Here is a 55,434-nt window from a genome sequence, read left to right on the forward strand (position 1 = left end):
CGTTCGACTTGCATGTGTTAAGCACGCCGCCAGCGTTCGTCCTGAGCCAGGATCAAACTCTCCGTAAAAAAATTACGACCCCCAACCCCGAAGAGAAGGGGAGTCAAGTTTGACCTCTAGCAAATAAGACATCTCTCCGACCCGAAAGCCGGAAGCTGACATCAATTTCCAAAGGAATCCCAACCCGATCCGAAGATCAAGGCCGGGGTATAAAATTGGCATTGAACATAGTGCACGCTGTTGAGTTCTCAAGAATCGGACACATCCCGCCTCCACACCAGAACGGTGCTTCACAACGAAAGTGATCGAAGTTTGCTGTACGAGGGCGTGAGCCACTCGATTTGTCTTGCTTGCCGAGACCGGTTAGGCTTGTCAGAACCGAAGTCCCGATCGCCTCCGTGGCAACTTGACTAACTTAGCACATCCGCAGGCCGTGTCAAGTCCGGCTTCTTCGTGGTGTTCGCTGCACGATCGAGGACCGCACCGCTGCACCGGGCTCGGCCGTGAGGCCTTGCAACGAAGCCGGGACCGTGCCCCGTGGAGGCTTTGCATCTTACGCTCGCGATCCCGCAGTCTTCAAGAGACGAATCTCTAACAGGCCTGGGAGTGAGGGGATGGTCCCCGCTTGAGGTGGGCCAGCTGGTCTCGACGCTCTGCGCCTGACTCCCGCTTGCCGCTCCTTTGGGGTGACGAGGAGTTACATTACGTCGGGCCTCGGCCGAGCGGCAAATCGCCTGCGTCCCGGGCGTGTCGCGATTCAGGGGCCGTGCGTCGCTGAGTGTCCGACTCGGTACCCGACACCGGCTACCGGCTACCGGCTACCGGCTACCGGACACCGAGCTGATGAGACCGCCGACGCCGTCATCGCCCGCGTCCGCTCGAGGACAGCGGGCACGCGGTCAGCGGACGAAGGCCCCGGCGAAGCTCTTCTTGCCGCGACGGAGGACGGCGATCCCGTCGATCAACGGGAGCTCGCCGAGCGTGACGGTCTCGGACGGGAGGGCGGTGTTGTTCACCGAGAGCCCGCCCTGGGCGAGAGCCCGCCGCGCCTCCCCCGTGCTGGCGACGAGTCCGGTCTCGACGAACGCCTGCAGCGCCGGCGTCTCCGGGGTCGCCTCCATCGAGGGCACCGCCTCGAGCGCGCCGCGGAGGATGACCGGGTCGATCCCCTCGAGCGAGCCCTTGCCGAAGAGCGCGGCCGAGGCGTCGATCACCGAGCGCGTCGCCTCCGCTCCGTGCACCAGCGACGTGACCTCCCAGGCGAGCGCGCGCTGCGCCTCCCGGCGGAACGGCTCGTCGGCAGCGGCCTTCTCCAGGCGCTCGATCTCCGTGCGCGGCAGGAAGGTGAAGATCCGCAGGCGGTCGGCGACGTCACGGTCGTCCGTGTTGACCCAGAACTGGTAGAACGCGTACGGGCTGGTGAGCTCGGAGTCGAGCCAGACGGCGTTGCCCTCGCTCTTGCCGAACTTGGTGCCGTCGGAGTTCATCACCAGGGGTGTGCCGATCGCGTGGACCGACACGCCCTCCGTGCGGTGGATCAGGTCGGTCCCGCTCGTCAGGTTGCCCCACTGGTCGCTGCCGCCGGTCTGCAGGACGCACCCGTACTGCCGGTAGAGCTCCAGGTAGTCGAGTCCCTGCAGGATCTGGTAGCTGAACTCGGTGTAGCTGATCCCCGCGTCGGAGTTGAGGCGGGCGCTGACCGCGTCCTTCTTGAGCATCGTCCCCACGCGGAAGTGCTTCCCGATCTCCCGCAGGAAGTCGATCGCCGACAGCGGAGCGGTCCAGTCGAGGTTGTTGACCAGGCGCAGCCCGTTGTCGCCGCCCGCGGGAACGAACCGGGACACCTGCGCCTGGAGGCGCTCGACCCACGCCGTCACCGTCTCGCGCGAGTTCAGCGTCCGCTCGGCCGTCGGACGCGGATCCCCGATCAGCCCGGTCGAGCCGCCGACGAGCCCGAGCGGCCGATGCCCAGCCAGCTGGAGCCGGCGCATGACGATCAGCTGCACCAGGTTCCCGAGGTGGAGGCTGGGCGCGGTCGGGTCGAACCCGCAGTAGTAGGTGATCGGCTCCCCCGACAGCAGCTCGCGCAGCGTTCCGGCGTCGGTCGACACGTGCACCGAGCCTCGCCAGACCAGCTCGTCCCACACGGAGTCGAAGGCGGGGTCGAGCTTCGGGCTCGTCGCGGACCCGGGGAGGTGCTGGTCGATCACCCGACCAGGCTACCGTGGCGGGAAGAAGCCGGTCTCCACCAATCAAGCGCACAGGCTTGATCTCGGGCGATCAAGTGCGGATACTTGATCGGGGAGGTCCGATGTTCGTCGTCACCGCGGATCAGCGCGACAGCAGGCACGACCACGACCGCGTGGACCAGGCGATCGCGAGCCTGATCGACGACGGTCGGGCGACGTTCGTCCTGCCCCCGGAGCGGACGGCGGGCGACGAGTTCCAGTGCGTGCTCGACCGGGCCGATGCCGTCGTCACACTCGTACTCGAGCTGCACCGGACCGGCCACTGGAGCATCGGCCTCGGGATCGGACCCGTCGACCGGCCGCTCCCGGCGACCACGAGAGCGGCGACCGGCGAGGCGTACTTCGCGGCGCGCCGGGCGGTCGAGGCGGCGAAGGGCCGGCCTACGCGCTTCTCCCTCGATCCGGACGCACCGGGAACGGCGGCGCCGGCACCGGCGGACGTCCAGGCGCTGATCGATCCGCTCCTCCTGCTGCGCGACGCGCGCTCCGAGGCCGGCTGGCAGATCGTCGACCTGCTCGAGAGCGGCCTCTCCCAGAAGGATGCGGCCGAGCGCCTCGCCGTCAGCCCGCAGGCGGTCAGCCTCCGGGTCCGCGCGGCGAGTGCTCGGGTCGACGCTCCCGCCCGTGACGCGCTCGCGCGCCTGCTGACAGTGGTCGACCGTACGCTCGACCCCACCGACGAGAGGACACCCCGATGACGGCAGCCCCCGGATCCCCCGCCCTGCTCCTCGCCTCCGCGCTGCAGTCCGCCTCGTGGACGGGCGTGGTGCTCGTGCTGCTCGCCGGACTCGCCGGTGCGGTGCTCGCCGTGCGCCTTCGCCGTCCGCAGCTCGCCTGGATCCCCGTCGTGGCGGCGGCCGCCGCCTTCCTGCTCACGGCGGTCGCCGGACCGTCCGCGCCCCCGATCCACTCCGTCCTGGTAGCGGTGCTGGCCTTCGCGCTGGCGATCGCGGGCGGCGGGCCGGTCGTGCTGCTCACCCTCCGGCTCGCGACGGCCGACTCCCGCAGCGGCAGCCACGGCGGCATCATGGTCGCCGGAACCTCCCGCCCCGCCGCCGGGAGCGCGCCCTCGGCGATCGGCCAGCCGATCGAGGTGCTGCGCGGGGGGACGACGATCGGGGTCCTCGAGCGGATCGCGACGGCCGGCGCGCTGATGAGCGGTCTCCCCGAGGGGATCGCGGTCGTGGTGGCGATCAAGGGCGTCGGCCGCTTCAGCGAGCTCGCCTCCCCGGAAGCGCGCGAGCGGTTCATCATCGGCACGCTGGCGAGCCTCGCCTGGGCGGCGGCTCTCGGCGTTCTCGCCCGGCTCTACCTCGCGGGCTGAGCTCCGGGCCGCCGCCGGGGCACTGCTCTCCGGTAGGGCGAGACGGTGGGGTCGGCCTGGATGCTGAAGCGCCACGGGAAGTCGTCCCCGCCGCCCGGGCCCGAGACTCCGGTGCGCGGGCCCGCCACCACGGAGGACGGCCTCTCCCCCGGCAGCAGCTCGAACGCCGCCTCGAGCGGGTCGCCCGACTCGGTGAGACGGACTCCGAGGGCCTTCGCCAGCCGTGCGGGTCCGCGGGCCAGATCCCGGCTGCGAACGGGTCCGCGCCGGATCATCGCGAGATCCTCCCCCGATACGACCTCGCCGGCGCGCAGCAGCACCGCCGACGCCGTACCCGCCGGGGAGCAGACGATGTTCACGCAGGTGTGCATCCCGTAGGTGAAGTACGCGTACACGGACCCGGGCGGACCGAACATGGGAGCCGTCCGGGGTGTCGGTCCGCGGTGCGCATGCGAGCCCGGATCCTCACCGGTTCCGAGGTACGCCTCGACCTCGGTCAGCCGGACGCCGACCACGCCCTCCGGCGTGCGGTGCAGGAGGACGCGGCCGAGCAGCTCCGGTGCCACCTCGAGGGCCGAGCGCGAGAGATCGGGGAGGTCGGCGCTCAGAAGAAGCTCTGGCCCGACACGAGGGTGATCACGATCACCGCGACGATGACGACTGCGGCGACGAGCACCAGAGTCCGCTGCTGCCAGGGGCGCAGCGGCGGACGGCCGTCGTCGCCCGGCGCTCCTCGAAGAGTCACGGGCGTTCCCCTCGGAGGGATCCGCGCACGACCCGGACGCGCTCGGTCAGCCGGGCGAGCTGCTCCGCGACGCGGTCGGGAGCCGTGCCGCCGACACCGTCCCGGCTCGCCACCGATCCCTCGATGCTGAGGACGGACCGCACGTCGGGAGTGAGCAGCGGCGACACCGAGGCGAGCGCGGCGTCGTCGAGATCCTCGAGCCCCCTCCCCTGCGACTCCGCCAGCTTGACCAGCTCACCGGTGATCTCGTGGGCGTCCCGGAAGGGCACGTGCTTCTTCACGAGCCACTCGGCCACGTCGGTCGCGAGGGAGAAGCCCTGGGGCGCGAGCTCCGCCATCCGGTCGGTGTGGAAGGTGAGGGTCGCGATCATGCCGCTGAACGCGGGCAGCAGCACCTCGAGGGTCGTCACCGAGTCGAAGACCGGCTCCTTGTCCTCCTGCAGGTCGCGGTTGTAGGCGAGCGGCAGCGCCTTGAGGGTCGCGAGCAGCCCGGTGAGGTTGCCGATCAAGCGGCCGGACTTCCCCCGGGCGAGCTCGGCGATGTCGGGGTTCTTCTTCTGCGGCATGATCGAGGACCCAGTCGAGTAGCCGTCGTCGAGCGTAACGAAGGCGAACTCCCGCGTGTTCCAGAGGATGACCTCCTCCGCGATGCGCGAGACGTCGATCCCGATCATGGCGGTGACGAAGGCGAACTCGGCGACGAGGTCGCGGCTGGCCGTCCCGTCGATCGAGTTCGGCACGCTCGACGCGAAGCCGAGATCGCGGGCGACCGCCTCGGCGTCGAGGCCGAGGGTCGAGCCGGCGAGGGCGCCCGAGCCGTAGGGCGAGACGTCCGCCCGGACGGCCCAGTCCCGCAGGCGCTCCAGATCGCGCAGCAGCGCCCAGCCGTGGGCGAGCAGATGGTGCGCGAGGAGCACGGGCTGAGCGTGCTGGAGGTGGGTGCGCCCGGGCATGATCGCCGTCGGGTGCGCCGACGCCTGCGCGGCGAGGGCGTCGATGAGCTGCACCACCAGCTCCGAGACGAGCGCCGCGTGGTCGCGGAGGTACATCCGGACGAAGGTGGCGATCTGGTCGTTGCGCGAGCGCCCCGCGCGGAGCTTGCCGCCGAGCTCGGGACCGGCTTCGAGCATCAGGCCGCGCTCGAGGGCGCCGTGCACGTCCTCGTCCGACTCGTCGGCGGCGAAGCTCCCGTCGGCGACGGCAGCCTCGAGCCGGTCGAGCGCCGCGAGCATCGCGGTGAGCTCGGCGTCGTCGAGGTAGCCCGCTCCGGCGAGCGCCCGGGCGTGGGCGCGGGAGCCGGCGAGGTCGTAGGGGGCGAGCTGCCAGTCGAAGTGGGTCGACCTCGAGAGCGCGGCGAGCTCGGGCGAGGGGCCGCCGGCGAAGCGGCCGCCCCAGAGGGCTCCGGCCTCGCCCGCGCGGGCGGAGGGTCGTTCCGTCATGGTTCTCCTCGGGTTCGGCTGTCGAGTCTACTGAGCGGCGTCGGCGGTGCCGGCGCGCTCCAGGAGCCACACGAGCAGGGCCTTCTGCGCGTGCAGGCGGTTCTCCGCCTCGTCCCAGATCACGCTCTGCGGGCCGTCGATCACGTCGGCGGTCACCTCGTAGCCGCGATCCGCCGGCAGGCAGTGCAGGAACAGCGCGTCGGGAGCGGCAGCGGCCATCGTGGCGGCGTCGACCCGGTAGGCGCCGAAGGTCGCGACGCGCGCCGCCTTCTCGTCCTCCTTGCCCATCGACACCCACGTGTCCGTGATCACGATGTCGGAGCCGGCCGCGCCCTCGTCGGGGTCGGTCGTGGTGATCGCCGATCCGCCGGTGGTCGCGGCGATGCGCTGCGCATCGGCCAGGACCGCCGCGTCCGGCGAGTACGACTCCGGAGAGACGATGCGGACGTGCATGCCGGCCGTGGCCCCCGCCAGGAGGTACGAGTGCGCCATGTTGCTCGCTCCGTCGCCGAAGAACGTGAGCGTGAGGCCGGCGAGGTGACCGCGGTGCTCGCGGATGGTCAGCAGGTCGGCGAGGAGCTGGCACGGGTGGAACTCGTCCGAGAGCGCGTTGACGACCGGCACGCGCGTGCTGCGCGCCATCTCCTCCAGGCCCGACTGCGCGTAGGTGCGCCACACGATGGCGGCGACCTGGCGCTCCAGCACCCGCGCCGTGTCGGAGGCGGTCTCCTTGCCGCCGAGCTGGCTGCTCGCGGTCGAGATGATCAGGGGGCTGCCGCCGAGATCGGCGATGCCGACCGCGAAGGAGACACGGGTGCGCGTGGAGGACTTGTCGAAGATCACGGCGACGGTCTGCGGCCCGGCGAGGGGCTTCCGGGAGAAGCGGTCGCGCTTGAGCTCGAGGGCGAGGTCGAGGATCTCGGCCTGCTCGGCGGGAGTGATGTCGTCGTCGCGGAGGAAGTGGCGGGTCACGGTGCTGGTCGCTTTCGGTGGAGGTACGGGGTCAGAGGGTCTGCAGTGCGCGGCCGAAGCGCTCGGCGAAATCGGCGACGTCGGCGGCGGTCACCACGAGCGGAGGCGCGAGCCGGATGCTCGAGTCGTTCGCCGCGTTCACGATCAGGCCGGCGTCGAGGCAGGCGGCGGCGAGCTCGGCGGCGACCGGCCGGGTCAGGGCGATGCCCAGGAGGAGGCCCGCGCCGCGGACCCCTCCGATCAGGGGCGAGTCGAGAGCGGTCAGCGCGTCGACGATCTGCGCCCCGCGCTCCCGCGCGTTGCCGAGAAGGTCGGCGCGCTCGATCTCGGCGAGCACGGCTCCGGCCACGGCGGTCGCGAGCGGATTGCCGCCGAAGGTGCTGCCGTGGTGGCCCTTCTGCAGGAGGTCGGACGCCTCGCCGAAGGTCACCAGCGCTCCGACGGGGAAGCCTCCGCCGAGCCCCTTGGCAAGGGTGACGGCGTCGGGCAGGATCCCCGCCTCCTGGTAGGCGAACCAGCGTCCGGTCCGCCCGACCCCGGTCTGGATCTCGTCGACGATGAGCAGCGCGCCGTGCTCGCGGGTGAGCTCCCGCGCGCGCTCGAGGTAGCCGGCCGGCAGCGGGATGACGCCCGCCTCCCCCTGGATGGGCTCGACGATCAGCGCGGCGACGGACTCGTCGAGAGCCGCCTCGAGGGCCTCGATGCTCGCCTCGAGGTGCTCGACCCCTCCCGGCATCGGCTCGAACGGCGCGCGCATGGCCGCCTTGCCGGTCAGCGCGAGCGCGCCCATCGTCCGCCCGTGGAACGCGTTCTGCAGCGCCAGGACGCGGTGCCGGCCGCCGGCCGCGTTCAGCCGCGCCAGCTTGAAGGCCGCCTCGTTGGCCTCGGTCCCCGAGTTGGCGAAGTAGACGCGGCCCGTCTCCCCGGCCCCGGTGAGGCGGCGCAGGGTCTCGGCGAGCTCGATCTGCGGGGCGGTCGCGAAGTAGTTGGAGACGTGGGCGAGCGCACCGGCCTGGCGCGTCACGGCCTCGACGAACACGGGATGCGCATGGCCCAGCGAGTTGACGGCGATGCCGCCGAGGAAGTCGAGGTACTCCCGCCCGTCGACGTCCCAGACCCGGCAGCCCTCGCCGCGCTCGAGCACGGCGAGCGGCGGCGCGAAGGTCTGCATCATCGCGGCGGAGTAGCGGTCGCGCGCCGAGCCGGTGCGGGACGCGGTCGTGGGGATGGACATGGTGGCCTTTCGATCGGAGCGGTCCGGCCGCGAGGGCCGACGGTGCGCGCGTCCCGGACGGGACGGGCGCTCGGAGCCGGGGCCGCTGAGGATCAGCGGCCCGACATTCGCTCCCGGTCGCGGGGGTCGAGCGAGGCGACGACCTCGGTGCCGATGCCCTCCGAGGTGAACACCTCGAGCAGGATCGAGTGCGGGATGCGGCCGTCGATGATGGCGGCCTTGGGCACTCCCCCGCGCACGGCGTCGAGGCAGGCGGTCATCTTGGGGATCATGCCCGATTCGAGCGAGGGCAGCAGAGCCGCGAGGTCGTCCGAGCGGATGTGCGGGACGAGCGACTCGCGGTCGGGCCAGTCGGAGTAGAGGCCGGCCACGTCGGTGAGGACGACGAGCTTCTCGGCGCCGAGCGCGACGGCCAGCGCGGCGGCGGCGGCGTCGGCGTTGACGTTCAGCGATTGCGTGGGGTCGTCCGAGTCGGGGGCGATCGAGGACACGACCGGGATCCGGCCGGCCTCGAGCTGAGCGAGGACGGCGGCGGGGTCCACGGCGATCACGTCTCCGACGAGTCCGAGGTCGTGCTCCTCGCCGTCGATCACGACACCGCGGCGGCGGCCGACGAAGAGGCCCGCGTCCTCACCGGAGATGCCGGCGGCGAGGGGGCCGTGCTCGTTGATCCGGCGGACGATGTCGCGGCTGATGCTGCCGGTGAGCACCATCCGCACCACCTCCATCGCCTCGGGGCTCGTGACCCGGTAGCCGCCCCGGAACTCGCTCTCGATCCCGAGCCGGTCGAGCATCCGCGAGATCTGGGGCCCGCCGCCGTGGACGACCACGGGGCGGATCCCGGCGTAGCGCAGGTAGACCATGTCCTGGGCGAAGGAGCGCTGCAGCTCCTCCGACACCATCGCGTTGCCGCCGAACTTGATCACCATCGTGCGCCCGTGGAAGCTCTGCAGCCAGGGCAGCGACTCGATGAGCGTCGCGGCCTTCCCGGGCGCGGCGTCGCGCTCGGCGCGGCTCTCGGCCGAGAGAGTGGTGTCGTCGCTCATGGCCGCCTCAGCTCGAGTACGCGGAGTTCTCGTGCACGTAGTCGTGCGTGAGGTCGTTGGTCCAGATCGTGGCCGTCGCGTCGCCGGCGTGCAGGTCGATGTCGACGGCGACCTCCCGAGGGGCGAGGTCGACGAGGTCGCGGCTCTCGTGCGGCTCGCCCGCGAGGCAGACCTGCACCCCGTTCATCGCGACGTCGATGCCGTACGGGTCGAACTGCGCATCGGTCGTGCCCACGGCGGCGAGGACGCGGCCCCAGTTGGGATCCTTGCCGAAGATCGCGGCCTTGAACAGGTTGCTGCGGGAGACGGCGCGGGCGACGACCACGGCCTCGTCCTCGGTCGCGGCGTTCAGCACGCGGATCGCGACGTCGTGGGCGGCGCCCTCCGCGTCGGCCTGCAGCTGCAGGGTGAGGTCGCGGCAGACCGCGGTCAGGGCCGCGGTGAACTCGTCGGCGTCGGCCTCGACGCCGCTGGCGCCGCTCGCGAGCAGTGCGACGGTGTCGTTCGTCGACATGCAGCCGTCCGAGTCGAGGCGGTCGAAGGTGACGCGGGTCGCGGCACGCAGGGCGGTGTCGAGAGCGGCGGACTCGAGGGCCGCGTCGGTCGTGATCACGACCAGCATCGTCGCCAGACCCGGCGCGAGCATCCCGGCGCCCTTGGCCATGCCGCCGATGCTCCAGCCCTGCTCGGAGCGGACCACCGCCTGCTTCGGGACCGTGTCGGTGGTCATGATCGCGCGGGCGGCCGCCTCGCCCGCCTCGGGTCCCCCGGCGAGCTCGGCGGAGGCGCCGGTCACGCCGGTGGTGAGCTTCGCGAGGTCGAGCTGGTCGCCGATCAGCCCGGTGGAGCACACCAGCACGTCGCCGGCGGACACCTCGAGGCTCTCGCCCACGAGCTCCGCGGTGCGGTGGGTGACCTGGAAGCCCTGAGCACCCGTGTAGCAGTTGGCGCCGCCGGAGTTGAGGACGATCGCCGAGACGACGCCGTCGCGCATCACCTGCTCGCTCCAGAGGACGGGGTTCGCCTTGCAGCGGTTGCTCGTGAAGACCGCGGCGGCGCTCTGCAGCGGGCCGAGGTTCTGCACGAGCGCGACGTCGCGCGCTCCGGTCGACTTGAGCCCGGCGACGACTCCGGCCGCCCGGAACCCTGCTGCTGCGGTGACGCTCACGGCGCGACTCCGTTCACGCTCAGGCCGAGGGACTCCGGGAGTCCCAGGGCGATGTTGGTGGACTGGACGGCTGCGCCCGCGGTGCCCTTGACCAGGTTGTCGATGGCCGAGACGACCACGACGCGGCGGGCCCGCTCGTCCACGGCGAGTCCGATCAGAGCGGTGTTCGCCCCCACCACGTCGGCCGTCCGGGGGAAGGAGCCCTCCGGGAGCAGCTGGACGAAGGTCTCGTCGCCGTAGGCGGTCTCCCACGCGGCGCGCACGTCCTGCGCGGAGACGCCGGGAGCGAGGCGCGCGGTCGAGGTCGCCAGGATGCCCCGGGACATCGGCACGAGGACCGGGGTGAACGAGATCGAGACGGGTCCGGCTCCGGCGAGCAGGAGGTTCTGCCGGATCTCGGGATTGTGGCGGTGCGCTCCGCCGAGGCCGTAGGCGTGCGCGGAGCCGAGGAGCTCGCTGGCGAGGAGGTCGGTCCGCAGGCTCTTGCCCGCACCCGAGGGTCCGACGGCGAGGACCGCGACGAGGTCCGACGACTCGATCACTCCGGCGTGCAGGCCGGGGGCCAGGCCGAGCGTGATCGCCGTGACGTTGCAGCCGGGGACGGCGATGCGCCGCACTCCGGCGAGCGCCTCGCGCTGCTTGCGTCCGCCGCCGCCGATCAGCAGCTCCGGGAGCCCGTAGGGCCAGGACCCGGCGAAGTCGCCCCCGTAGAAGTCGGCCCAGTCCTGCGGGTCGGTCAAGCGGTGGTCGGCGCCGCAGTCGACGACGAGGACGTCCTCGGGGAGGGTCGCGGTGATCTCGCCCGACTTCCCGTGCGGGAGGGCGAGGAAGACGACGTCGTGCCCGGCGAGGTTCCCGGTCGTCGTGTCGACGAGGACGAGGTCGCGGAGCGAGCGGAGGTGCGGGTGCACGGCGACGAGGGGCTGACCCGCGTTGGCGTGCGCCGTCACCGTGCGCACCTCGAACTCGGGGTGGTCGGCGAGCAGTCGCAGCAGCTCGCCGCCCGCGTAGCCGCTCGCACCGGCCACCGCCACGGAGAAAGTCATGCCCGAGAGCCTAGCCGGTGCGGGTGCGGGGCCCCGCCCGGCCGAACCGGACGGGACCCCCGGCCTCACTCGCGGAGTCGGGCGCCGAAGCGCTCCGCCGCCACGGCCACGCCGTTCTCTTTCGCGGCCGTCGCCTCGGCCGCGGTGAGCGTGCGGTCCGGCGCGCGGAAGCGCAGCGCGAAGGTCAGCGACTTCGTCCCCTCGGCGAGCCCGGTGCCGCGGTAGTCGTCGACCAGGCGGATCGCCTCGAGCAGCTCGCCCGCCCCCTCGGCGACGGCGGCACGCACGTCAGCCGCCGCGGTGCCGACCGGCACGACGAGCGAGAGGTCCTGGGTCGCGGCGGGCAGCGCGCCCACCGGGCGGGCCACGACGACCCTCCCGGCCCGCGCGAGCAGCGGCTCCAGGTCGAGCTCGACCACGGCGACGCGGCGCGGCAGGTCGAGCTCCTCGGCGAGCGCCGGGAGCAGCTCCCCCGCGTGCCCGATGACCGCGCCGTCGAGAACGACCTCGGCGGTGCGGCCCGGGTGCAGCGCGGCGTGGGCCCCCTGGCGCAGCACCAGCTCGGTGCCGGTCGCCGCGGAGACCTCGCGGACCACGTCGAGGGCGTCGCGCCAGTCGACGTCACGGCCGGCGACACCGGGCTGGCGCACGACGGCGGCACCCGTGAGCAGCGCCGCGAGGTGCCGCGGCTGCGGTGGGATGCCCGCGTTCAGCTCGGCCTCGACCTCCGCGGACGGACGCGCCCCGCCCGCAGGGAGCGCCCCGGAGCCGAACGGGCCGCCGGCGGCCGGGAGGAAGACGGAGCCGAGCTCGTAGACCGCGAGATCCGTCAGGCCGCGCGAGCGGTTGCGGGCCGCGACCTGCACGAGACCCGGCAGCAGCGAGATCCGCAGCTGGCCCGCGGTCGCGTCGAGCGGGTTCGCGAGCGTGATCTGCTCCTGCGGCTCCCCGTCGACCGAGCCGAGCCGGTCGTTGATCGAGCGCGAGAGGAACGGGTACGAGAGCACCTCGGTCAGACCCGCGGCGGCGAGCGCCTGGGCGAGGGTGCGGCGCAGCCTCTGGCCCGGGGTCAGACCGCGGCCGGGAGGCGCGACGGGCAGGATCGCCGGGATGCGGTCGTACCCGGTGATGCGGGCGACCTCCTCCGCGAGCGAGGCGCGGTCGACGAGGTCCGGGCGCCAGCTCGGCGGAGTCACCAGCAGGCCCGCTCCGCCGGCCTCGACGGAAGCGCCGATCTCGACGAGCGCGCCGCGGATCTCCGCCGGGGTGTACTCCACCCCGATGAGGCCTGCGACGTAGCCGTCCGGCAGCTCGACCGGCTCCGCCGTGCGCGGGTCGGCCAGGACCGAGCCGAGCTCGTCCGCCGTGCCGCCGGCGAGCTCCACCAGCAGCTGCACCGCGCGGGCCGCGGCGACCGAGGCCACCTCGGGGTCGACGCCGCGCTCGAAGCGCCGCGACGCCTCGCTCGGCAGCTTGTGCCGGCGAGCCGTCCGGGCGATCGAGACCGGGTCGAAGTTCGCCGCCTCGAGCAGGACGTCGGATGTGGCGTCCGAGATCTCGGTGCGCGCGCCCCCCATCACTCCGGCGAGGCCGATCGCCCCGCCGTCGTCGGCGATGACGAGGTCCTCCGCGTGCAGGCGCCGGGTCTGGCCGTCGAGCGTCTCGAGGGTCTCCCCCGGTGCGGCGCGGCGCACCACGATGCCGCCCTGCAGGGTCGCCAGATCGTAGCCGTGCAGCGGCTGGCCCAGCTCGAACATCACGTAGTTGGTGATGTCCACGACGAGCGAGATCGAGCGGACGCCGGCCAGTCGCAGTCGCGCGAGCATCCACGGCGGCGTCGGTCGTGAGACGTCGACGCCCCGGACGACGCGCGTGACGAACACGGAGGCGCCGACACGGCCGCGGATCGGCGCCTCGTCGGCCACGGACACGGGGAAGACGGGGGCCGTCTCCGTGCGCTCGTGCGGAGGGAGCGCCCGAGCGGGGTCGCGGAAGGCGGCTCCGGTGGCGTGGGCGTACTCGCGGGCGATGCCGCGGATCGAGAAGGCGTAGCCGCGGTCGGGCGTCACGTTGACCTCGACCGCGGCGTCGTCGAGACCGAGGAGCGCGACGGCGTCCGTGCCCGGCTCCGGGTCGAGCCCGAGCGAGGCGAGGCGGAGGATGCCCTCGTGGTCGTCCCCGAGGCCGAGCTCGCGGCTCGAGGCGATCATCCCGTCGGACACGTGCCCGTAGGTCTTCCGCGCGGAGATCGGGAACGGCCCGGGCAGGACCGCACCCGGCAGGGACACGACGACCTTGTCGCCGGCCGCGAAGTTGTGGGCTCCGCAGACGATGCCGCGGACGTCCTCTCCGCCGTCGGCGGCCCGCCCGCCCTCCGGGGCCACGCGGACGTGGCACCAGTTGATGGTCTTGCCGTTCTTCTGCGGCTCCGGAGCGAGGTCGAGCACCTCGCCGACGACGACGGGCCCGGTCACCTCGAACCGGTGGACGTCCTCCTCCTCCAGGCCGACCGACACCAGGGCCGCGTGCACGGACTCCGTCGTGACGTCCTGCTCGAGGTCCACGTACTCCCCCAGCCAGCTCAGCGGGATGCGCATCAGATCACCATCCCGTACTGCTCGCTGAAGCGGACGTCGCCCTCGACCATGTCGCGCATGTCCTTCACGTCGTTGCGGAACATCAGGGTCCGCTCGATCCCCATGCCGAAGGCGAACCCGGAGTACTCCTCCGGGTCGATCCCGGCCGCGCGCAGCACGTTCGGATTGACCATGCCGCAGCCGCCCCACTCGATCCAGCGGGCACCACCGACGAAGGTCGGGTGCCAGACGTCCAGCTCGGCGCTGGGCTCGGTGAAGGGGAAGTAGTTCGGCCTCAGGCGGATGCGCGCGTCGTCGCCGAAGAGGATCCGCGCGACGTGCTCGAGGGTGCCGCGCAGGTGCGCCATGGTCAGGCCGCGGTCGACGGCGAGGCCCTCGAACTGCGTGAACACGGGCGTGTGCGTCGCGTCGAGCTCGTCGGTGCGGTACACCCGGCCCGGAGCGATCACGTACAGCGGCAGCGGGCGCTCGAGCATCGAGCGGATCTGCACCGGCGAGGTGTGCGTTCGCAGCACCAGGTGCGAGTCGACGGGGTCGACGAAGAAGGTGTCCTGCATGGCGCGGGCCGGGTGGTCCTCGTCGAAGTTCAGGGCGTCGAAGTTGAACCACTCGTTCTCGAGCTCCGGCCCCTCCGCGATCTCCCAGCCCATCCCGACGAACACGTCGGCGATCGACTCCTGGAGCAGAGAGAGGGGGTGGCGGGCGCCGCGGCGCACGAAGCTGGCACCGGCGGTGACGTCCACGCGCTCGGCCTCGAGCGCGGCCGCGTCCTCGGCCTCGACGAGCTCGGCCTCGCGGGCGGCGTAGGCGTCGCCCACCTGCTTGCGGGCACCGCCGACGAGCTTGCCGGACGCCGCCTTGTGCTCAGGCGGGACGGAGCGCATCTGCGCGTTGAGGCGGGCGAGGGCGGACCCCTCGCCGAGGTGGGCGGCTCGGGCGGACTTCAGAGCGGCGGAGTCGCCCGCCGCGCCGATGGCGGCGAGGGCGTCGGCGACCGCCGCGAAGACGGCCTCGTCGGTGATCGGGTTGCTGTCTGACACGATCCCCCAGTGTAGGCGAGGGCCTCCGCCCCCTCCCGCCGCCCGCGCGCGGTGCTCGTCGCGCTCGCCCGCGGCCAGGCCCCCGTCTGCGCCGACGGCTCTCGAAGCCCCGCCACCGGCGTTGCTCGACCAGCAGGGGCGGGTTCTCGCTACGCCGGGGTCGGAGGCTGCTCGACCGGCAGGAAGCTGGGCGCCGCCGGACGGGAAGACGCCCGGACCGATCGCGACTCCCCGATCACCACCGCCTCCGCGTCGACGACGCCGGAGCGGAGCACCACCGCTCGATGCGCTGAGCGATCGCCGGACCCTCGAGGCGAACGGAGGAATCGCGTGCGAGCGATTCCTCCTAGCCGGACGCAGGACGCTCTGCGGAACCCGACCCGTCGGGAAGCCGACCGCGGTGAGGATCGCCCTCGGGCGATCCTCACAGTTCAATCCTGCACAGCGATCAGCTGCGTGTCCGTCTGCGCGCGGGCTGCGGGGTGGCCGCCGATGGTGCGGCCGCCGCGTCCGCCGCTCTTGGTGCGGATCTCGATCCACTTCGCCAGCCCCGAGAGGAGGAGGCAGATGCCGATGTAGATCGCTCCGATGACGATCGCCGCCGGGATGATCGGGCTGTCGAGGCTCGACTGGTTGCCCAGGTAGCGCGCGTAGTACAGCAGCTCGTTGTAGGTGATGATCGAGCCGAGCGCCGTGTCCTTGAGGGCGACGACGAGCTGGGCGATGATCACGGGCAGCATCGAGCGGATCGCCTGGGGGAACAGGATGAGTCGCATCACGCCGGACTTGCGCAGGCCGATCGCGTAGCCCGCCTCTTTCTGTCCTCGCGGGAGGGCTTCGATGCCGGCGCGGAAGATCTCGGAGAAGACGGAGCCGTTGTAGAGGGTCAGGGCGATGACGACGGCGAGGTAGGGGCTGAGCTTGAGGCCCGCGAACGGCAGGCCGTAGTACATCAGCATCATCAGGATCAGGACGGGGATCGCCCGGAACAGCTCGATGAAGAGCGTGACGGGGACGTTGATCCAGCGCCGGTCCGAGAGCCGGCCGATCGCCAGGAGGAGGCCGAGGACGAGGCTGGCGACGCCCGCCGTGGCGAAGGCCGCGAGCGTGCGGCCGAGGGCGCCGCCGATGCTCTGCCAGACCAGCGGGTAGCCGAACGCGCGCCACTTGGAGGCGTCGAACTGGCCGGACTCCGCGAAGCGCCAGACCACGAAGCCGATGAACGCCGCGATCAGCAGGACGACGACGACGCCGATGACGCGGTTGCGCACGACGGCCCGGGGGCCGGGGTTGTCGAAGAGGACGGAGCTCATCGGGCGACCCTCCACTTCTTCTCGAGCTGACGTTGGACGAGCGAGAGCAGGGTGACCAGGACCACGAAGACCAGGGCCACCCAGAGGACGACGATGAGGCTGTTCTCGCCGCGCTCGTTGAGGACGCGGACGATGGTGCCCGCCTCCGCGACCGAGAAGCCGGCGGCGACGGTGGTGTTCTTCAGCAGCGCGATCAGGACGCTCATGAGCGGCGGGATCACGGAGCGGAAGGCCTGGGGCAGGACGACCTGCGTCATCGTGAGGCCGAAGTCGAGGCCGATCGCGCGGGCCGCCTCGGCCTGGCCGATCGGCACGGTGTTGATGCCCGAGCGCAGCACCTCCGCGACGTAGGTCGCGGTGTAGAGGCTGAGGGCGCAGATCGCCAGGTTCGTGTAGTCCACCTGCGGCAGGTCGAGCTTGGGGTAGCCGAAGGCGAAGAAGAACATCACCAGCGTGAGCGGGGTGTTCCGGATGGTGTTCACGTACACCGTGCCGACCGCGCGGGCGATCGGGACGGGCGAGACGCGCATCGCGCCGACCACCGTGCCGATCAGCAGGGCGAACACGAGCGAGACGCTGAAGAGGATCAGGGTGTTGCCGAAGGCCGGGACGTAGACGTCGAGGTTGTTCAACAGGACATCCATGCGGCTGGCCCTTCTGTCGGAGCGGTGGTGGTGGTCGAGGAGAGGGGACCCCCGGGCGGCGGTCGGGCCGCCCGGGGCGCCTCCTAGTAGTCGTTCACCGCCGGCTGGGTGACGGTCGTGCCGGACTGGCCGAGCGTCTCGTCGTAGATGGCGCTCCAGGTCTCGCCGCCGTCGGTCAGCATGCCGTTGACGAAGTGGCGCAGGGCGTCGTCGTCCTTCGGCAGGCCGATGCCGTAGAGCTCGGTGCTGAAGGGCTCTCCGACGACCTTGAGCTCGTCGGGCTTCTGAGCGGCGTAACCGATCAGGATCGCGCCGTCGGTGGTGACGGCGTCGACGGTGCCGTCGGAGAGGGCGTCCACGCACTGCGAGTACGTGTCGAACTCCTCGGTCTTCACCTCGGGGTAGTTGGTGCGGATGTTCTGGATCGGGGTGGAGCCGGTGGCCGAGCACACGGTGGTGTCGGCGGTGAGGTCGTCCGGTCCGGTGATCGTGTCGTTGTCGGCCGCGACGAGCAGCTGCTGGCCGGTCTCGAAGTAGGGTCCGGCGAAGCCGACCTGCTCCTTGCGCTTGTCGGTGATCGAGTAGGTGCCGACGTAGTAGTCGATGTCGCCGTTCACGATCGACGCCTCGCGGTTGGCCGACGGGATCGCCTGGAACTCGATGGCGTCGGCCGCGAAGCCGAGCGAGGCGGCGGTCCACTTGGCGATCTCGATGTCGAAGCCGGAGCGCTCGCCGGTCGCCGCGTCGAGGTAGCCCAGCCCGGGCTGGTCCTCCTTGACGCCGATGACGACCTTGCCGTCCGCGGTCATCGCGTCGAAGGTCGGGCTGCCCTCGAGAGTGACGTCGGAGGCGACCTTGTACGCGGAGGTCCCTCCCTCGGAGCCTCCACCGGCGCCGCCGCCGGCGGTTCCGGAGTCGCCGGAGCAGCCGGCGAGGGCGAGGGTCGCTACTGCGAGTCCCGCGGTCATGAACATGAGCCTGGTGCGCATGATCGTCCTTCCTGGGGTTCGGCCCGCCGGAGCGGGCGATGTCGGGTCGGCTCCCGGGTCACGGGTCCGACCTGCCTGGTGGCTGCTGATCGCGCTTCTAGTGCGTGATGAGCTTGGAGAGGAAGTCCTTGGCCCGGTCGGTGCGGGGCGCGGTGAAGAACGACTCCGGGTCGGTGTCCTCGAGGATCTCGCCGTCGGCCATGAACACGACGCGGTCGGCGGCCTTCCGGGCGAATCCCATCTCGTGGGTGACGACGATCATCGTCATCCCGTCCTTGGCGAGCCCGACCATCACGTCCAGGACCTCGTTGATCATCTCGGGATCGAGCGCCGAGGTCGGCTCGTCGAAGAGCATCACCTTGGGCTTCATCGCCAGCGCCCGCGCGATCGCGACGCGCTGCTGCTGCCCGCCGGAGAGCTGGGCCGGGGTCTTGGCGGCCTGGTGGCCGACGCCTACCCGGTCGAGCAGCGCCGTGGCCTGGGCCTCCGCGTCCTTGCGGGAGAGCCCGCGGACCTTGATCGGGCCGAGGGTGACGTTCTCGAGGATCGTCTTGTGCGCGAAGAGGTTGAACGACTGGAAGACCATCCCGACGTCGGCGCGGAGCGCGGCGAGGCCCTTGCCCTCCTCCGGGAGCTTCTGCCCGTCGATGGTGATGGTGCCGCCCGAGATCGTCTCGAGCCGGTTGACCGTGCGGCAGAGCGTCGACTTGCCGGATCCGGAGGGGCCGAGGACCACGACGACCTCGCCCCGGTGCACCGTCAGATCGATGTCCTTCAGAGCCTGGAAGTCGCCGTAGTGCTTCTGCACCCCGGAGAGGACGACGAGGGGTTCACCGGCGGGAGCGGCGGCGCGCTCGTCTTGCGGGGCTGTGACCATGCCGTCAGAGAAGCACACGGGGATGGGCCGGTCAAATCATGAGGGAATTCTTAACCGAAGGGTAACAACGCACCCTGTTCTCCAGGTTCGCAGCACCCTCGGCCCGGTTCCTCTCAGGAACGCAGCGCGAAGGCGCTCTCGTACAGGCAGACGGAGGCCGCGGTCGCGAGGTTGAGCGACTCCGCCGCCCCGTAGATGGGCACCGCGACCACGCCGTCGACGAGGGCGAGCGACTCGTCCTCGAGGCCGCGCGCCTCGTTGCCGAAGACCCAGACGGTCGGCTGGGCGAGGTCCCCGCGGGCGCGGACGTCGAGCAGGTCCTCCCCCTTCACGTCGGCCGCGACGGAGCGGAGGCCCACGCCGCGGAGCCGGCCCAGCACGTCGGCGAGGTCGGCGCCGACCGCGACCGGGAGGTGGAAGAGCGAGCCGGTCGTGGAGCGCACGACCTTGGGGTTGTAGAGGTCGACCGAGCGGCCGGACAGCACGACAGCGTCGGCGCCGGCGGCGTCGGCGGCACGGATGATCGTGCCGAGGTTGCCCGGATCGCGGACCTCCTCGAGCACCGCCACGAGGCGCGGCTCGGAGGCGACGACGTCCTTGAGCGACGTGGGGAACTGACGGCAGACCGCGACGAAGCCCTGCGGAGTGACGGTGTCGGCCATCGCGTCGAGGACGTCCTCGGTCACGTACTCGATCTCCACCTCCGCCTCGGCGGCGGCGGCGACGATCTCGGGGTGGCGCTCCAGAGCGGTCGGAGTCGCGAACGACTCGACGATCAGCTCCGGGCGGTACTGCAGCGCCTCGGAGAGTGCCTGCGGGCCCTCGAGGAGGAAGAGCCCCGTCTCGAGCCGGGCCGGGCGGCGGGTGAGCTTCGCCACGGAGCGGACACGGGGAGAGCGGGGGTTGTCGAGCATGCGGCGAGCCTATCGGCGCGGTGATCGCCGCTCCCGCAGACACGGCGCGGGAGGGCCTGCGGACGACGGAGGGGGCCGCGACCTCTCGGTCGCGACCCCCTCCGGGAAGCCGTGCTGACTACGCTGCGGCCTTGGGCGCCGAGGTGTCGGCGGGCAGCGCGCTCTTCGCGGTCGCGACGAGCGAGGCGAACGTGGCCGGCTCGGTGATCGCGAGGTCCGCGAGGATGCGGCGGTCGACCTGGACGCCGGCCAGGGCGAGGCCCTGGATGAAGCGGTTGTAGGTCAGGCCGTTCGCGCGGGACGCGGCGTTGATGCGCTGGATCCAGAGACGACGGAACTCGCCCTTCTTGGCGCGGCGGTCGCGGTACGAGTAGACGAGGGAGTGGGTGACCTGCTCCTTCGCCTTGCGGTAGAGGCGCGACCGCTGGCCGCGGTAGCCCGAGGCGCGCTCGAGGATGACGCGACGCTTCTTGTGGGCGTTGACGGCCCTCTTCACTCTTGCCATTGCTGTTTCTTCCTATCGATCCGTGTCGGCTGAGTAGCGACCACGCGGCGCAGCGGGCTGCGCCGGCGGTGGGCTACAGACCGAGAAGCTTCTTGGCGACCTTGGCGTCCTGCGGGGCGAGGACCTGGTCCTGGTTGAGGCGGCGCGTGCGAACGCTGGACTTGGACTCCAGGTTGTGACGCATGCCGGCCTGCTGCTTCATGACCTTGCCGGAGCCGGTCACCTTGAAGCGCTTCTTGGCACCCGAGTGGGTCTTCATCTTGGGCATGTTCTCTCCTTGTGAACGTCACTCCGCGCTCGGCGGGGCGAAACCGGTGCCCCGCGAGCGGGGCGTCCACCGGCCCCGAGGCCGGGGCGGCGAAGTACTAGACGGACTCGGCCTCGGCCGTGTCCTCGGGGGTGTTGGCCTCGCGACGAGCGGCGCGGACCGCATTGGCCTCGGCCTTCGCCTCGGACTTGTTCTTCAGCGGGCCGATGACCATCACCATGTTGCGACCGTCGATGGTCGGGGTGGACTCGACCTGGCCGAACTCGGCCACGTCCTCCGCGAAGCGCTGGAGCAGGCGGACGCCCATCTCGGGACGCGACTGCTCGCGACCGCGGAAGAGGATCATCGCCTTGACCTTGTCGCCGGCCTTCAGGAAGCCCTCGGCGCGCTTGCGCTTGGTCTCGTAGTCGTGCTTGTCGATCTTCAGGCGGAAACGGACCTCCTTGAGGATCGTGTTCGCCTGGTTGCGACGGGCTTCCTTGAGCTTCTGAGCCTGCTCGTACTTGAACTTCCCGTAGTCCATGATCTTGGCCACGGGCGGCTTGGAGTTGGGGGCGACCTCGACCAGGTCCAGGTCTGCGTCCTGCGCGAGTCGCAGGGCGACCTCGATCTTGACGACGCCGACCTGTTCTCCTGCGGGACCCACGAGGCGGACCTCGGGGACGCGGATACGGTCGTTGGTACGGGGATCGCTGATTGCGTTTCTCCTCTGATCTCGGTGAGTGCAGCTGCGCTGCCGGAGTCTTCTCCAGCGCACCCGAGAGAGGTGATCGTCCCGTCCACGTCGTGCCTGCAGCACGGCGCTCGCACCCTGTGACGCGGTTCCCGAGGCGGACCTCGAGAGCCGCAGCCCTGCCTCCGGTGGTCTGACGACCCTCGGGGGCGGAGTGCTTCTGACCCGGTAACCTTGTGAAGCGGTCAAGCGCGGGTGGGAGAATCTCCACTTTCGAACCGAGGACATGCCTCGGAGCCCGGACAACCATAGCAGACCGGCGGCCCGCCCGACAGACCGGATCCGGCCGCCCCTCGATCCTCTGCTCCGGCGGCCGCGCCCCTCCACCACGGACGACGAACGAAGGACCCATGGCCCAGTACGACGACGACTACACGCGACGATTCGGCGAGGACGGCGGAGCCTCCGACGTGGAGGCCGCGCGCGACATCGCGGAGGTCCCGGCGGTGGAGATCATCACCACCGCCGCCGTGCACCTGATGAGCGCGGCCGCCGTCAAGTGCGGACTCGCCGACGAGCCTGGAGCGCAGGTCGACCTCGACGAGGCGCGCAAGCTCATCAACGCGCTCGCGGGCCTGGTCACGGCCGGGGCGCCCGACATCAGCGACATGCACGCCCGGAGCCTGCGCGACGGCCTCCGCACCCTCCAGCTCGCGTTCCGTGAGGCGTCCCCGATCGCTGACCCGATCGGCAAGGGCCCGGGCGAGAAGTGGACCGGCCCGGTCACCTGATCGGGAGTCAGCGGGCGGCGGCGAGCTGCAGCGTCATCGAGTCGACGCGCTGCGCGACGGTCTCGTCGGCCGCCCACCGCTCCCCCAGGCGCGCGACGAGGGCGCCGAGCGCGTCCTGATCGAGCCCCGGGCGCAGGCTCAGGACCACCACGAGCTCGGGGCCCGCGAGGCGCTGCTCCGGGTCTCCCGCGCGCACCTCGAGCGAGGCGACCGCCCGTTCCCCCTCCGCAGCCGCGCGCAGAGCCAGGAGCACCTCCGCATCGGCGGGGGCCGGCCGCCAGGCGCCGCCCTCCGCGATCGCCCAGAGGGCCGGGCGCCGGACCGCGAACTCCCGCTCGGACGCGGGATCGAGGACCATCACCTCGGTGCCCTCCGCGACGGCCGCCAGGGCCGCGCGGCGCCCGTCGACAGGGACGGGACGGGCGGCCGGGTCCCACCGGCGCATGCTCTCGACGCCGCTGAAGACGGGGAGCACCGTGCGGCCGTCGGGTCCGGCGACCGTGACGATCGCGAGCTCCTGCGTCTTGTCCGCCCGGAGTCCCCCGACTCCCTCGGCCTCCTCGCCGAGGCGGGCGACCAGCGGGATGAGCAGGCGGGACGTGCGTATCGCGTCGACCACGGCCTCCGGGCCGCGAGTGCCGCGGGCGAAGGACTCGAGCGCTGCGACCAGCGGCTCCGGGGCGCTTCCGTCGTCCTCCGGTGCTGCGCTCGGCTCGAAGTGCCGGCCCGCCCAGGGGGTGCCGGCCGAGTCGGTCAGATGCGCCGGGAGCGGGCGGGGCTCACTCGGATGCGACATCCAGGGCCTCCGCGAGCGTGAACGCGCCCGCGTACAGCGCCTTGCCGACGATCGCGCCCTCGAGCCCCTGGGGCACGAGGTCGCGCAGAGCGGCGATGTCGTCGAGGTTCGAGATGCCGCCCGAGGCGATCACGGGGCGGTGGGTGCGGGCCATGACCTGCTCGAGGAGCTCGAGGTTCGGGCCCTTGAGCGTGCCGTCCTTCGTGACGTCGGTGACGACGTAGCGGGTGCAGCCGGCCTCCTCCAGGCGGTCGAGGACCTGCCAGAGGTCGCCGCCCTCCTTGGTCCAGCCGCGCGCGGCGAGCGTGGTGCCCCGGACGTCGAGCCCGACGGCGATCTGGTCGCCGTACTGCGCGATGACGCTCGCGGCCCACTCGGGGTTCTCGAGCGCCGCGGTGCCGAGGTTGATGCGCTTCGCGCCGGCGCTCAGCGCGGACTCGAGGCTGCGGTCGTCGCGGATCCCGCCGGAGAGCTCGACGTTGACGCCCTTCACCTGCCGAATGACCTTCTTCATGATGCCGTGGTTGTCGCCGCGGCCGAAGGCGGCGTCGAGGTCGACGAGGTGGATCCACTCCGCGCCCTGGTCGGCCCAGTCGCCCGCGGCGTCGATCGGGTCGCCGTAGTTGGTCTCGGTCCCGGCCTCGCCCTGCGTGAGCCGCACGGCCCTGCCGCCCGCCACGTCGATCGCAGGCAGGAGGACCAGGCCCGGGGCCTTGGTGAACTCGCTCATCGTCATCCTCAGTCTCGGAGCCGGTGCCGGCCCCTGGAGGCGCCGACCACCGGCCGATCCTAGTTCGTGCGGAGGGTGCCCAGCCAATTGGCCAGCAGCCGGAGCCCGGCGGCCCCCGACTTCTCGGGGTGGAACTGCGTGGCCGAGAGCGGCCCGTTCTCGACCGCGGCGATGAAGGGGCCTCCGTGATCGGCCCAGGTGACCGCGGGACGCGGGAACGGGGGCATGACATCGAGCGACCACTCGCGGGCGCCGTAGGAGTGCACGAAGTAGAAGCGCTCCTCGGCGATGCCGTCGAAGAGCACCGAGCCCTCGGGAGCGGAGACGGTGTTCCAGCCCATGTGCGGGACGACCTCGGCCGGGAGGAGGTCCACCGTCCCCGGCCACTCGCCCAGGCCCTCGCTCTCGACCCCGCGCTCGACGCCGCGCTCGAAGAGCACCTGCATCCCGACGCAGATGCCCAGGACGGGGCGCCCGCCGGCGAGGCGCTTCTCGATGATCTCGCCGCCGCGGGCGCGGGTCAGCGCCGACATCACGGCGTCGAAGGCGCCGACGCCGGGCACGAGGAGGCCGTCCGCCTCCAGCGCCCGCTGCCGGTCCCCCGTCAGCTCGACGTCGGCCCCGGCGAGCTCGAGCGCCTTGACGGCGGAGTGCACGTTCCCCGAGCCGTAGTCGTAGACCACGACGGAGGGGCGGGCCGAGCTCACAGCGCGCCCTTCGTCGACGGCACGCCGGAGACGAGCGGGTCGAGGGCCTTGGCCTGACGGAAGGCGCGGGCGAACGCCTTGAACTCCGCTTCGGCGATGTGGTGCGGGTCCCTGCCGCCGAGCACCGTGACGTGCACGGTGAGGCCGGCGTTGAACGCGATCGCCTCGAAGACGTGGCGCACCATCGACCCGGTGAAGTGGCCGCCGATCAGGTGCAGCGCGAAGCCCTCCGGCTCGCCGGTGTGCACGAGGTAGGGGCGCCCCGAGATGTCGACGACGGCCTGCACGAGCGCCTCGTCGAGGGGGACGAGCGCGTCGCCGAAGCGGGAGATCCCGGCCTTGTCGCCGAGCGCCTGACGGATGGCCGTGCCGAGCACGATGCCGATGTCCTCCGCGGTGTGGTGGATGTCGATCTCGATGTCGCCGCGGGCCCGGACGTGCAGGTCCGTGAGCGAGTGCTTCGCGAACGCCGTCAGCAGGTGGTCGAAGAAGGGCACGCCGGTCTCGAGATCGGCGACGCCCGTGCCGTCGAGGTCGAGGGAGAGCTCGATGCTCGACTCGCTGGTGGCACGGCTGAGGGAGGCGGTGCGCCCGGGTGCGGCGCTCGGGGAGGTCATGCCTCCCAGTCTATTCGCGCCGCGTCGCCGCCCCCGGGCGGAGCTCACTCGCGCGAGAGCGCCACCGTGGCGTCGGCCGACGGTGCGGGGATGTAGGCGAGCGCCTCGAGGAACGCGGTCGTCTCCTCCTCGGTGCCGGCGCTGACACGGAGGTGGTTCGGGATGCCGACGTCGCGGATGAGGACGCCGTGGGCGAGCAGGCCCTCGAACATCGCGGCCGGATCCGCGACGCCGCCGAAGAGGACGAAGTTGCTGCCGGTCGTGTACGGGCGGTAGCCGAGGGCGCGCAGTCCGTCGATCATCCGGTCGCGCTGCACGATGATCTCGCCGACCATGGCGAGCATCTCGTCGGCGTGAGCGAGGGCGGCGGTCGCGGCGGCCTGGGTGAGGGCCGACAGGTGGTACGGGAGGCGGACGAGGCGGAGCGCGTCGATCACCGCGGGGTCGGCGGCGAGGTAGCCCAGGCGGACACCGGCGAAGGCGAAGGCCTTGCTCATGGTGCGGGACACGAGCAGGCGCGGTCGCCCGGGGAGGAGGCTCAGCGCGGTGGGCGCGCCCCTGCCGGCGAACTCGGCGTACGCCTCGTCGACGACGACGATGCCGTCGGTCGCGTCGTAGACAGCCTCGATCACGGCGAGGTCGAGCGGCGTCCCGGTCGGGTTGTTCGGAGCGCAGAGGAAGACGATGTCGGGCCGGGCCCGGCGCACCTGCTCCGCGGCGTACTCGGCTCCGATCTCGAATTCCGCCTCGCGCGGAGCGGGGATCCACTCCGTTCCGCTCCCCGACGCGAGGATCGAGTACATCGAATAGGTGGGCGCGAACCCCAGCAGCGAGCGCCCGGGACCGCCGAACGCCTGAAGGACGTGCTGGAGCACCTCGTTCGATCCGTTCGCAGCCCACACGCCGTCCGCGGTGAGCCCGTGACCGAGGTAGCCGGCGAGGGAGTCGCGCAGCTCTCGGAACTCGCGGTCGGGGTACCGGTTGACGGTGCGCAGCGCCTCCGTGACCCGCCCGACGATGTCGGCGATCACGTCGTCCGGGACCGGGTGGGTGTTCTCGTTGACGTTGAGGGCGACGGGCACGACCGCCTGGGGTGCACCGTACGGGTGCCTGCCTCGGAGGTCGTCGCGGAGGGGTAGGTCATCGAGAGTCGTCACCAGGGAATGGTAGCGAAGCACCCGGCGCGGACGTCCGGGCAGCCCGGCTCAGCGAGCGGTGTCGTACTCGGCCGGGACCGCGAGGCGCTGCCCGGGCTCGACGCCCGCGCTCGAGAGCTGGTTGAGGGAGAGGATGTCGTCGACCACGTCGCGCGGGTCCGCCTGCGGGGCGAGCTCCTCGGCGAGCGACCAGAGCGACTCGCCCGCGTGAACGGTGACGTACTGGAACTCGACCGCAGCGGCGTCGCTCGACGCGACCGCTCCACCGCCGTTGAGCCCGAAGGCGAAGGCGCCCGCCACGATCGGCAGGGCCCCCAGAGCGGCCACCACGGCGCGGCCGCGGCGCGTGAGGCGCAGACGGGTGCGAACGATCCGCGCTTCGCCGAACGCGCTCATCGGCTCGGGAGCGGACGGCAGTACCTCGACGTGCCGAGCCGCGGACGAGCGCTGGAGCGGGCGGGAGGTGAGCTGTGCGGTCATGGGATCGCTCCTTTCAACAGGGATTCGGGGAGGCCCTCGGCCGGGAGGGCCGCCCCGAACGCCTGTACCGAACATATCTTCGAACGACGGAGCGGTCAAGGGACCGTTCCGGCTGATCCGCGGGCGGACTCGCGCGCGACACACTCGAACGAATGTTCCGAGTCGTGAGTTCCGGCGGATACAGTTTCGAGAGCCTGGTCGTAGTAGAGCAGCGACCACCGACATTCCTTGTCGGGTCGCGACCGGGCGGGCGCGCACGCGGCGTGCGCACCGGGAAGAGGGAGCATCGTGAGCGACGCGCAGAGGGCCGGGACCCCGGCCGCCAAGACGAAGGCGGCCGCAGGCCGCCGCCGGAAGAGCCTGAGCGCCAAGCAGCTCGCGATCCTCGACGCGATCCAGCGCTCGGTGTCGAGCCGCGGCTACCCGCCGAGCATGCGCGAGATCGGCGACGCGGTCGGCCTCGCCTCGCTGTCGAGCGTCACCCACCAGCTCAACCAGCTCGAGCTCAGCGGCTACCTGCGCCGCGACCCGAACCGGCCCCGCGCCCTCGAGATCCTCATCGACGTCCCCAGCTCGACGGAGGACGACGGGTCGTTCGAGTCGACCGCGACGGTCGGCGACGCGGCGATGGTCCCCCTCGTCGGCCGGATCGCGGCGGGCGTGCCGATCATGGCGGACCAGCAGATCGACGAGGTGTTCCCGCTTCCCCGGCAGCTCGTCGGCAAGGGCGAGCTCTTCATGCTCAAGGTCGTCGGCGAGTCGATGATCGACGCCGCGATCTGCGACGGCGACTGGGTCGTGGTCCGCTCGCAGCGCACCGCCGAGAACGGCGAGATCGTAGCGGCCATGCTCGACGGCGAGGCCACCGTCAAGGTGCTGCGCCAGCGCGACGGCCACACCTGGCTGCTGCCCCGCAACTCCAACTTCGAGCCGATCCTCGGCGACGAGGCCGAGGTGCTCGGGAAGATCGTGGCGGTCCTCCGCTCGGTCTGACACCGGGAACGCAGGAGGGGCCCGACCGGCGTGCAGCCGGCCGGGCCCCTCCTGCGTTCGACGGGCACCGGCGATCGGGGCGCGCGCCCCTCCGTCGCGGTCACGGGAAGGCGGAGGAGGGCCGCCGACACGAGATCGCCGAACCCTCCGGCCGCCGGAGCGGGTCGATGGTGCGGGACGCCGCACCCCCTCCCGGATGCGCCGAGCGCCCGCCTCCCGGACGGGGAGACGGGCGCTCGGGTGGTGGCGATCAGGCCTGGACGGCCGCGCGCGGAACCGCGAACTCGGTGAGCGAGCCCGCCAGGTCGGCGTGCACGAGGGCGACCACGTGGGTGCCGCCCTCGACGTACTGCGTCGACAGGATCCGGCCGCTGCGGTGCAGATGCGAGATCACGTCGCCCCGGTCGTAGGGCACGAGCAGGTCGATCTCGACGTCCGGCTCGGGCAGGATCTCGGCGATCCGCGCCTCCAGCTCGTCGATGCCCTCGCCGCTGCGCGCCGACACGAAGACCGCGTCGGGAGCGAGACCGCGCAGCACCAGCCGCGTGCCCTCGTCCACCAGATCGGCCTTGTTGAAGGCGATGATCTCGGGGATGCTGCGGGCGCCCACCTCGCCGATCACGTCGCGCACGGTGGCGATCTGCCCGGCCGGATCGGGGTGGGAGGCGTCCACGACGTGGACGATCACATCGGAGTCCGCGACCTCCTCGAGCGTCGACCGGAAGGCCTCGACGAGCTGGTGCGGAAGCGCTCGGACGAAGCCGACCGTGTCGGCGAGCGTGTAGAGGCGCCCGTCCTTCGTCTGGGCCTTGCGGACGGTGGCGTCGAGGGTCGCGAAGAGCGAGTTCTCGACGAGGACGCCCGCGTGCGTCATCCGGTTCAGCAGGCTCGACTTGCCGGCGTTCGTGTACCCCGCGATCGCCACCGAGGGGACGGCGTTGCGCTTGCGGTTCGCGCGCTTGGCCTCGCGGGCGGGCTTCATCGCCGTGATCTGCTTGCGCAGGCGCGCCATGCGGGTGTGGATGCGGCGACGATCGAGCTCGATCTTCGTCTCACCCGGACCGCGCGAGCCCATTCCGGCTCCCGCGCCCACCTGTCCGCCAGCCTGGCGGGACATGGACTCGCCCCAGCCGCGCAGTCGCGGGAGCAGGTACTCGAGCTGCGCGAGCTCGACCTGCGCCTTGCCCTCGCGGCTCTTCGCGTGCTGGCTGAAGATGTCGAGGATCACCGCGGTGCGGTCGATCACCTTGACCTTCACCACGTCCTCCAGCGCACGCCGCTGGCTCGGTGCGAGCTCGGTGTCGGCGACGACCGTGTCCGCGCCGAGGGCCGCGACGAGCCCCGCGAGCTCCTGGGCCTTGCCCTTGCCGAGGTAGGTGCTCGGATCGGGGTGCGGGCGGCGCTGGAGCAGGCCGTCGAGGACCGTCGCTCCCGCCGTCTCCGCGAGCGCGGCGAGCTCGTGCAGCGAGTTCTCCGCGTCCTCCAGCGAATTCTGCGAGTACACGCCGATGAGCACGACGTTCTCCAGGCGCAGCTGGCGGTACTCGACCTCCGTGACGTCCTCGAGCTCGGTCGAGAGGCCGGCGACGCGTCGCAGCGCCTGCCGGTCGTCGCGGTCGAACTGCTCGCCGTCGCTGTTCTCGCCCTCGTGGCCGGCGCTCTGCAGCGCCTGGGCTCCACCCGCGACGAAGCGCGAGTACCCTGCCGAACGCGACTGCGCGTTCGCCAGGACCCTCGAGACGACGTCCACGGCCTCGGTCGTGTCGGTCTCGTTCAGGTCTTCCGTCATCCGGATAACACTAACTCCTCAGGTCTTGATAGGTTCACTTCTCATGGCCGCCGAGCACTACTTCTCGAGTACTCCCGACGGCGACCTCCGGCCCCGCAGGATCCAGGCCCGCCTGGCCGGCCGCGACCTCGAGGTCACGACGGCAGGAGGGGTGTTCAGCCCCGGTCACGTCGATCTCGGCACGCGCGTCCTGCTGGACGCGGTGCCCGACGCCCCCGCTGACGGGGACCTGCTGGACCTCGGCTGCGGCTGGGGCCCGGTCGCCCTCGCGCTCGCCCTCGCCTCCCCCGACGCCCGGGTGTGGGCGGTCGACGTCAACCAGCGGGCGCTCGAGCTGGTCCGTCGCAACTGCGAGGAACTCGGCGTCCTCAATGTCAACGCCGTGCTGCCCGAGGATGTTCCCGACGACGTCCGCTTCCGCACCGTGTGGTCGAACCCGCCGATCCGCATCGGCAAGGAGGAGCTGCACCTCCTGCTCGAACGCTGGCTGCCGCGGCTCGAGGAGGGCGCGGACGCCTGGCTCGTCGTGCAGCGCAACCTCGGCTCCGACTCGCTCCAGACCTGGCTCGGCGCCGCGTTCGCCGGGTGGCTCGACGTGGAGCGCGTCTCCTCGGCGAAGGGCTTCCGCGTGCTCCGGACGACCCGCCGGGCCTGACCGGGTCCTCAGTCGATCCGGATCGTCCCGGTGAAGACGAGGTCGGCCGGGCCGGAGAGCCCGACGTGCTCGCCCTCCTCCGCCGCGAACATCGTCACGCCGAGCGTGCCGCCCGGGACCTCCACGCGCCAGGCCTGCGGAGCGCGCGCTCCCGCCCAGTAGCGCACCGCCAGTGCCGCCGCCGCGGCACCCGTGCCGCAGCTCAGGGTCTCGCCGCTGCCGCGCTCGTGCACGCGCATCCGGATCCGCCCGATCCCGTCGTGGACCAGGGGCTCGCCGGGAACCACGAACTCGACGTTCGCGCCGTCCTCGGGCTCCGGGTCGAGCTGCGGGATGTAGGAGAGGTCGGCGGAGTCGAGCTCCTCGTCGTTGCTGAGGGCGACGACCACGTGCGGATTGCCGAGGTCGATCCCGAGACCGGGGCGCGCGACCTTGAGCTCCTTCGCCCGCACCAGGGGCTCGCCGCCCGCCAGCTCCCAGCGGCCGAGGTCGACCTGGAACCCGGCACCGCTGCGGGTGACGTCGCGGACGCCGGCGCGGGTGCCGATCGGCAGGGTGTCGCCGGGCTCGAGCGCCGCGAGGCCGCCCGCGAGCAGGAACGCGGCGTAGACGCGGATGCCGTTGCCGCACATCTCGGCGATCGAGCCGTCGGCGTTGCGGTAGTCCATGAACCACTCCGCCTCGCTCTCCTCGGCCAGAGCCGCGGCGCCCTCCGGGATCGCGCGGGAGCGGACGGCACGGATGACGCCGTCGGCGCCGACGCCGAAGTGGCGGTCGCAGATCATCGCGATCTGCGCGGGCGAGAGGTCGACCTCACCGTCCGGGTCGCTGAAGAGCACGAAGTCGTTGCCGGTGCCCTGGCCCTTGGTGAAGTGCAGCTCGATCGTCATGGCGCACAGCCTAGCGAGGAGCGGGAGCGGCGGCCTGGGCGGCGGCGTGCGCCCGCGACACCAGGTCCGGCGCGTCGTACGGGAGCCGGTGGGCGCCGGCGTAGCGCCGGAACCAGCTGTTCTGCCGACGTGCGTAGCGGCGCGTGAGCGCCTGCGTCGCCGCGATCGCCTCCTCCTCGCGGAGGACGCCGGCACGCTGGGCGAGCGCCTGGGCGTACCCGATGGCCCGCCCGGCTGTGACGCCGCGCTCCAGGCCGAGGGGGACGAGCCGCTCGACCTCGTCGAGCATCCCGGCCGCCCACATCCGCTCCACCCGCCGGTCGAGGCGCTGCACCAGCTCCTCCCGCGGAGCCTCGAGGAACAGGATCGAGGCGGGGCGCCACCGAACCGGCTCGTCGGACATCAGCGCGCTGTGCGTGCTCCCGCCGGTGAGCTCCGCGATCTCGAGCGCGCGGACGATGCGCCGGGCGTTGTGCGGACCGATCCGCTCGGCCACTCCGGCGTCGATCCGGCGCAACCGCTCGACGAGGGCGCCCAGGCCCTCCCGCTCGGCGGTCTCCTCGAGCCGGCGCCGGACGGCCGGGTCGGTGCCCGCGAACGAGAACTCGAAGACGACGCTGGAGACGTACAGACCGGAGCCCCCGACGAGGATCGGCGTCGCCCCGCGCGCCAGCACGCTCTCGATCACGCGCCGCGCCTCGCTCTGGTAGCGGGCGACCGACGCCTCCTCCGTCACGTCGAGGACGTCGAGCAGGTGGTGCGGGACGCCCCGACGCTCGTCGGCGGGCAGCTTCGCGGTGCCGATGTCCATCCCGCGGTAGAGCTGCATCGCGTCGGCGTTCACGATCTCAGCGGCGCCGCCGTCCTGCCGGATCGCCTCGGCGAGCTCGAGCGAGAGGTCGGACTTGCCCGTGCCGGTCGCGCCGACGACCGCGATGAGCTCCGGCGCGGTATCGGGGGCTCCGGTCTCAGCGCTCGCCATCGAGGGCGTCGTAGATCGGCGTCGTCAGCGTGCCGGCGTCGCGCACGCGCAGCGACGGCAGGCCCAGCGAGACCCGGGGCGCCCCGCTCGCGCCCGGGGCGGCCGGAACTCCGCAGGACTCGGTCTGCGCCCGGTCCCAGGCGTCGCCCGCGCGGGTGCGGCGGATGCGGAGCGGCGCGCCGTCGGGCGAATCCGCCAGGAGGTAGAAGGGGGCGGCACGGGTGACCCGGACGGAGACCACGTCTCCGGGACGCGGCTGCTCGGAGCCCTCGGGCACGTCGAAGTGCACCAGACGGCTGTCCTCGGCGCGTCCGCTCAGCCGGTGCGTCTCCGTGTCGCGGCGGCCCTCGCCGGTCGCGACGAGGACCTCGACCTCTCGGCCGACGACCGTGCGATTCTCCTGCTCGCTGATCGCGTCCTGCAGGGCGACGAGCCGCTCGTAGCGCTCCTGGACGACCGCCTTGGGGATCTGGTCGGGCAGCGTCGCGGCCGGGGTGCCGGGCCGGACGGAGTACTGGAAGGTGAAGGCGGAGGCGAAGCGGGCCGCCTCGACCACCCGCAGGGTCTCCTGGAAGTCGGCCTCCGTCTCGCCGGGGAAGCCAACGATGATGTCGGTGCTGATCGCCGCGTGCGGGATGCGATCGCGCACCCGGTCGAGGATCCCGAGGAACTTCTCGGAGCGGTAGGAGCGGCGCATCGCTTTGAGGACGCGGTCGGAGCCGGACTGGAGCGGCATGTGCAGCTGCGGCATCACCGCCGGCGTCTCGGCCATGGCGTCGATCACGTCGTCGGTGAAGGCCGCGGGATGGGGGCTCGTGAAGCGGATCCGCTCGAGCCCGTCGATGGTGCCCGCCGCGCGGAGCAGCTTCGAGAACGCCTGGCGATCGCCGAACTCGACGCCGTAGGAGTTCACGTTCTGGCCGAGAAGGGTGACCTCGATCGCGCCGTCGTCCACGAGCGCCTGGATCTCGGCGAGCACGTCGCCGGGGCGCCGGTCCTTCTCCTTGCCGCGGAGCGAGGGGACGATGCAGAAGGTGCAGGTGTTGTTGCAGCCGACCGAGATCGAGACCCAGCCGCTGTAGGTCGAGTCGCGCTTCGTGGGGAGCGTGGAGGGGAAGACATCGAGCGATTCGAGGATCTCGAGCTGCGCCTCGTCGTTGTGGCGGGCGCGCTCGAGCAGGCTCGGGAGGGCGCCCATGTTGTGCGTGCCGAAGACCACGTCGACCCACGGGGCACGGTCGAGGATGACGTTCTTGTCCTTCTGCGCGAGACAGCCGCCGACCGCGATCTGCATCCCCTCGTGTCGGCGCTTCACCGACGCGAGGTGGCCGAGGTTGCCGTAGAGCTTGTTGTCGGCGTTCTCGCGCACCGCGCAGGTGTTGATCACGACGACGTCGGCCTCGGCTCCATCGGCGGACACGTAGCCCGCCGCCTCGAGCGAACCGCTCAGCCGCTCGGAGTCGTGCACGTTCATCTGGCACCCGAACGTACGGACCTCGTAGGTCCTCGGCCGGGTCTCGGCGACGGGCGACGGGGCGGTACCGAGCGTGCTCATGGTGTGGGATTCTACGCTCCGGTCGGACCGCTCCCGGCCCGCCGTGTCAGCGGAAGCGGACGCTCGACCCCGGCTTGCGGATCGTCTCGCGGACGACGCGCTGCACGAGTCCGCCGGCGTAGCCGCGGCGCGCGAGGAATCCCGTGAGCCGGCGCTCGGCGACCTCGTCGGAGAGCGAGCGCAGGCTCGGCAGGCGCTTGCGCGCGAGCTCGAGCGCCGTGCGGTACTCGTCGTCGCCGTCCAGCTCGTCGAGCGCTGACGCGATCGCCTCGGGGTCGATCTTCCGCGCGCGCAGCTCCTGCTGGATGGAGGAGCGGCCGAGCTTCTTGCGGTCACGGAGCGAGACGACCAGCTGCTCCGCCATGCGGAGGTCGTCGAGGTAGCCGAAGCGCGTGAAGCGCTCGAGGATCTCGAGGGCGTCCTTCTCGGCGACGCCCTCCGTGTAGAGGCGCGCCTCGACCTCGGCGACCGAGAGGCTCTTGCGGGAGAGCCCCCGTACGATCCGATCCGCGACCTGCTCGGGATCGATCTCCTCCGGGATCTCGATCGCGTCGTCGTCGTCCTCGTCCTCCGCGTTCTCGACGAACGCCGGCGCGCGCCGGGCGACATGAGCCGAGAGCTCGGCGATCCGCTCGGAGGCCGGAGACGCGGCGCCCCCGACGGCGGAGCCTTCCAACTCGCCTGCGGCCGCCCCGGGAGCACTGGTACGCGGCGTTCCTGCTCCGGACGGATCCGGAAGCGACCCGGCCCCGTCGGCGTCCGGCGCCGCCGGAGCCCAGCCCTCGTCGCCCGCCGCACCCCGGTCGACCCAGGGCAGGAAGGCCACGGGGCGGCCCTTCGCCCCCTCCGCGGCCTTCTCCGCCACGGGCTAGGCGCCCTTGCGCACGGGCTGCTTGGTCTCGATCGCGACCGGCGCGGCCTCGACGGCCGCGTTCGGGTCGACGATCACGCCGAGCTTGACCAGGATGCGCTTCTCGATCTCGGCGGCCACATCGGGGTTGTCGATGAGGAACTGGCGCGCCTTCTCCTTGCCCTGGCCGAGCTGGTCGCCGTCGTAGGTGTACCAGGCGCCCGACTTGCGGACGATCTCGTGCTCGACACCGAAGTCGATCAGGCTGCCCTCGCGGGAGATGCCGACGCCGTAGAGGATGTCGAACTCGGCCTGCTTGAAGGGCGGGGCCATCTTGTTCTTCACGACCTTGACGCGGGTGCGGTTGCCGACCGCGTCGGTGCCGTCCTTCAGCGTCTCGATGCGGCGGATGTCGAGGCGGACCGACGCGTAGAACTTGAGCGCCTTGCCGCCCGCCGTGGTCTCGGGGCTTCCGAAGAAGACGCCGATCTTCTCGCGCAGCTGGTTGATGAAGATCATCGTGGTGTTCGTGGTGTTCAGTCCGCCGGTCAGCTTGCGCAGCGCCTGGGACATGAGGCGCGCCTGCAGGCCGACGTGGGAGTCGCCCATCTCGCCCTCGATCTCGGCACGCGGCACGAGGGCCGCGACGGAGTCGATCACGATGAGGTCGATCGAGCCCGAGCGCACGAGCATGTCGGCGATCTCGAGCGCCTGCTCTCCGGTGTCGGGCTGCGACACGAGGAGGGAGTCGATGTCGACGCCGAGCTTCTTGGCGTACTCGGGGTCGAGCGCGTGCTCCGCGTCGATGAAGGCGGCGATGCCGCCGTTGCGCTGCGCGTTCGCGATCGCGTGCAACGTGAGGGTGGTCTTTCCGGAGGACTCGGGGCCGTAGATCTCGACGATGCGGCCACGCGGGAGCCCGCCGATCCCGAGCGCGACGTCGAGCGCGATCGAACCGGTCTGGATCACCTCGACGGGAGCGCGGTCGTCGCTTCCGAGGCGCATGACGGCGCCCTTGCCGAACTGGCGGTCGATCTGGGCGAGTGCGGTCTCGAGGGACTTCTCGCGGTCGGAGGAACTGGGCATGGCCGTCTCGCTCTCGTGTTCGTGGTGGTGTCGCCTACAGGCTGTCGCGACATGCTGGCGGCTGTCGGAGTGACAGTGCCGGCCGGCTGCGACAAGGCGGTGAAGCAGGTCCGTTCAGGTGTCTCCGACGGTACGCCCGACCACCGACATCGGGGCCGAGCGAGAGCGACTCCGTGGAGACGGGGCCGATCCTGCTTCTGTGGAGGAGCCTAGACCCGTTCGAACACGGATTCGAGCAAGAGCCTTCGGCGTGTCGAACACGGCTTCGGCGACGGGAGCGTCAGCGGTGGCGCTTCCGCGCATCCACGCCGTGCCAGCGGGCCTCCGGGACGTCGTTGGCGCGGCAGAGGGCGAGCCAGACCTCGCGCGGCTCCGCTCCGTCCGCGAGGGCGCGCTCGGCGGTGCGGCCCCCGAGCTCGGTCAGCACGAGGTCCGAGACCAGGACACGGGCGTACGCGCCGCCGAACTCGTCGTCCACCAGCTGCCGGAACTCGCTCAAGCGCATGCGTCCACGGTAGCCGCTGCCCGGAGGCCGCACTCCCCGGGAACGCCGAAGGGCGCCCGGCCGGAGCCTGGGCGCCCTTCGCGTGGAACGGGTGCGGTGAGTGGAGGGGACGGAATCCGACTACTGCGTGACGAGGTCCGCGTCGAAGCCGGCGACCATGTCGGCCGGGATGGTGTCGGGGATGGTGTCGATGCCCTCGATGACGGCGAGACGATCGCCGACCTCGCGCATGATCACCGAGATGGGGGTGTCGAGGGCGTCGGCGACAGAGGCGAGGATCTCCGAGGAGGCCTCCTTCTGACCGCGTTCGACCTCGCTCAGGTAGCCGAGCGCAACGCTCGCCTTGCTCGCCACCTGACGGAGCGTACGACCTTTCTGCAGGCGAAAGTCCCTGAGGACATCGCCGATCTCCTGACGAACTAGAACCACTGGACCCTCCTTCTCCACGTCAACCGCATGTCGTGCACCTGCACCGCGAACACGAGCGCCGGAGATTCCGGAGCGGATGATCGGGGGGCTGGGACAAGAGAACCGGATAGCTGTTCACTACCCGGTTCGTATGGTGTCGACTCTAATACCGGATGACTGGACTTTGCGTGTGAGCGACACCAGTTGTAACCGGGCCGCAATGCGGCGCATTCCGATTCCCGGAGGGCCCTCGCTGGGTATCCGCCTCATGCGCCGCGGGAGATCAGCTCCGCACCGAGGGCGAGGGCCGCGTCGACCGAGGCGGCGCGGATCGCGGCGCGGTCGCCGTCGAACCGGTGCTCGCGGACCAGCTCGTCTTCGCCGAGGACGGCCGCCACGAAGACGGTGCCGACGGCCGCATCCCCCTGCGGATCCGGACCGGCGACCCCCGTCGTCGCCAGGCCGAGCGTCGGACGCCCGTCGGCTGCGAGCCGCGAGGACGCTCCGCGCGCCATCTGCACGGCAACCCCGGGATCGACGGGACCCCGCTCGCCGAGGACGCGCGCGTCGACCCCGAGGAGCCGGTCCTTGAGGTCGGTGGCATAGCTCACCACTCCCCCGCGGTACACGGCGGAGGCGCCGGGCACCTCCACGAGGGCGGAGCTGAGCGCGCCGCCGGTGAGCGACTCCGCGACGGCGAGGTCGACACCCCGCCGCCGGAGCTCGGCGATCAGCTGCGCGGCCGTCACCGCGTGGACCGGGCGGCCCGGCTCTGGCGGGCGGCGTCGGCGAGGTAGTCGATCCCGGTGGCGACCGTGAGCACCACCGCGGCCGTCATCGTGATCCCGTTCAGCCAGTGGACCCACTCGCCGAGGACGGCCCAGAGCGGCAGCAGAGCGAGGGAGATCGCGATCGACTGCACGATCGTCTTGAGCTTGCCGCCCCGTGACGCCGGGATCACCCGGTCCGAGAGCACGGCCATCCGGAAGACGGTGATGCCGATCTCGCGCACCAGGATGACGATCGTCACCCACCACGGCAGCTCCGCGAGGATCGAGAGCCCGACGAGCGCCGCACCGGTCAGCACCTTGTCGGCGATCGGATCCAGGAGCTTGCCGAGATCGGTCACGAGGCCCCGGCTCCGGGCGATGTGCCCGTCGATGCCGTCCGTGGCGATCGCGACGATGAAGAGGAGCGCCGCGGCGATCCGGATCCCGCTGTCCTGCCCCCCGTCGGCCAGCAGGAGCCAGAAGAAGACGGGCGCCAGCAGGATCCGGAGGACCGTGATCGCGTTCGGCAGGTTCCAGTTGCCCGACGCGGCCGGAGCCGGTGCGGTGGGGTTCGTCATCGTGCTCCGCCGTTCCTCGCAGTGCGGGCGACCGGGACGGTCACTCGCGTCCCGTCAGCGTCCAGGCGTCCTCGCCGGACCCCTCGTCGTCGTCGTGGTAGTCGGTGGCGGCGGGCCCGGTCGGCTCGGCCAGCGGATCCGCGTACGGGTCCGGGGCGACCGAGGACGGCGCGGCCGGCCCCTCGCCCGGGTCCTCGCCGCGCATCCGCGCGAGGACGCCCGGCAGCTGCTCGGCGGTGACCAGCACGTCGCGAGCCTTCGACCCCTCGGAGGGGCCGACGACCTCGCGCGACTCGAGCAGGTCCATCAGCCGGCCGGCCTTGGCGAAGCCGACGCGGAGCTTGCGCTGCAGCATCGAGGTCGAGCCGAACTGCGTGCTGACGACGAGCTCGGCCGCCGCGACCAGCAGCTCGAGGTCGTCCCCGATGTCGGAGTCGATCTCCTTGCGCTGCGCCTGCACGGTGATGTCCTGGCGGTACTCGGGCTGCGCCTGACGGGTGACGTGCTCGACGACCTTCGCGATCTCGTCCTCGCGGACCCAGGCGCCCTGGACGCGCATCGGCTTGTTGGTGCCCATGGGGAGGAAGAGGCCGTCGCCCTGCCCGATGAGCTTGTCGGCTCCCGGCTGGTCGAGGATGACCCGCGAGTCCGTCACGCTGGTCACCGCGAAGGCGAGGCGGCTGGGCACGTTCGCCTTGATGAGGCCGGTCACCACGTCGACGCTCGGCCGCTGCGTGGCAAGCACGAGGTGGATGCCCGAGGCGCGCGCGAGCTGGGTGATCCGCACGATCGAGTCCTCGACGTCGCGCGGGGCGACCATCATCAGGTCGGCGAGCTCGTCGACCACCACGAGGAGGTACGGGTACGGCTTGAGGACGCGGCTGCTGCCCGCCGGGAGCGTGATCTCGTCCGCGCGGACGGCCGCGTTGAAGTCGTCGATGTGACGGAACCCGAACGAAGCCAGGTCGTCGTAGCGCATGTCCATCTCCTTCACGACCCACTGCAGCGCCTCGGCGGCCTTCTTGGGGTTCGTGATGATCGGAGTGATCAGGTGCGGCACTCCGCCGTAGATGGTGAGCTCCACGCGCTTGGGGTCGATCAGGACCATCCGCACGTCCTGCGGGCGCGCGCGCATCAGCAGGCTCGTGATCATCGAGTTGACGAAGCTGGACTTGCCGGAGCCGGTGGAGCCGGCGACCAGGAGGTGCGGCATCTTGGCGAGGTTCGCCACGACGTAGCCGCCCTCGACGTCCTTGCCGACGCCGATGGTCATCGGGTGCGTGGACGTCGTCGAGGCCGGCGAGCGGAGGACGTCGCCCAGCGAGACGATCTCGCGGTCCGTGTTGGGGATCTCGACGCCGATCGCGCTCTTGCCCGGGATCGGGGAGAGGATCCGGACCTCGTTGCTGGCGACGGCGTAGGAGAGGTTCTTGCTGAGCGCGGTGACGCGCTCGACCTTGACGCCGGGGCCGAGCTCGATCTCGTAGCGGGTGACGGTCGGGCCGCGGGAGAAGCCGGTGACCGTCGCATCCACGTTGAACTGCTGCAGCACCTCGGTGATGGCGCGGACCATCTCGTCGTTGGCCGCCGAGCGCGCCTTGGAGGGCGTGCCCGTCGAGAGGGCGGCCGCCGAGGGGAGGCGGTACGGCGCGTCGTCCTCGAACGAGGAGTCGAAGCCGGCGGTCGGATCCTCCTCGGCGAGGGGCGCGATCGGGCCGGTCTCGATGACGGGCGGGATCGGGACGGCGGGCGCCACATCGAGGCGGTCGAGCCGGATGACCTCGGTCGCGTCGTCGTCGACCACACCGGTCGCGCCGCGGGGAGCGCCCGTCTGCTCGAAGCGGGCGAGCGCGGCCTCGGCGGTCTCGGCCTCGGCCAGCACCTCGGTGGCGTAGGAGCGGGTCGGCGGGTGGGCCTCGTCGTCGCGCTCCTCGAGCGCGGTGTCGAAGCCCTTCGCGCGGCCGCGGGCGGGAGCGGTGCCCTCGAGCACCTCGGTGAAGGAGTCGATCGGGAGCTCGGTCTGCACGGTCGGCTCGTCCTCGCGCCCGGACTCGGTGCGCCGCCACCAGGGCAGCTCTCCGCCGTCCTGCTGCGCGTCCTCCTCCTGCTCGGCCTCCGCCTTCGCCGCGGCCTTGGCGGCGGCCCGCTCGGCCTTGAGGCGGGCGCGCTCCTCGTCGTCGAGCACGGGGGCGCCGAAGAGGTAGCCGTAGAGCTCCCGCGAGCGCGCGCCGATGCGGTTCGGCGGGGTCTTGGTGATGATGAACAGCGACAGCAGGATCACGAGCGACAGCAGCACGGTCGCGCCGGGGACGGTGGCGATCGCCACGAGCGGGGCGCCCACCAGCCAGCCGAGGACGCCTCCCGCTGCCGCCATGGTCTCGATTCCCTGGCCGGGCTGCGGCAGGCCGAGGTGCGCGTGGCAGATGCCGGCGGAGGCGACGAGCAGCGTGATGACGCCCACGCCCATCCGCCCGTTGTCGTCGACGGACCGGGGGTGCCGGAAGAGCCAGAGGGAGAAGAGGAGAAGGACGACCGGCAGCACGTAGGCGACCCGGCCGAAGAAGCCGCCGAAGCTCCACGCGTCGAGCACCAGGGCGACCGGGTCGGTCGCGAGGAACCACTCGACGACCGCGCCCGCGACGGCCAGCAGCAGCAGCAGGAAGGGGACGCCGTCGCGGCGCTCCTCCTTCGCCAGCCGCTCGGGACCGAGGGCGCGCGCTGCGCCGCCCGCGAGGTGGGCCAGCGCCATCCAGAGCCGCACGGCGGGGTTGGTGCGCGGGGCGGACTCGAAGGCCACCGTCTTCGTCTCGGCGGCCGCCTTGCCCGAGCCCCGGCCGGATCGCGGCGCGCCGGAGCGCGGAGTCGCGCTGCCGCGCCCGCGCGAGGTCGTCTTGGTACTGGTCGCCATGAGGCCACCGTACCTGCCGCCCCCGTCAGGGCCGGTGACCCGCGCCGCGACGGCAGGCGCCGATCCGCCGCCGGCCGGGAGGCTCAGGCCTCGATGACGAGCGGCACGATCATGGGCCGGCGGCGGTAGGAGGTGTTGACCCAGCGGCCGACGACGCGACGGACGGCCTGCGAGAGCGCGTGCTGATCGCTCGCCCCGTTCCGCACCGCCTCCTCGAGCGCGGCCGCGATCCGCGGCTTGACCTCGTCGAAGACGCTGTCGTCCTCCGCGAAGCCCTTCGCGTGGATCTCGGGGCCGACGACGATCCGCCCCGTGCCCGCCTCGACCACCACGATGATCGAGATGAAGCCCTCCTCGCCGAGGATCCGCCGGTCCTTGAGGTCGGCGTCGGTGATCTCGCCCACCGACGATCCGTCGACGTAGACGAACCCCAGGTCGAGCCGTCCGACGACGGTCGCCCTGCCGTCGAGCAGGTCGATCACGGTGCCGTCCTCGGCGATGATCGTGTTCTCCTCCGCGATCCCGGTCTCACGCGCGAGCTGCGCGTTCGCGACCAGGTGCCGGTACTCGCCGTGCACCGGCATCACGTTCAGCGGCTTGAGGATGTTGTAGCAGTAGAGGAGCTCGCCGGCCGCGGCGTGCCCGGACACGTGCACCTTCGCGTTGCCCTTGTGCACGACGGTCGCTCCGAGCCGCGTGAGCCCGTTGATGACCCGGTACACCGCGTTCTCGTTGCCGGGGATGAGACTGGAGGCGAGGATCACGGTGTCGCCCTCCCCCGGCTCGATCTGGTGATCGAGGTTGGCCATCCGGCTGAGGACGGCCATCGGCTCGCCCTGCGACCCGGTGGACATGTAGACGATCCTGTCCTCGGGGACGTCGCCCGACTTCTTCATGTCGACCAGGACTCCCGGAGGGACGTGCAGGTAGCCGAGATCCGCGGCGATGCGCATGTTGCGGACCATGGAGCGGCCGAGCAGCGCCACGCGGCGGCCCGTGGCGTGGGCCGCGTCGAGCACCTGCTGCACCCGGTGCACGTGGCTGGAGAAGCTCGCGACGATGACGCGGCGGGTCGCCCTGGCCATGACGCTCTCGATGACCGGGCCGATGTCGCGCTCGCTCGGCGTGAAGCCGGGGACGTCGGCGTTGGTGGAGTCGACCATGAACAGGTCGACGCCCTCCTCGCCGAGGCGGGCGAAGGCGCGCAGGTCGGTGATCCGGCCGTCGAGCGGCAGCTGGTCCATCTTGAAGTCGCCGGTGTGCAGCACCGAGCCGGCGTCGGTGACGATCGACACGGCCAGCGCGTCCGGGATCGAGTGGTTCACGGCGACGAACTCGAGCTCGAAGGGCCCGAGGTTCTCGACGTCGCCCTCCTTCACCGTGAGCGTGTACGGCGTGATCCGGTGCTCCTTGAGCTTCGCCTCGACGAGGGCGAGCGTGAGGGTGGACCCGATCAGCGGGATGTCGCGCTTCAGGCGGAGCAGGTAGGGGACGGCGCCGATGTGGTCCTCGTGGCCGTGGGTGAGGACCACTCCGACGATGTCGTCGAGCCTGTCCCGGATGGGCGTGAAGTCCGGGAGGATCAGGTCGACGCCCGGCTGGTCCTCCTCCGGGAAGAGCACGCCGCAGTCGACGACCAGGAGCCTGCCGTCGATCTCGAAGACGGTCATGTTGCGGCCGATCTCGCCGAGGCCGCCGAGGGGGATGATCCGGAGCGTTCCCGGAGCGAGCGGGGCGGGGATGATCACGGGACCGGGCATGCGCCCTCCTTCTCCAGCGGTGCTTTCTCGGGACGTGCCGCTCGGGCTCAGCGGGTGGTGCCGGCGACCTTCGGGAGGGCGCCGCCGGCCGCGGCGTTGCGGTCGGGCCGGAAGTTGCGGAAGTCGACGCCCGGGATGTCGCGGACCAGGCCGAGCTCGTCCTCGATGAGCGCCGCCTCCGACTCCTCCGGGCCGACCAGGGGCAGCCGCACGCGCGGCGAGGAGATGCGGCCGAGGCCGTGCAGGATGTACTTCGCGGCGACGGTCCCGGGGACGTGCGTCATCACGGCGCGCACAAGCGGCTCGAGCTGCTGGTGCGCGCGGGTGGCCGCGTGGAGGTCGCCCGCGTTCACCGCGTCGACGATCGTGCGGTACGGCGCGGCGGCGATGTTCGCGGTGACGCCGATGAGCCCCGTGGCGCCGATGGCGAGCTCGGGGAGCACGTTCGCGTCGTCGCCGCAGAAGTACATCAGGTCGGTCTGGTTGAGCACGCGGCTGACCTCGGAGAGATCGCCCTTCGCGTCCTTCACGGCCAGGATGTTCGGGTGCTTGGCCGCCCGCAGGATCGTCTCGTAGCGGATCGGCACGCCGGTGCGGCCGGGGATGTCGTAGAGGATGACCGGCAGGTCCGTCGCGTCGGCGATCATCCGGAAGTGGGTGAGCACGCCCGCCTGCGTGGGCTTGTTGTAGTACGGGGTGACGATCATGTTGCCGTCGGCGCCGGCCTTCTCGCTCTGACGGGCGAGCTGCATGGCGTGGGCGGTCTCGTTCGAGCCGCCTCCCGTGATGATCTTCGCGCGGCCTCCGGCGACCGAGCGGCCGACCTCGACGAGGCGGATCTTCTCCGGGTCGGTCAGGGTGCTGGTCTCACCCGTGGTCCCGGTGACCACGATGCCGTCCGCGCCCGCTGCGATGCAGTCGTCGATGTGCTTCTCGACACCGGGCCAGTCGACCTCGCCGTCGGCGGTGAACGGGGTGACCAGGGCGACCAGGACCTGGCCGAAGGGATTCTCCGGAGTTGACACGCTGCCAGGGTAGCGGGTCGCCGCCGCGCCGCCGGGAGGAGGTTCCCGGAGCCGCCCGCGCGGACGGCAGCAGGCGGATCGGGCGGGACGGTCCGCTCGTCCTCGCCGGGCGGCGGGCTACGGAGCGACGCGGCCGTTCGCTGTGAAGGCGGCGGCCGTGAGGGGCATCAGCTCCTGGAAGTGCGTCTCCATCTGCTCGGCCGCCATCTCGATCTCGCGCTGCGGGAAGGAGGGGAACGTCGAGTCCTCGCGCTTGGTGCGCAGGGAGAGGAAGTTCATCAGCGAGCGGGCGTTGAGCGTGACGTACATCGACGAGTAGATGTTCAGCGGGAGGACGATCCGGGCGACCTCGCGGGCGACGCCCTCGCCGAGCATCCGCCGGTACGACTCGTAGGCCTGCGTGCTGACGCGGCGCGTCTCCTCGGCGACGAGCTCGGCCTGCTCGGGGGTGCCCGGCTCGAAGGAGTAGGCGCCGGGCTTGCCGACCTGCACGAGGTTGCGGCGGGGACCGGGTACGTAGAAGACCGGGCGGAGCTCGCGGTAGCGGCCCGACTCCTCGTTGTAGGAGGCGATGCGGTGCCGCATGAACTCGCGGAAGACGAAGATCGGCGCCTGCACGTAGAAGGTCATCGAGTTGTGCTCGAACGGCGAGCCGTGGCGGTCGCGCATCAGGTAGTTGATCAGTCCGCGGTCGCGCTTGCGCTGCAGCTCGGCGTCGGACTCCTCGCCGTCGAGCGCCTCGGCGAGCGTCTTCTCGCCCTGGGTCGAGACGCGGGCCGCGAACAGCACGTCGGAGTCGTGGGCGCTCGCGCGGACCAGCTCGACGACGACATCACTGCGGAAGACGGGACTACTCGGGTCTGCGCTGAGGCTGCTCTGTTCGGTCACGGATCGAACCTAGACCACGCTCCGACCGCGGCCGTCGTCACATCCCGAAACAGTCGTCCGCGGAGCGCCCGCGCCGACCTACGCTTCCCGGATGGAGCCCGTGACGATCCTCGCCGCACTGCTCGGCCTCGTCGTGCTGGGCGTCGTCCTCGGGGCTGTCCATCGGGCCCGCTCCGGGCGCGTCGCGAGCGCCCCCTCGCGCCAGGACCCCGCGATCGACCCCGGCGAGCTCGTCCCCGGCGCAGTGCTCGGGACCCGGGCCACAGTCGTGCAGTTCTCGACCGACGTCTGCACGCGGTGACCTGCAGTGCGACGGATGCTCGGGGAGCTCGCCCAGCAGCGGCCCGGGCTGGCGCACCTCGACGTCGATCTGACGCACCGCCCCGACCTCGCGGCGCGCTTCCGCGTCCGGCAGACGCCCACGCTCCTCCTGCTCGATCGAGACGGAGTGCCGCGCAGCCGCGTCGGCGGCGCTCCGACCCGGGCCGCCCTGACCATCGAGCTCGACCGACTCCAGGAGACATGATGAGCACCCGCTCCCCCTCCACCACCGGCGCCACTCCCCCGTCCGGCACCGTCGATCCCCGCGGCCCGAGGGTCGCCGCCGGAGTCACCGCCGCACTCCTCCTCACGGCCGTGGGCCTCGGGCTCGCGGCCGCGGCCCGGGCCGACCTCGACGGCCGGCTCTCCCAGCCCGGCTTCCTCCTGCTGCTCGCGCTCGCCGCCCTCTTCGCCTGGTCGGCCGCGCGCGGCGTCGGCTCCGGCCCCTGGGCGGTGCTGTTCCGCCGGGTGGTCCGGCCGCACCTGGCACCGCCGCGCGAGTGGGAGGACGCCCGCCCGCCGCGCTTCGCCCAGCTGATCGGCCTGGTGGTGACCGGCGCCGGCGTCCTCCTGCACGTCGCCGGCGTCCCGGGATCGGTTCCGGTCGCCGCGGCCGTCGCCTTCCTCGCCGCCTTCCTCAACGCCGTGTTCGGCCTCTGCCTGGGCTGCGAGCTCTACCTCGTGCTCGCGCGGGCCGGCCTGGTCGGGCGCTCGGCCGGCTCCCGGGCGTGAGGCTCTAGGCTGGGTCCGCTTCGCGGGCGGCCCGCGACCGGCTCCGGGAGGCACCATGAGCGACTCATCCGCACGGCACTCCGACCACGACGGGACCACGGACTCCGGCTCGCCGCGGCGCGCCGCGCGCACGCCGGGCGAGCACGTGTCGACGCCGTCCGAGCTGCCGTCGGCCCGGCCGGACGCGTCCGCTCCCCGGCTCCGCGTCCTGATCTCGGGCGCCAGCGGGATGATCGGCTCCGAGCTGACCCGCCAGCTGCGCGCCGAGGGGCACGAGATCCTGCGCCTGGTGCGCCACGCGCCGTCGAGCCCGGACGAGTTCCACTGGGCGCCCACCTCGCACATGCTCGACTTCAGCGTGCTCGACCGCGTCGACGCCGTGATCAACCTCTCCGGCGCCTCGATCAGCCGCCTGCCGTGGACCGCGTCCTACAAGCGGGAGATCCTCGACTCGCGGATCCAGTCCACGCAGACCCTCACCGACGCGATGCGGATGTCCTCGACCCCGCCGACGACGCTGATCAACGCCTCCGCGGTCGGCTACTACGGAGACCGCCCGGGCGAGGAGCTCACCGAGCAGTCCTCGCGTGGCGACGGATTCCTCGCCGATGTCGTCGACCGCTGGGAGAAGGCCGCCCACCTCGCGCCCGAGGCCACGCGGGTGGTCACCGCTCGCACCGGGCTCGTCCTCGGCGACGGCGGCGCGCTCAAGCCGCTCCTGCCCCTGACGAAGCTCGGTCTCAGCGGACCCCTCGGCAGCGGCAATCAGGCCTGGCCCTGGATCAGCCTCTACGACGAGGCCGCGGCGATCCGCCACCTGCTCACGTCCTCGCTCTCGGGCCCGGTGAACCTCGCCGGACCGGTGCCGGCGACCGCGAACGACGTGATGCGCACCCTCGCCGAGCAGCTGCACCGCCCGTTCAAGCTGGCCGTCCCCGAAAAGATCATCGAGCTCGCGCTGCGCGACGCCGGGCACGAGCTCCTGCTCTCGAGCCAGCGCCTGGTCCCCCAGCGGCTGCTCGACGACGGCTTCGAGTTCCGCCACCGCACGGTCGGCGCGGCGCTGGATTGGGTGCTCGCCTGATCCCGGGCGCCCGAGCGGTTCTCGCCCGGAGAGCCGCGCTCGGGTCGCGGCCGAGCGGTCAGGCCGGAGCCTCGTGCTCCAGCGCGATGGCCCGGCGGATGGCGCCTCGGGCGCGCTTGCGGTCGCCGCTGGCGTCGTAGGCGAGGCCGAGGCGGTACCAGGCGCGCCAGCTCCCGGGCTGCTTGTCGACCTCCTCCGCGTACCGCGGGAACAGCGCGTCCGCCTCCTCCCGGAGCGGACGCCCGCTGGCCCGCGAGTCGAGGACCTCCTGCGGCAGCGCGTTCTCGCCCTCCAGCCGACGGGCCAGCTTCTCGGCGCGGAGCCCGAACAGCAGCTCGCGCACGAGCCCCCAGACGCCGACGGCGCCGAGGATCAGCAGGCCGACGCCCATCACGATGCCGGGCACCGTCGCCGCGGCGAAGGCGACGACGGAGTACTGCAGGCAGACGAACAGGTAGAGGGCGAGCAGGACCGCCATCAGGACGACGCCGACGCGGGTCCTCACGGGGTGCTCGTCGCTGCGGCGGCCTGGCCGGACGGAGCCCGGTCGACGACGGGCTGCTCGTCGACCGGCCGCTCGGCGAGAGGCGCGGCGTCGAAGGCGGCGCGCAGGTCGATCAGCGCGTCGAGGCCCACTACCACGCCCGAGGTCGTCCGGACCGCGTCGAGAGCACGCAGGACGCCCTGCTCGTAAGACGCCTGCGAGGTGGTGTCGTGCCGGATGGTGACCGTCTCGCCGGTGCCGCCGAAGACGACCTCCTGGCGCGCCTCCACTCCGGGCAGGCGGAGGCTGTGGACCGGGACACTCGCGACCTGCTGGCCGCGGGCCCGCTGGTCGGTGTGCGGAGCCTGCACCGGACCGAGCTCGGCCCGGGCGCGCAGCAGCAGCTCGGCCGTGCGGACCGCGGTCCCGGAGGGCGAGTCGACCTTGCGGGCGCCGTGGGTCTCGACGATCTCGGCGGCGTCGAAGAAGCGCGCGGCCACGGTGGCCAGCGCGGTCGCGAGCACCGAGCCCAGCGAGAAGTTGGGGATGATCACGACGCCGGCCTCGGGCTGCTCGGCGACGCTGCGCCGGAGGGCCGCGATCCGGTCGCCCGTCCAGCCGGAGGTGCCGACGAGCACCTTCCTCCCGTTGGCCACGGCGAAGTCGACGATCTGCTGGCTGACGGCCGGCACGGTCATGTCGACGACGACGTCGGCCGCGAGCATCTCGGCGGGATCGCTCCGCGAGCCGAGCCGCGCGACGAGCGAGAACTCGCTCGACGCCTCGATGAGCGAGCAGGTGAACGAGCCGAGTCGGCCGGACGCGCCGACCACGGCGACGGAGGTAGTCACCGACTCAGCGTAGCCCGCGGCTCAGTACGGCTGGGCCTCGGGCAGGCCGGTGCGCAGCTCCACGGGCAGGTGCGAGAGGTCGTTGTGCACGACGAGCACCGGCGGCTTGCGGGAGCGGACGCGGATGATCGTCAGTCCGCAGTTGGCCTGGTTGAGGCCCAGCCACCGCCAGTCGGGAGCGTCGAACACGTGGCGGACGAACCAGCCGATCACGAAGTTGTGGGTGATGAGGAGGTCGTGGCGGTCCTCGCGCGACGGCGCCAGGAACTCGGCCACCGCGTCCTGCATCTGCGCGTGCCCCGCCTCGATCTCGGCCGCGGTGACGCTGCCGAAGAAGGGCTCGAAAGCCTTGGGCATGTCCGGGGTCGGCCCCGAGGGGATGCAGTCGAACAGCAGCGAGGACGGCTGGAGCGGCAGGCTCGGCAGGAGCGTCTGGAAGCGCGCGGCCGTCTCCTCGGCCCGGCGCAGCGGCGAGTGCCACGCTCCGGTGAAGGGGACTCCGCCGAGCCGCTCGGCGATGAGCCTCGCCTGGCGCTCGCCACGGGCCGAGAGCGGGCCGTCCGGCATGCCGTGCTCGGCGTCCTGCTGCTCGCCGTGGCGGACGAGGTAGATGTAGTGGGACACGGGGTCCTCCCTGGTGCGGCGCGGCGGTGCGCGGTCAGCGGGCGTTCGACGATCGGATCAGATCGCGGAGGCGCTCTCGATCCCGGCGATCCCGGCGAAGGCCGACTCGTCGACCGCGCCGACGGCCGAGATCGACGACGGCCCCCGGGCCAAGTCTGCCGCGAGTGCCTGGACGTCCTCCGCGCCGACGAGGGCGAGTCGGCGCAGGCTCTCGTCGAGGTCGACGAACTCGCCGAAGGTCAGCTCGGCGCGTCCGAGGCGCGACATCCGGGTGTCGGAGTCCTCCAGCGCGAGCGCCGCCGCTCCCGAGAGCTGGCCGCGGGCGCGGGCGAGCTCGTCGTCGGTGACGCCGTCCTCGGCGAGGCGGTGGAACTCGGTGAGCAGGAGCTCGGCGACCGTCCCCGCCTTCGCCGGGGTGCACGCGGCGTAGAGCCCGAAGAGGCCCGCGTCCGAGTAGGACGGGGCGAAGGAGTAGACGGAGTAGGCCAGGCCGCGCTTCTCGCGTACCTCCTGGAACAGCCGCGAGGACATGCCGCCGCCGAGGATCGAGTTGAGGACGCCCATCGTCATCCGCCGCTCGTCGCCCGCGGCGAGACCGGGGAAGCCGACCAGCAGGTTCGCCTGCTCGGTGGGGCGGTGCACCACCGACAGGGCGCTGCCGCGGGTGTAGGACGCACGGCCGCCGACGCGCCGCTCGACGGGCGGGGCCGCCGTGCCGAGGTCCCAGCCGTCGGCGACGAGGACCCGCTGGAGCAGCGCGACGAGCGCCTCGTGGTCGACGGCGCCGGCGACGGTGATCACCACGTCTCGCGGGCGGTAGGCGGCGCGGTAGTGCGCCCAGACCGCGTCCCGGGTGGCCTCGCCGATGGTCGCGGCGGTGCCCCCGATCGGGCGGCCCATTGGGTGGTCGCCGAACACGGCCTCGAACAGCTTCTCGCCCGCCACGTCGGCCGGATCGTCGTCCGCCATCGCCAGCTCCTCGAGGATGACCCCGCGCTCGGTCTCGAACTCGTCCGGATCGATCAGGCTCGAGGTCACCATGTCGGCGATCACCTCGACCGCCATCGGGAGGTCGCGGTCCTGGATCTTGGCGTAGTAGCAGGTGTACTCCTTGGCGGTGAGAGCGTTGTGCTCCCCGCCCACGGAGTCGAAGGACACGGCGATGTCGAGGGCGGACCGCTTCTGCGTGCCCTTGAACAGCAGGTGCTCGAGGAAGTGCGTCGAGCCGACGTTGGAGGGCACGGCGGGCTCGCCCGCGGTCGCGGGGCGGCCGGGCCGCTCGTCGCGCGAACCCGCGGCGACCCAGAAGCCGATCGTGGCGCTGCGGGCGCCGGGCACCGATTCGCTGAGGATGCGGACACCGCTCGGGAGGACGGAGCGGCGGACCGTGGATCCGCCTGCGGCCCGGACTGACGTCTCCGGCTGGTCGAGGGGCAGTGCGACTCCGTGGTTCATCGTGCCCACCCTAGGCCACCGCGACGGCGGCCCGAGCCGGGCTGTCGCGCCGTGGCGGGAGAGGTGCCTGGGGCGTCGCGGACGGGCGCGGTCAGCGGCGCGCGCGCTCCAGCGCGGCCAGGTGTCCGGGGTCGAGCTCGAGCGAGACCGCGCGCACCAGCGCGTCCACGTCGGCTGGCGAGCGCGGGGCGACCGTCGCGGCGGTCAGGCGCGGCCGGCCGAGCAGCCAGGCCAGGGCGACGGCGGCGGGAACGGCCGAGAGCTCGGCGCCGATCGCGTCGAGGACGGCGAGGACCCGGCGTCCGCGGCGCCCGAGGTGGGCGGCGGCGAGTGCCCCGTCGGGCAGGCGGCCGAGCTCGCGGCGGGTGCGCTCGGCGCCGCGGAGGAACCCGTGGGCGAGGGGGACGGTCGCGAGCAGGGCGAGTCCCTGGCCGGCGGCGACGAGGCCGAGGTCGCCCTCCGAGCCGGGCCGCTCGAGCAGGTTCCAGCGGACCTCCGCGCCGGCGAGGCGGGGCAGCCCGTGGGCGGCCAGGACGCGCGCCTCGAACAGCTCCTCCGGGGAGAATCCGGAGGCGACCACCGACCGCACCAGCCCGCGCGCCAGCAGCACGTCGACAGCGCTGAGGAGCTCGTCGAGGCGTCCGGCCCCGTCGGGGCGGACCGCCAGCACATCGAGGCGATCGGTGCGGAGGCGGCGCAGCGCCCCCTCGACACGGTCCACCAGCGCACGTGGCGTCGCGGGGGCGCCGACCGGAGCGGCGAAGCGGCCGATCAGGAGGAAGCGGTCCCGGTCGCGGTGTCCGGCGGGCCAGCCGCCGACGCCCTCCGCGACGCTCGAGTCGGTGACGACGACGCCGTTGCCGCCCCACGCCGCGTAGCGCTCGAGCAGCGCGGCACCGTCGTCGCGGCCGAGGGCCGCCGCGTCGAGCACGAAGGGGAAGAGGTCGTGGCCGGAGTCGCCCATCGGCCGGCGGTGCGAGGGTGCGACGGCGGTCGGCTCGACGGGGCCGGTCTCGGCGAGGACGCCGCTCGAGGAGGCTGCGCGGGACGCCGCGGGCGGGAGCGGGACGGCACTGTGACGGGGAGCCCGCACGACGACGCCGGTCCTGTCCCTGGGCACGCCACCACTCTCCCTGCGGCGGCTCGGGTCCCGCCAGGGGAGAGAGTATCCGAGCGCCGGAGCCGCCACTCCGCCGGGTCGCGCACGGTTCACCAGATCGTTACACGGGCGCCGCCGGCGGGGTCGACTCGCGCCGGCGAGCGGTGCGGCGGGCCCCTCCGTGTCGGCCGTCCGGGCTAGATTCGCGACCATGGACTCCGCCGCCCCGACCCCCTCCGAGACCGCCGCCCCGACCTCCGACTCCCCCGAGCGGGAGACGTCCGCGCCCTGGTGGACGAGCGCCGTCGTCTACCAGATCTACCCGCGCTCGTTCGCGGACTCGAACGGCGACGGCATCGGCGACCTGGGCGGCATCCGCTCGAAGCTCGACCACCTCGCCGACCTGGGGGTCGACGTGATCTGGCTCTCGCCGGTCTACCCGTCGCCGCAGCACGACAACGGCTACGACATCTCGGACTACGAGGACATCGACCCGCGGTTCGGGACGCTGGAGGAGTTCGACCTGCTCCTCGCGGAGGCCCACGAGCGCGGCATCCGCATCGTGATGGACCTCGTGGTCAACCACACGAGCGACGAGCACGCCTGGTTCGTCGAGTCCCGCTCCTCGCAGGAGGACCCGAAGCGCGACTGGTACTGGTGGCGCCGCGGGCGCCGCTCGGCCGAGCCCGGCCGCGAGCTCGAGGCGGCCGCCGGCGCCGGCCTCGACGTCGCCGAGCCGAACGGCTGGCGCTCCTACTTCTCCGGCCCTGCCTGGACGCTCGACCCGGCGACGGACGAGTACTTCCTCCACCTCTTCGCGGTGCAGCAGCCGGACCTCAACTGGGAGAACCCCGAGGTGCGGCACGCGGTGCACGCGATGATGAACCGCTGGCTCGACCGCGGAGTGGACGGCTTCCGGATGGACGTGATCAACCTCGTCTCGAAGGACGTCGGAGCCGTCGACGGCGAGCAGGGCGGCGCGGGCATCGTCGGAGGGGTGGGTCCGCGGCTCCACGAGTACCTCCGCGAGATGCACGAGGCCGTGTTCGCGCACCGCGAGGGCTCCTTCCTCACCGTCGGCGAGATGCCCGGGGTCACCCTCGAGGAGGCGGTGCTCGTGACCGATCCCGAGCGGCGTGAGCTCGACATGGTCTTCCAGTTCGAGCACGTCGGCATCGACCACGGAGTCGACAAGTTCCACCCGGTGCCGCTGGACCTGGTCGCCTTGAAGGCCAACCTCGCGCGCTGGCAGGACGGCCTGGCCGAGCGCGGCTGGAACAGCCTGTACCTCGGCAACCACGACCAGCCGCGTCTCGTCTCGCGCTTCGGGGACGACGGCGCGCACCGCTACGAGTCCGCGACCCTCTGGGCGACGCTCCTCCACCTCCAGCGCGGCACGCCGTACATCTACCAGGGCGACGAGATCGGGATGACGAACGTCCCGTTCGCCGGCATCGAGGACTTCCGCGACGTCGAGTCCCTGAACTACTGGGCCGAGGCCGTCGGCGAGCGCGGCGAGGACCCGGCGACCGTGCTCGCCGGGCTGCGCGCGCAGAGCCGCGACAACGCCCGCACGCCGGTGCAGTGGGACGACAGCCTCCAGGCCGGCTTCACGACCGGCGAGCCGTGGATCGCGGTCAACCCCAACGCCGCCGAGGTGAACGTCGCCGCCGATCGGGCCGCCGAGCGGTCGGTCTTCGAGTACTACCGGGCGCTGATCGCGCTGCGGCACGCCGACGAGACGGTGCAGCTGGGCCGCTTCGCGCTGCTGGAGCCCGAGCACCCCGCGCTCTTCGCCTTCACGCGCACCGGACCGGGCGAGCTGCTCGTCGTCGGGAACGTGTCCGGTGAGCCGCTCGAGGTGCCGCTGCTCGAGGAGTGGGCGGCTGCCGAGACGGTCCTCGGCAACGTCGCCGGTGCGACCGGGTCGACGCTCGGCCCGTGGGAGGCGCGCATCCTGCGCCGCTGAACCTCGCCGCGCCCCGCTCCGAGCCCGGCGCGGGGCGCGGCGCCCGACGGCGGCGGACCAGCCGGCGAGAGCCTCAGGCGGAGACGCGGTCCAGCTGGGCGATGTCGCTCCGGGTCAGTGGGAGCGCGGCCGCCGCGAACAGCGACTCGAGCTCCGCGGCGTTCCGGGCCCGGACGATCGCCGCCGAGACCTCCTGGTGCGAGAGCACCCAGGCGAGCGCGACCACGCCGGGCTCCGTGCCGTGGGCCCCGGCGATCTCGTCGAGGGCAGCGAGCACGCGGGAGCCGTGGCGGCCGACGTAGTCCAGGCCCGCCTCGAACAGGGCCGACTCCGGCTCGTCCGTGCGGCTGCGCAGGGCGCCGGTGAGGTAGCCGCTCGCCAGGGGCAGCCGCGCGAGGGTGCCGAGCTCGAGCCGCACCACCTCGGGCGCGACGTCGGTCTCGTAGGTCCGGCGCTCCATCAGGCTGTACTCCGACACGACGGCCGAGAGCGACGGCAGCGCGAACGCGGTCGCCGTCTCGTGCAGCGCCGTGATCGCGGCTCCGCTGAAGTGCGCGGCGCCCAGGGCGCCGACCGAGCCGTCCGCCAGGAACGGCGCGACCGCCGCCAGGCTGTCGGCGATGGGGATCCCGGGGTCCTCGCTGTCGAACGAGAGCAGGTCGATCCGGGTGCCGAGCCGCTCGAGGCTCCCCTCGACCGCGATGCGGACGTCCTCCGGGGCGAGGCCCGGCGCGTCCGGGTGCCGGCCGACCTTCGTCGCGACCAGCATCCGCTCGCGCAGCCCGCTCTGCTCGAGCCAGCGGCCGATCATGTACTCGCTCCGACCGGTCGCGTAGTGGTCCGCGGTCGAGATCAGGGTGCCGCCGAGACGGCCGAAAGCGTCGAGCACCTCGGTGGTGTCGTCGATCCCGGCGGCCCAGCCGAAGACGGAGCCGTCGAGGGCGAGCGGATGCACGGGGAGGCCGGTCCGACCCAGGGTGCGTGAGAGGAGCAGCGTCTCCGGCTCGGTGGCCAGGGGCGTCGGGTCGGTCACGGAGTCCTCCGGTCGGGGCGGTGCGGCGCGGTCCCGCCACCGTACCCCATGCCCCCGCCGACGACGGACGCCCGCCCCACCGGAGTGGGACGGGCGTCACGGTCGTGCAGGAGGGATCAGCTCTCGGCGGGAGCCTCGACCTCGGCCTCCTCGGCCACGACGGGCGCGAGGGACAGCTTGCCGCGGTCGTCGATCTTGGTGATCTGGACGAGCAGCTTCTGGCCGACTCCGAGGACGTCCTCGACGTTCTCGACGCGCTTGCCGCCGGCGAGCTTGCGGACCTCGCTGATGTGCAGCAGTCCGTCCTTGCCGGGGAGGAGCGAGACGAACGCGCCGAAGGTCGCGAGCTTGACGACGGTTCCGAGGAACTGCTCGCCGACCTCGGGGTTGGTCGGGTTCGCGATGGCGTTGACCTGCGCACGCGCGGCCTCGGCCGACGGACCGTCGACGGCTCCGATGTAGACGGTGCCGTCCTCCTCGATGGAGATGTCGGCGCCGGTCTCGTCCTGGATCGCGTTGATCGTCTTGCCCTTGGGGCCGATCAGCTCGCCGATCTTGTCGACGGGGATCTGCACCGAGATCACGCGGGGCGCGGTCGGGGCCATCTCGTCGGGCTGGTCGATGGCCGCCGTGAGCACCGCGAGGATCGTGGTGCGGGCGTCCTTGGCCTGCTTGAGCGCGGCGTCGAGCACCGACGACGGGATGCCGTCGAGCTTGGTGTCGAGCTGGATGGCCGTGACGAACTCGGCGGTTCCGGCGACCTTGAAGTCCATGTCGCCGAGCGCGTCCTCGGCGCCCAGGATGTCGGTCAGCGCCGCGTAGCGGGTCTGGCCGTCGACGACGTCGGACACGAGGCCCATCGCGATGCCCGCGACCGGGGCGCGCAGCGGCACTCCGGCGTTGAGGAGCGACAGGGTCGACGCGCAGACCGAGCCCATCGAGGTCGAGCCGTTGGAGCTCAGCGCCTCGGAGACCTGGCGGATCGCGTAGGGGAACTCCTCGCGGCTCGGCAGCACCGGCACGAGGGCGCGCTCGGCGAGGAAGCCGTGCCCGATCTCGCGACGCTTCGGCGATCCGACGCGGCCGGTCTCACCGGTCGAGTAGGGCGGGAAGTTGTAGTGGTGCAGGTACCGCTTCTTGGTGACGGGCGACAGCGAGTCGATCTGCTGCTCCATCTTGAGCATGTTCAGCGTGGTGACGCCCAGGATCTGGGTCTCGCCGCGCTGGAAGATGGCCGAGCCGTGGACGCGCGGGATGACCTGCACCTCGGCGTCGAGCGGGCGGATGTCGGCCAGGCCGCGTCCGTCGATGCGCACGCCGTCGCGGAGGATGCGGCCGCGGACGACCACCTTCGTGACGGACTTGTACGCCGCTCCGACCTGGTTGTAGGCCTCGGCCGAGAGCTGGCCCGAGGCGATGCGCTCGGCGATCTGCTCCTTGACGCGCGCCTTGAGGGCGTCGTCGGCGTCCTGCCGCTCGACCTTGTCGGCGATCTGGTACACGCGGACGAGCTCGTCGTAGCTGAGCTCGGCGACGTTGTCGTAGGTCTCCTGCGCGTAGGGCAGGAACACCGGGTAGTCCTTGACCGGCTTCGCGGTCTCGGCGGCGAGCTTCGCCTGCGCCTCGACGAGTGCGCGGAGGAAGGGCTTGGCGGCCTCGAGGCCCTCGGCGACGACGTCCTCGCTGGGCTTGGTCGCACCCGCCTTGATGAGGTTCCAGGAGGACTCCGTGGCCTCGGCCTCGACCATCATGATGGCGACGTCCGAGGAGCCGTCCTCGTTGGTGACGACGCGGCCCGCGACGGTGAGGTCGAAGACGG

56 protein-coding genes and 1 rRNA gene (1 of these 57 only partly in view) are annotated in these 55,434 nt (G+C 72.1%); 10 read left to right on the forward strand and 47 right to left on the reverse strand.

The genetic code is table 11. The features are described 5' to 3' along the window. Together C5D36_RS02855 and tyrS are read right to left on the reverse strand one after the other, a co-directional pair. A 16S ribosomal RNA gene (locus C5D36_RS02855) occupies positions 1-68 on the reverse strand; the annotation flags it as partial. Positions 69-899: 831 nt separating this feature from the next. Beyond that, on the reverse strand, positions 900-2,210 hold the full coding sequence (gene tyrS / locus C5D36_RS02860) for a tyrosine--tRNA ligase (protein WP_104295160.1): 1,311 nt from the start codon (positions 2,208-2,210) through the stop codon (positions 900-902). Positions 2,211-2,311: 101 nt separating this feature from the next. Here tyrS and C5D36_RS02865 point away from each other — a divergent pair, with 101 nt between their 5' ends. Together C5D36_RS02865 and C5D36_RS02870 are read left to right on the forward strand one after the other, a co-directional pair. Further along, positions 2,312-2,947, forward strand: a complete 636-nt coding sequence (locus C5D36_RS02865; RefSeq protein ID WP_104295161.1) for a DNA-binding protein — start codon at positions 2,312-2,314, stop codon at positions 2,945-2,947. Beyond that, positions 2,944-3,573 (forward strand): hypothetical protein, encoded by a 630-nt coding sequence (locus C5D36_RS02870; protein WP_258062851.1) that lies wholly within the window; start codon positions 2,944-2,946, stop codon positions 3,571-3,573. Before C5D36_RS02865 ends, C5D36_RS02870 begins: the two co-directional genes overlap by 4 nt. Here the strand turns inward: C5D36_RS02870 and C5D36_RS02875 are convergent. The 18 genes from C5D36_RS02875 to infC form a co-directional block, all read right to left on the reverse strand. Next, a complete protein-coding gene (locus C5D36_RS02875) occupies positions 3,558-4,181 on the reverse strand; it encodes a DNA-3-methyladenine glycosylase (RefSeq protein WP_104295162.1) in 624 nt (207 codons plus the stop codon). The two genes, C5D36_RS02870 and C5D36_RS02875, sit on opposite strands and share 16 nt — an antisense overlap. After that, positions 4,178-4,318: a hypothetical protein gene (locus tag C5D36_RS16760; protein ID WP_160034127.1), complete on the reverse strand. Its 141-nt coding sequence runs from the start codon at positions 4,316-4,318 to the stop codon at positions 4,178-4,180. Before C5D36_RS16760 ends, C5D36_RS02875 begins: the two co-directional genes overlap by 4 nt. Next, positions 4,315-5,757, reverse strand: a complete 1,443-nt coding sequence (gene argH, locus C5D36_RS02880; protein WP_104250193.1) for an argininosuccinate lyase — start codon at positions 5,755-5,757, stop codon at positions 4,315-4,317. The genes C5D36_RS16760 and argH overlap by 4 nt, the downstream gene beginning before the upstream one ends. A 27-nt stretch (positions 5,758-5,784) precedes the next feature. After that, positions 5,785-6,729 carry an ornithine carbamoyltransferase gene (gene argF / locus C5D36_RS02885; RefSeq protein ID WP_104238645.1) on the reverse strand — a complete coding sequence of 315 codons (945 nt, stop codon included), beginning with the start codon at positions 6,727-6,729 and terminating at the stop codon, positions 5,785-5,787. Positions 6,730-6,760: 31 nt separating this feature from the next. Next, positions 6,761-7,963, reverse strand: coding sequence for an acetylornithine transaminase (locus tag C5D36_RS02890; protein ID WP_104295163.1), 1,203 nt, complete (start codon positions 7,961-7,963; stop codon positions 6,761-6,763). 92 nt (positions 7,964-8,055) lie between these two features. Beyond that, positions 8,056-9,009 carry an acetylglutamate kinase gene (gene argB / locus C5D36_RS02895; protein WP_104295164.1) on the reverse strand — a complete coding sequence of 318 codons (954 nt, stop codon included), beginning with the start codon at positions 9,007-9,009 and terminating at the stop codon, positions 8,056-8,058. Positions 9,010-9,016: 7 nt separating this feature from the next. Further along, positions 9,017-10,177, reverse strand: a complete 1,161-nt coding sequence (gene argJ / locus C5D36_RS02900) for a bifunctional glutamate N-acetyltransferase/amino-acid acetyltransferase ArgJ (RefSeq protein ID WP_104292057.1) — start codon at positions 10,175-10,177, stop codon at positions 9,017-9,019. After that, on the reverse strand, positions 10,174-11,223 hold the full coding sequence (gene argC / locus C5D36_RS02905) for an N-acetyl-gamma-glutamyl-phosphate reductase (protein WP_104292056.1): 1,050 nt from the start codon (positions 11,221-11,223) through the stop codon (positions 10,174-10,176). The genes argJ and argC overlap by 4 nt, the downstream gene beginning before the upstream one ends. A gap of 65 nt (positions 11,224-11,288) precedes the next feature. Next, entirely contained in the window at positions 11,289-13,820 is a 2,532-nt protein-coding gene (gene pheT, locus C5D36_RS02910; protein ID WP_104292055.1) for a phenylalanine--tRNA ligase subunit beta, read from the reverse strand. Next, on the reverse strand, positions 13,820-14,860 hold the full coding sequence (gene pheS / locus C5D36_RS02915; RefSeq protein WP_104292054.1) for a phenylalanine--tRNA ligase subunit alpha: 1,041 nt from the start codon (positions 14,858-14,860) through the stop codon (positions 13,820-13,822). The genes pheT and pheS overlap by 1 nt, the downstream gene beginning before the upstream one ends. Before the next feature lie 431 nt (positions 14,861-15,291). Continuing rightward, positions 15,292-16,173, reverse strand: coding sequence for an amino acid ABC transporter permease (locus tag C5D36_RS02920; protein WP_104295165.1), 882 nt, complete (start codon positions 16,171-16,173; stop codon positions 15,292-15,294). Beyond that, entirely contained in the window at positions 16,170-16,817 is a 648-nt protein-coding gene (locus C5D36_RS02925; protein WP_104224491.1) for an amino acid ABC transporter permease, read from the reverse strand. The genes C5D36_RS02920 and C5D36_RS02925 overlap by 4 nt, the downstream gene beginning before the upstream one ends. Positions 16,818-16,900: 83 nt before the next feature. Next, complete coding sequence (locus tag C5D36_RS02930; protein WP_181068347.1) at positions 16,901-17,806, reverse strand: glutamate ABC transporter substrate-binding protein; 906 nt, start codon at positions 17,804-17,806, stop codon at positions 16,901-16,903. Between the two features lie 97 nt (positions 17,807-17,903). Beyond that, on the reverse strand, positions 17,904-18,683 hold the full coding sequence (locus C5D36_RS02935; RefSeq protein WP_104224489.1) for an amino acid ABC transporter ATP-binding protein: 780 nt from the start codon (positions 18,681-18,683) through the stop codon (positions 17,904-17,906). 113 nt (positions 18,684-18,796) lie between these two features. Further along, entirely contained in the window at positions 18,797-19,597 is an 801-nt protein-coding gene (locus tag C5D36_RS02940; protein ID WP_104224488.1) for an RNA methyltransferase, read from the reverse strand. Between the two features lie 118 nt (positions 19,598-19,715). Then, positions 19,716-20,102 (reverse strand): 50S ribosomal protein L20, encoded by a 387-nt coding sequence (gene rplT / locus C5D36_RS02945; protein WP_104224487.1) that lies wholly within the window; start codon positions 20,100-20,102, stop codon positions 19,716-19,718. A gap of 73 nt (positions 20,103-20,175) precedes the next feature. Beyond that, the gene (rpmI, locus tag C5D36_RS02950; protein WP_055793295.1) at positions 20,176-20,370 is read right to left on the reverse strand and encodes a 50S ribosomal protein L35; all 195 of its coding nucleotides are present in this window, start codon (positions 20,368-20,370) and stop codon (positions 20,176-20,178) included. A gap of 97 nt (positions 20,371-20,467) precedes the next feature. Beyond that, positions 20,468-21,016, reverse strand: a complete 549-nt coding sequence (infC, locus tag C5D36_RS02955) for a translation initiation factor IF-3 (protein ID WP_374952931.1) — start codon at positions 21,014-21,016, stop codon at positions 20,468-20,470. A 437-nt stretch (positions 21,017-21,453) separates the two neighbouring features. Here infC and C5D36_RS02960 point away from each other — a divergent pair, with 437 nt between their 5' ends. Next, entirely contained in the window at positions 21,454-21,834 is a 381-nt protein-coding gene (locus C5D36_RS02960) for a DUF1844 domain-containing protein (RefSeq protein ID WP_104313470.1), read from the forward strand. 7 nt (positions 21,835-21,841) lie between these two features. Here C5D36_RS02960 and C5D36_RS02965 read toward each other — a convergent pair whose 3' ends face one another. From C5D36_RS02965 to C5D36_RS02990, 6 genes are read right to left on the reverse strand one after another with little or no spacing between them, the layout of a single operon-like run. Further along, a complete protein-coding gene (locus C5D36_RS02965) occupies positions 21,842-22,630 on the reverse strand; it encodes an SseB family protein (protein ID WP_104292051.1) in 789 nt (262 codons plus the stop codon). Next, the gene (gene priA / locus C5D36_RS02970; protein WP_104224506.1) at positions 22,614-23,360 is read right to left on the reverse strand and encodes a bifunctional 1-(5-phosphoribosyl)-5-((5-phosphoribosylamino)methylideneamino)imidazole-4-carboxamide isomerase/phosphoribosylanthranilate isomerase PriA; all 747 of its coding nucleotides are present in this window, start codon (positions 23,358-23,360) and stop codon (positions 22,614-22,616) included. Before priA ends, C5D36_RS02965 begins: the two co-directional genes overlap by 17 nt. Before the next feature lie 59 nt (positions 23,361-23,419). Next, positions 23,420-24,067: an imidazole glycerol phosphate synthase subunit HisH gene (hisH, locus tag C5D36_RS02975; RefSeq protein WP_104224485.1), complete on the reverse strand. Its 648-nt coding sequence runs from the start codon at positions 24,065-24,067 to the stop codon at positions 23,420-23,422. Next, a complete protein-coding gene (gene hisB, locus C5D36_RS02980; protein ID WP_104233277.1) occupies positions 24,064-24,684 on the reverse strand; it encodes an imidazoleglycerol-phosphate dehydratase HisB in 621 nt (206 codons plus the stop codon). Before hisB ends, hisH begins: the two co-directional genes overlap by 4 nt. Positions 24,685-24,728: 44 nt before the next feature. Then, positions 24,729-25,841, reverse strand: a complete 1,113-nt coding sequence (locus C5D36_RS02985) for a histidinol-phosphate transaminase (protein WP_181072748.1) — start codon at positions 25,839-25,841, stop codon at positions 24,729-24,731. 48 nt (positions 25,842-25,889) lie between these two features. Then, a complete protein-coding gene (locus C5D36_RS02990; protein ID WP_308471249.1) occupies positions 25,890-26,321 on the reverse strand; it encodes a LysM peptidoglycan-binding domain-containing protein in 432 nt (143 codons plus the stop codon). 288 nt (positions 26,322-26,609) lie between these two features. Here C5D36_RS02990 and lexA point away from each other — a divergent pair, with 288 nt between their 5' ends. Further along, on the forward strand, positions 26,610-27,314 hold the full coding sequence (lexA, locus tag C5D36_RS02995) for a transcriptional repressor LexA (RefSeq protein ID WP_104224482.1): 705 nt from the start codon (positions 26,610-26,612) through the stop codon (positions 27,312-27,314). Positions 27,315-27,564: 250 nt separating this feature from the next. On the opposite strand, the gene hflX is transcribed toward lexA, so the two are convergent. Then, positions 27,565-29,103 carry a GTPase HflX gene (gene hflX / locus C5D36_RS03000; RefSeq protein ID WP_104224481.1) on the reverse strand — a complete coding sequence of 513 codons (1,539 nt, stop codon included), beginning with the start codon at positions 29,101-29,103 and terminating at the stop codon, positions 27,565-27,567. A 43-nt stretch (positions 29,104-29,146) separates the two neighbouring features. Here hflX and C5D36_RS03005 point away from each other — a divergent pair, with 43 nt between their 5' ends. Then, a complete protein-coding gene (locus tag C5D36_RS03005) occupies positions 29,147-29,758 on the forward strand; it encodes a class I SAM-dependent methyltransferase (RefSeq protein ID WP_104233274.1) in 612 nt (203 codons plus the stop codon). Positions 29,759-29,766: 8 nt separating this feature from the next. On the opposite strand, the gene dapF is transcribed toward C5D36_RS03005, so the two are convergent. The 13 genes from dapF to thyX form a co-directional block, all read right to left on the reverse strand. Further along, positions 29,767-30,648 (reverse strand): diaminopimelate epimerase, encoded by an 882-nt coding sequence (dapF, locus tag C5D36_RS03010; protein WP_104226308.1) that lies wholly within the window; start codon positions 30,646-30,648, stop codon positions 29,767-29,769. 10 nt (positions 30,649-30,658) lie between these two features. Beyond that, entirely contained in the window at positions 30,659-31,630 is a 972-nt protein-coding gene (miaA, locus tag C5D36_RS03015) for a tRNA (adenosine(37)-N6)-dimethylallyltransferase MiaA (protein ID WP_104233272.1), read from the reverse strand. Continuing rightward, positions 31,617-33,185, reverse strand: a complete 1,569-nt coding sequence (miaB, locus tag C5D36_RS03020) for a tRNA (N6-isopentenyl adenosine(37)-C2)-methylthiotransferase MiaB (protein WP_104224477.1) — start codon at positions 33,183-33,185, stop codon at positions 31,617-31,619. The genes miaA and miaB overlap by 14 nt, the downstream gene beginning before the upstream one ends. 46 nt (positions 33,186-33,231) lie before the next feature. Beyond that, positions 33,232-34,050 (reverse strand): regulatory protein RecX, encoded by an 819-nt coding sequence (locus C5D36_RS03025; protein WP_104295166.1) that lies wholly within the window; start codon positions 34,048-34,050, stop codon positions 33,232-33,234. Positions 34,051-34,053: 3 nt separating this feature from the next. Continuing rightward, positions 34,054-35,121, reverse strand: coding sequence for a recombinase RecA (gene recA, locus C5D36_RS03030; protein WP_104224475.1), 1,068 nt, complete (start codon positions 35,119-35,121; stop codon positions 34,054-34,056). A gap of 280 nt (positions 35,122-35,401) precedes the next feature. Then, positions 35,402-35,626, reverse strand: coding sequence for a DUF3046 domain-containing protein (locus C5D36_RS03035; RefSeq protein ID WP_104295167.1), 225 nt, complete (start codon positions 35,624-35,626; stop codon positions 35,402-35,404). A gap of 120 nt (positions 35,627-35,746) precedes the next feature. Further along, entirely contained in the window at positions 35,747-36,055 is a 309-nt protein-coding gene (locus C5D36_RS03040; protein ID WP_068207524.1) for a helix-turn-helix domain-containing protein, read from the reverse strand. 245 nt (positions 36,056-36,300) lie between these two features. Then, positions 36,301-36,783, reverse strand: coding sequence for a CinA family protein (locus C5D36_RS03045; RefSeq protein ID WP_104224473.1), 483 nt, complete (start codon positions 36,781-36,783; stop codon positions 36,301-36,303). After that, positions 36,780-37,382, reverse strand: coding sequence for a CDP-diacylglycerol--glycerol-3-phosphate 3-phosphatidyltransferase (gene pgsA, locus C5D36_RS03050; RefSeq protein WP_104295168.1), 603 nt, complete (start codon positions 37,380-37,382; stop codon positions 36,780-36,782). Before pgsA ends, C5D36_RS03045 begins: the two co-directional genes overlap by 4 nt. Positions 37,383-37,422: 40 nt before the next feature. Then, the gene (locus C5D36_RS03055; RefSeq protein ID WP_104295169.1) at positions 37,423-40,290 is read right to left on the reverse strand and encodes a DNA translocase FtsK; all 2,868 of its coding nucleotides are present in this window, start codon (positions 40,288-40,290) and stop codon (positions 37,423-37,425) included. An 83-nt stretch (positions 40,291-40,373) separates the two neighbouring features. Beyond that, entirely contained in the window at positions 40,374-42,050 is a 1,677-nt protein-coding gene (locus C5D36_RS03060) for a ribonuclease J (RefSeq protein ID WP_104224470.1), read from the reverse strand. 47 nt (positions 42,051-42,097) lie between these two features. Continuing rightward, positions 42,098-43,075, reverse strand: a complete 978-nt coding sequence (dapA, locus tag C5D36_RS03065) for a 4-hydroxy-tetrahydrodipicolinate synthase (protein ID WP_104224469.1) — start codon at positions 43,073-43,075, stop codon at positions 42,098-42,100. Between the two features lie 117 nt (positions 43,076-43,192). Beyond that, positions 43,193-43,963 carry an FAD-dependent thymidylate synthase gene (gene thyX / locus C5D36_RS03070; protein ID WP_104224468.1) on the reverse strand — a complete coding sequence of 257 codons (771 nt, stop codon included), beginning with the start codon at positions 43,961-43,963 and terminating at the stop codon, positions 43,193-43,195. A 91-nt stretch (positions 43,964-44,054) separates the two neighbouring features. Here thyX and C5D36_RS17085 point away from each other — a divergent pair, with 91 nt between their 5' ends. The 4 genes from C5D36_RS17085 to C5D36_RS03085 are packed head-to-tail and all read left to right on the forward strand — an operon-like array spanning position 44,055 to position 46,100. Next, on the forward strand, positions 44,055-44,264 hold the full coding sequence (locus tag C5D36_RS17085) for a hypothetical protein (RefSeq protein WP_258062852.1): 210 nt from the start codon (positions 44,055-44,057) through the stop codon (positions 44,262-44,264). Positions 44,265-44,279: 15 nt separating this feature from the next. Beyond that, positions 44,280-44,489, forward strand: coding sequence for a thioredoxin family protein (locus C5D36_RS17090; protein ID WP_258062853.1), 210 nt, complete (start codon positions 44,280-44,282; stop codon positions 44,487-44,489). Continuing rightward, positions 44,489-45,016, forward strand: coding sequence for a DUF4395 domain-containing protein (locus C5D36_RS03080; protein ID WP_104233265.1), 528 nt, complete (start codon positions 44,489-44,491; stop codon positions 45,014-45,016). Before C5D36_RS17090 ends, C5D36_RS03080 begins: the two co-directional genes overlap by 1 nt. A 55-nt stretch (positions 45,017-45,071) precedes the next feature. Then, on the forward strand, positions 45,072-46,100 hold the full coding sequence (locus C5D36_RS03085; protein ID WP_104295170.1) for a TIGR01777 family oxidoreductase: 1,029 nt from the start codon (positions 45,072-45,074) through the stop codon (positions 46,098-46,100). Positions 46,101-46,158: 58 nt separating this feature from the next. On the opposite strand, the gene C5D36_RS03090 is transcribed toward C5D36_RS03085, so the two are convergent. The 5 genes from C5D36_RS03090 to C5D36_RS03110 all read right to left on the reverse strand — a co-directional run bounded on the left by C5D36_RS03090 (position 46,159) and on the right by C5D36_RS03110 (position 50,634). Then, positions 46,159-46,605, reverse strand: coding sequence for a tetratricopeptide repeat protein (locus C5D36_RS03090; protein WP_104295171.1), 447 nt, complete (start codon positions 46,603-46,605; stop codon positions 46,159-46,161). Next, positions 46,602-47,435 carry a 4-hydroxy-tetrahydrodipicolinate reductase gene (gene dapB / locus C5D36_RS03095; protein ID WP_104295172.1) on the reverse strand — a complete coding sequence of 278 codons (834 nt, stop codon included), beginning with the start codon at positions 47,433-47,435 and terminating at the stop codon, positions 46,602-46,604. The genes C5D36_RS03090 and dapB overlap by 4 nt, the downstream gene beginning before the upstream one ends. A gap of 21 nt (positions 47,436-47,456) precedes the next feature. Then, positions 47,457-48,059 (reverse strand): histidine phosphatase family protein, encoded by a 603-nt coding sequence (locus C5D36_RS03100; RefSeq protein WP_104224462.1) that lies wholly within the window; start codon positions 48,057-48,059, stop codon positions 47,457-47,459. A 57-nt stretch (positions 48,060-48,116) separates the two neighbouring features. After that, a complete protein-coding gene (locus tag C5D36_RS03105) occupies positions 48,117-49,514 on the reverse strand; it encodes a pitrilysin family protein (RefSeq protein ID WP_104295211.1) in 1,398 nt (465 codons plus the stop codon). A 91-nt stretch (positions 49,515-49,605) separates the two neighbouring features. After that, a complete protein-coding gene (locus tag C5D36_RS03110; RefSeq protein ID WP_146078453.1) occupies positions 49,606-50,634 on the reverse strand; it encodes an aldo/keto reductase in 1,029 nt (342 codons plus the stop codon). A 190-nt stretch (positions 50,635-50,824) separates the two neighbouring features. On the opposite strand from C5D36_RS03110, the gene C5D36_RS03115 reads away from it, so the two are divergent. Continuing rightward, positions 50,825-52,582: an alpha-glucosidase gene (locus C5D36_RS03115; protein WP_104255563.1), complete on the forward strand. Its 1,758-nt coding sequence runs from the start codon at positions 50,825-50,827 to the stop codon at positions 52,580-52,582. A 73-nt stretch (positions 52,583-52,655) separates the two neighbouring features. On the opposite strand, the gene C5D36_RS03120 is transcribed toward C5D36_RS03115, so the two are convergent. Then, entirely contained in the window at positions 52,656-53,615 is a 960-nt protein-coding gene (locus C5D36_RS03120; protein WP_104295173.1) for an aldo/keto reductase, read from the reverse strand. A gap of 116 nt (positions 53,616-53,731) precedes the next feature. Then, positions 53,732-55,434, reverse strand: partial view of a polyribonucleotide nucleotidyltransferase gene (locus C5D36_RS03125; protein ID WP_104224806.1) — the 3' portion only. 556 nt of this gene lie beyond the right edge of the window; 1,703 of the gene's 2,259 nt are visible here — the last part of the coding sequence; its start codon lies beyond the right edge, outside the window — the gene reads right to left on this strand; the stop codon is at positions 53,732-53,734.

The sequence above is a fragment of the Rathayibacter sp. AY1C6 genome (assembly GCF_002931535.1).
Taxonomy (GTDB): domain Bacteria; phylum Actinomycetota; class Actinomycetes; order Actinomycetales; family Microbacteriaceae; genus Rathayibacter.

Excerpts from the sequence above, each read along its gene's own strand:
- argC (WP_104292056.1), bottom strand. The coding sequence starts at position 11,223 with ATGACTTTCTCCGTGGCGGTGGCCGGTGCGAGCGGCTACGCGGGCGGC.
- C5D36_RS02930 (WP_181068347.1), bottom strand. The coding sequence starts at position 17,806 with ATGCGCACCAGGCTCATGTTCATGACCGCGGGACTCGCAGTAGCGACC.
- C5D36_RS02870 (WP_258062851.1), top strand. The coding sequence starts at position 2,944 with ATGACGGCAGCCCCCGGATCCCCCGCCCTGCTCCTCGCCTCCGCGCTG.
- recA (WP_104224475.1), bottom strand. The coding sequence starts at position 35,121 with ATGCCCAGTTCCTCCGACCGCGAGAAGTCCCTCGAGACCGCACTCGCC.
- C5D36_RS03055 (WP_104295169.1), bottom strand. The coding sequence starts at position 40,290 with ATGGCGACCAGTACCAAGACGACCTCGCGCGGGCGCGGCAGCGCGACT.
- C5D36_RS03080 (WP_104233265.1), top strand. The coding sequence starts at position 44,489 with ATGAGCACCCGCTCCCCCTCCACCACCGGCGCCACTCCCCCGTCCGGC.
- C5D36_RS02920 (WP_104295165.1), bottom strand. The coding sequence starts at position 16,173 with ATGAGCTCCGTCCTCTTCGACAACCCCGGCCCCCGGGCCGTCGTGCGC.
- C5D36_RS02935 (WP_104224489.1), bottom strand. The coding sequence starts at position 18,683 with ATGGTCACAGCCCCGCAAGACGAGCGCGCCGCCGCTCCCGCCGGTGAA.
- C5D36_RS17085 (WP_258062852.1), top strand. The coding sequence starts at position 44,055 with ATGGAGCCCGTGACGATCCTCGCCGCACTGCTCGGCCTCGTCGTGCTG.
- hflX (WP_104224481.1), bottom strand. The coding sequence starts at position 29,103 with ATGACGGAAGACCTGAACGAGACCGACACGACCGAGGCCGTGGACGTC.
- C5D36_RS03060 (WP_104224470.1), bottom strand. The coding sequence starts at position 42,050 with ATGCCCGGTCCCGTGATCATCCCCGCCCCGCTCGCTCCGGGAACGCTC.
- miaA (WP_104233272.1), bottom strand. The coding sequence starts at position 31,630 with ATGGCGAGCGCTGAGACCGGAGCCCCCGATACCGCGCCGGAGCTCATC.
- pgsA (WP_104295168.1), bottom strand. The coding sequence starts at position 37,382 with ATGACGAACCCCACCGCACCGGCTCCGGCCGCGTCGGGCAACTGGAAC.
- C5D36_RS17090 (WP_258062853.1), top strand. The coding sequence starts at position 44,280 with ATGCTCGGGGAGCTCGCCCAGCAGCGGCCCGGGCTGGCGCACCTCGAC.
- C5D36_RS03085 (WP_104295170.1), top strand. The coding sequence starts at position 45,072 with ATGAGCGACTCATCCGCACGGCACTCCGACCACGACGGGACCACGGAC.
- hisB (WP_104233277.1), bottom strand. The coding sequence starts at position 24,684 with ATGACCTCCCCGAGCGCCGCACCCGGGCGCACCGCCTCCCTCAGCCGT.
- C5D36_RS02960 (WP_104313470.1), top strand. The coding sequence starts at position 21,454 with ATGGCCCAGTACGACGACGACTACACGCGACGATTCGGCGAGGACGGC.
- argB (WP_104295164.1), bottom strand. The coding sequence starts at position 9,009 with ATGAGCGACGACACCACTCTCTCGGCCGAGAGCCGCGCCGAGCGCGAC.
- C5D36_RS02865 (WP_104295161.1), top strand. The coding sequence starts at position 2,312 with ATGTTCGTCGTCACCGCGGATCAGCGCGACAGCAGGCACGACCACGAC.
- C5D36_RS02940 (WP_104224488.1), bottom strand. The coding sequence starts at position 19,597 with ATGCTCGACAACCCCCGCTCTCCCCGTGTCCGCTCCGTGGCGAAGCTC.
- C5D36_RS02925 (WP_104224491.1), bottom strand. The coding sequence starts at position 16,817 with ATGGATGTCCTGTTGAACAACCTCGACGTCTACGTCCCGGCCTTCGGC.
- argH (WP_104250193.1), bottom strand. The coding sequence starts at position 5,757 with ATGACGGAACGACCCTCCGCCCGCGCGGGCGAGGCCGGAGCCCTCTGG.
- dapF (WP_104226308.1), bottom strand. The coding sequence starts at position 30,648 with ATGACGATCGAGCTGCACTTCACCAAGGGCCAGGGCACCGGCAACGAC.
- rplT (WP_104224487.1), bottom strand. The coding sequence starts at position 20,102 with ATGGCAAGAGTGAAGAGGGCCGTCAACGCCCACAAGAAGCGTCGCGTC.
- C5D36_RS03115 (WP_104255563.1), top strand. The coding sequence starts at position 50,825 with ATGGACTCCGCCGCCCCGACCCCCTCCGAGACCGCCGCCCCGACCTCC.
- C5D36_RS02990 (WP_308471249.1), bottom strand. The coding sequence starts at position 26,321 with ATGACCGCACAGCTCACCTCCCGCCCGCTCCAGCGCTCGTCCGCGGCT.
- C5D36_RS02890 (WP_104295163.1), bottom strand. The coding sequence starts at position 7,963 with ATGTCCATCCCCACGACCGCGTCCCGCACCGGCTCGGCGCGCGACCGC.
- C5D36_RS03105 (WP_104295211.1), bottom strand. The coding sequence starts at position 49,514 with ATGAACCACGGAGTCGCACTGCCCCTCGACCAGCCGGAGACGTCAGTC.
- C5D36_RS02965 (WP_104292051.1), bottom strand. The coding sequence starts at position 22,630 with ATGTCGCATCCGAGTGAGCCCCGCCCGCTCCCGGCGCATCTGACCGAC.
- priA (WP_104224506.1), bottom strand. The coding sequence starts at position 23,360 with ATGAGCGAGTTCACCAAGGCCCCGGGCCTGGTCCTCCTGCCTGCGATC.
- C5D36_RS03035 (WP_104295167.1), bottom strand. The coding sequence starts at position 35,626 with ATGCGCTTGAGCGAGTTCCGGCAGCTGGTGGACGACGAGTTCGGCGGC.
- C5D36_RS03005 (WP_104233274.1), top strand. The coding sequence starts at position 29,147 with ATGGCCGCCGAGCACTACTTCTCGAGTACTCCCGACGGCGACCTCCGG.
- miaB (WP_104224477.1), bottom strand. The coding sequence starts at position 33,185 with ATGAGCACGCTCGGTACCGCCCCGTCGCCCGTCGCCGAGACCCGGCCG.
- pheT (WP_104292055.1), bottom strand. The coding sequence starts at position 13,820 with ATGCGCATCCCGCTGAGCTGGCTGGGGGAGTACGTGGACCTCGAGCAG.
- rpmI (WP_055793295.1), bottom strand. The coding sequence starts at position 20,370 with ATGCCCAAGATGAAGACCCACTCGGGTGCCAAGAAGCGCTTCAAGGTG.